The sequence below is a fragment of the Chlorogloeopsis sp. ULAP02 genome (assembly GCF_038404745.2).
Classification (GTDB): domain Bacteria; phylum Cyanobacteriota; class Cyanobacteriia; order Cyanobacteriales; family Nostocaceae; genus Chlorogloeopsis.
Map to the genome: position 1 here is coordinate 57,672 of NZ_JAYKTT020000049.1, position 57,671 is coordinate 115,342.

The 57,671-nt window shown below is 41.2% G+C and carries 51 protein-coding genes and 1 pseudogene (2 of these 52 cut by a window edge); 21 read left to right on the top strand and 31 right to left on the bottom strand.

Annotation, left to right across the window (positions count from 1 at the left end):
* The 3 genes from U2718_RS17190 to U2718_RS17200 all read right to left on the bottom strand — a co-directional run.
* On the bottom strand, positions 1-104 hold the 5' portion of the coding sequence (locus U2718_RS17190; RefSeq protein WP_342001651.1) for a hypothetical protein. The gene continues 1,252 nt to the left of window position 1, outside the view; the window shows 104 of its 1,356 coding nt (coding positions 1-104); it begins with the start codon at positions 102-104; its stop codon lies beyond the left edge, outside the window.
* A gap of 136 nt (positions 105-240) precedes the next feature.
* Positions 241-825, bottom strand: coding sequence for a pyridoxamine 5'-phosphate oxidase family protein (locus U2718_RS17195; protein WP_342001649.1), 585 nt, complete (start codon positions 823-825; stop codon positions 241-243).
* Between the two features lie 120 nt (positions 826-945).
* Positions 946-1,563 (bottom strand): glutathione S-transferase, encoded by a 618-nt coding sequence (locus U2718_RS17200; RefSeq protein WP_342001647.1) that lies wholly within the window; start codon positions 1,561-1,563, stop codon positions 946-948.
* 267 nt (positions 1,564-1,830) lie between these two features.
* Here U2718_RS17200 and U2718_RS17205 point away from each other — a divergent pair, with 267 nt between their 5' ends.
* Positions 1,831-2,379 (top strand): TetR/AcrR family transcriptional regulator, encoded by a 549-nt coding sequence (locus U2718_RS17205; protein WP_342001645.1) that lies wholly within the window; start codon positions 1,831-1,833, stop codon positions 2,377-2,379.
* A 285-nt stretch (positions 2,380-2,664) separates the two neighbouring features.
* Here U2718_RS17205 and U2718_RS17210 read toward each other — a convergent pair whose 3' ends face one another.
* From U2718_RS17210 to U2718_RS17220, 3 genes are read right to left on the bottom strand one after another with little or no spacing between them, the layout of a single operon-like run.
* On the bottom strand, positions 2,665-4,170 hold the full coding sequence (locus tag U2718_RS17210) for a relaxase/mobilization nuclease domain-containing protein (RefSeq protein WP_342001643.1): 1,506 nt from the start codon (positions 4,168-4,170) through the stop codon (positions 2,665-2,667).
* A complete protein-coding gene (locus U2718_RS17215; RefSeq protein WP_342001641.1) occupies positions 4,167-4,541 on the bottom strand; it encodes a plasmid mobilization protein in 375 nt (124 codons plus the stop codon). Before U2718_RS17215 ends, U2718_RS17210 begins: the two co-directional genes overlap by 4 nt.
* A complete protein-coding gene (locus U2718_RS17220; protein WP_342001639.1) occupies positions 4,534-4,752 on the bottom strand; it encodes a hypothetical protein in 219 nt (72 codons plus the stop codon). Before U2718_RS17220 ends, U2718_RS17215 begins: the two co-directional genes overlap by 8 nt.
* 606 nt (positions 4,753-5,358) lie before the next feature.
* Between U2718_RS17220 and U2718_RS17225 the strand changes: the two genes are divergently transcribed.
* From U2718_RS17225 to U2718_RS17235, 3 genes are read left to right on the top strand one after another with little or no spacing between them, the layout of a single operon-like run.
* A complete protein-coding gene (locus tag U2718_RS17225; RefSeq protein WP_342001637.1) occupies positions 5,359-6,507 on the top strand; it encodes a ParM/StbA family protein in 1,149 nt (382 codons plus the stop codon).
* Complete coding sequence (locus U2718_RS17230) at positions 6,504-7,142, top strand: hypothetical protein (RefSeq protein WP_342001635.1); 639 nt, start codon at positions 6,504-6,506, stop codon at positions 7,140-7,142. The genes U2718_RS17225 and U2718_RS17230 overlap by 4 nt, the downstream gene beginning before the upstream one ends.
* A gap of 45 nt (positions 7,143-7,187) precedes the next feature.
* Positions 7,188-7,958 (top strand): mobilization protein, encoded by a 771-nt coding sequence (locus U2718_RS17235; protein ID WP_342001633.1) that lies wholly within the window; start codon positions 7,188-7,190, stop codon positions 7,956-7,958.
* A 26-nt stretch (positions 7,959-7,984) separates the two neighbouring features.
* On the opposite strand, the gene U2718_RS17240 is transcribed toward U2718_RS17235, so the two are convergent.
* Positions 7,985-8,323 (bottom strand): zinc ribbon domain-containing protein, encoded by a 339-nt coding sequence (locus U2718_RS17240; RefSeq protein WP_342001749.1) that lies wholly within the window; start codon positions 8,321-8,323, stop codon positions 7,985-7,987.
* Between U2718_RS17240 and U2718_RS17245 the strand changes: the two genes are divergently transcribed.
* Together U2718_RS17245 and U2718_RS17250 are read left to right on the top strand one after the other, a co-directional pair.
* The gene (locus tag U2718_RS17245; protein WP_342001631.1) at positions 8,322-9,107 is read left to right on the top strand and encodes a DUF6753 family protein; all 786 of its coding nucleotides are present in this window, start codon (positions 8,322-8,324) and stop codon (positions 9,105-9,107) included. The two genes, U2718_RS17240 and U2718_RS17245, sit on opposite strands and share 2 nt — an antisense overlap.
* A gap of 152 nt (positions 9,108-9,259) precedes the next feature.
* On the top strand, positions 9,260-9,805 hold the full coding sequence (locus tag U2718_RS17250; RefSeq protein ID WP_342001629.1) for a hypothetical protein: 546 nt from the start codon (positions 9,260-9,262) through the stop codon (positions 9,803-9,805).
* 78 nt (positions 9,806-9,883) lie between these two features.
* On the opposite strand, the gene U2718_RS17255 is transcribed toward U2718_RS17250, so the two are convergent.
* From U2718_RS17255 to U2718_RS17265, 3 genes are all read right to left on the bottom strand, one after another.
* Complete coding sequence (locus U2718_RS17255; RefSeq protein WP_342001627.1) at positions 9,884-10,198, bottom strand: hypothetical protein; 315 nt, start codon at positions 10,196-10,198, stop codon at positions 9,884-9,886.
* A 185-nt stretch (positions 10,199-10,383) separates the two neighbouring features.
* On the bottom strand, positions 10,384-10,815 hold the full coding sequence (locus U2718_RS17260) for a hypothetical protein (RefSeq protein ID WP_342001625.1): 432 nt from the start codon (positions 10,813-10,815) through the stop codon (positions 10,384-10,386).
* Positions 10,816-10,987: 172 nt separating this feature from the next.
* A complete protein-coding gene (locus U2718_RS17265; protein ID WP_342001624.1) occupies positions 10,988-11,644 on the bottom strand; it encodes a primosomal protein in 657 nt (218 codons plus the stop codon).
* 313 nt (positions 11,645-11,957) lie between these two features.
* Here U2718_RS17265 and U2718_RS17270 point away from each other — a divergent pair, with 313 nt between their 5' ends.
* From U2718_RS17270 to U2718_RS17280, 3 genes are all read left to right on the top strand, one after another.
* Positions 11,958-13,595 carry an ATP-binding protein gene (locus tag U2718_RS17270; protein WP_342001623.1) on the top strand — a complete coding sequence of 546 codons (1,638 nt, stop codon included), beginning with the start codon at positions 11,958-11,960 and terminating at the stop codon, positions 13,593-13,595.
* 229 nt (positions 13,596-13,824) lie between these two features.
* Positions 13,825-14,610, top strand: a complete 786-nt coding sequence (locus U2718_RS17275) for a ParA family protein (protein WP_099068970.1) — start codon at positions 13,825-13,827, stop codon at positions 14,608-14,610.
* Positions 14,610-15,728 (top strand): ParB/RepB/Spo0J family partition protein, encoded by a 1,119-nt coding sequence (locus U2718_RS17280; protein WP_342001617.1) that lies wholly within the window; start codon positions 14,610-14,612, stop codon positions 15,726-15,728. Before U2718_RS17275 ends, U2718_RS17280 begins: the two co-directional genes overlap by 1 nt.
* A gap of 597 nt (positions 15,729-16,325) precedes the next feature.
* On the opposite strand, the gene U2718_RS17285 is transcribed toward U2718_RS17280, so the two are convergent.
* The gene (locus U2718_RS17285; protein ID WP_342001616.1) at positions 16,326-16,679 is read right to left on the bottom strand and encodes a four-helix bundle copper-binding protein; all 354 of its coding nucleotides are present in this window, start codon (positions 16,677-16,679) and stop codon (positions 16,326-16,328) included.
* A gap of 265 nt (positions 16,680-16,944) precedes the next feature.
* Between U2718_RS17285 and gorA the strand changes: the two genes are divergently transcribed.
* From gorA to U2718_RS17300, 3 genes are all read left to right on the top strand, one after another.
* Positions 16,945-18,288: a glutathione-disulfide reductase gene (gene gorA, locus U2718_RS17290; RefSeq protein WP_342001614.1), complete on the top strand. Its 1,344-nt coding sequence runs from the start codon at positions 16,945-16,947 to the stop codon at positions 18,286-18,288.
* A gap of 80 nt (positions 18,289-18,368) precedes the next feature.
* Positions 18,369-19,352: a DUF4396 domain-containing protein gene (locus tag U2718_RS17295; protein ID WP_342001612.1), complete on the top strand. Its 984-nt coding sequence runs from the start codon at positions 18,369-18,371 to the stop codon at positions 19,350-19,352.
* Between the two features lie 2 nt (positions 19,353-19,354).
* Positions 19,355-20,692, top strand: coding sequence for a copper oxidase (locus U2718_RS17300; protein ID WP_342001610.1), 1,338 nt, complete (start codon positions 19,355-19,357; stop codon positions 20,690-20,692).
* 72 nt (positions 20,693-20,764) lie between these two features.
* Here U2718_RS17300 and fldA read toward each other — a convergent pair whose 3' ends face one another.
* Positions 20,765-21,277, bottom strand: a complete 513-nt coding sequence (gene fldA, locus U2718_RS17305) for a flavodoxin FldA (protein ID WP_342001609.1) — start codon at positions 21,275-21,277, stop codon at positions 20,765-20,767.
* Positions 21,278-21,784: 507 nt separating this feature from the next.
* Between fldA and U2718_RS17310 the strand changes: the two genes are divergently transcribed.
* Entirely contained in the window at positions 21,785-22,552 is a 768-nt protein-coding gene (locus U2718_RS17310) for a glycoside hydrolase family protein (protein WP_342001607.1), read from the top strand.
* 57 nt (positions 22,553-22,609) lie between these two features.
* On the opposite strand, the gene U2718_RS17315 is transcribed toward U2718_RS17310, so the two are convergent.
* Both U2718_RS17315 and U2718_RS17320 read right to left on the bottom strand, forming a co-directional pair.
* Positions 22,610-22,873 carry a hypothetical protein gene (locus U2718_RS17315; RefSeq protein ID WP_411813318.1) on the bottom strand — a complete coding sequence of 88 codons (264 nt, stop codon included), beginning with the start codon at positions 22,871-22,873 and terminating at the stop codon, positions 22,610-22,612.
* Entirely contained in the window at positions 22,824-23,180 is a 357-nt protein-coding gene (locus U2718_RS17320; RefSeq protein ID WP_411813315.1) for a polysaccharide deacetylase family protein, read from the bottom strand. The genes U2718_RS17315 and U2718_RS17320 overlap by 50 nt, the downstream gene beginning before the upstream one ends.
* Positions 23,181-23,302: 122 nt before the next feature.
* Between U2718_RS17320 and U2718_RS17325 the strand changes: the two genes are divergently transcribed.
* From U2718_RS17325 to U2718_RS17350, 6 genes are all read left to right on the top strand, one after another.
* On the top strand, positions 23,303-24,001 hold the full coding sequence (locus U2718_RS17325; RefSeq protein WP_342001606.1) for a DUF305 domain-containing protein: 699 nt from the start codon (positions 23,303-23,305) through the stop codon (positions 23,999-24,001).
* Between the two features lie 239 nt (positions 24,002-24,240).
* On the top strand, positions 24,241-25,911 hold the full coding sequence (locus U2718_RS17330; RefSeq protein ID WP_342001604.1) for an efflux RND transporter periplasmic adaptor subunit: 1,671 nt from the start codon (positions 24,241-24,243) through the stop codon (positions 25,909-25,911).
* Positions 25,912-25,913: 2 nt separating this feature from the next.
* On the top strand, positions 25,914-29,051 hold the full coding sequence (locus U2718_RS17335) for an efflux RND transporter permease subunit (protein ID WP_342001602.1): 3,138 nt from the start codon (positions 25,914-25,916) through the stop codon (positions 29,049-29,051).
* A gap of 1,006 nt (positions 29,052-30,057) precedes the next feature.
* Positions 30,058-31,032, top strand: coding sequence for an RpoD/SigA family RNA polymerase sigma factor (locus U2718_RS17340; RefSeq protein WP_342001600.1), 975 nt, complete (start codon positions 30,058-30,060; stop codon positions 31,030-31,032).
* Positions 31,033-31,327: 295 nt separating this feature from the next.
* Positions 31,328-34,438, top strand: a complete 3,111-nt coding sequence (locus U2718_RS17345; protein ID WP_342001598.1) for an efflux RND transporter permease subunit — start codon at positions 31,328-31,330, stop codon at positions 34,436-34,438.
* Between the two features lie 110 nt (positions 34,439-34,548).
* Entirely contained in the window at positions 34,549-35,037 is a 489-nt protein-coding gene (locus U2718_RS17350) for a hypothetical protein (RefSeq protein ID WP_342001596.1), read from the top strand.
* A 384-nt stretch (positions 35,038-35,421) separates the two neighbouring features.
* Here U2718_RS17350 and U2718_RS17355 read toward each other — a convergent pair whose 3' ends face one another.
* Positions 35,422-36,105, bottom strand: a complete 684-nt coding sequence (locus U2718_RS17355) for a tetratricopeptide repeat protein (protein ID WP_342001594.1) — start codon at positions 36,103-36,105, stop codon at positions 35,422-35,424.
* A gap of 94 nt (positions 36,106-36,199) precedes the next feature.
* Positions 36,200-37,525: an Nramp family divalent metal transporter gene (locus U2718_RS17360; RefSeq protein ID WP_342001592.1), complete on the bottom strand. Its 1,326-nt coding sequence runs from the start codon at positions 37,523-37,525 to the stop codon at positions 36,200-36,202.
* A gap of 105 nt (positions 37,526-37,630) precedes the next feature.
* On the opposite strand from U2718_RS17360, the pseudogene U2718_RS17365 reads away from it, so the two are divergent.
* A pseudogene (locus tag U2718_RS17365) lies at positions 37,631-37,870 on the top strand (hypothetical protein); the annotation flags it as partial.
* A 5-nt stretch (positions 37,871-37,875) separates the two neighbouring features.
* On the opposite strand, the gene U2718_RS17370 reads toward U2718_RS17365, so the two are convergent.
* The 15 genes from U2718_RS17370 to U2718_RS17440 all read right to left on the bottom strand — a co-directional run bounded on the left by U2718_RS17370 (position 37,876) and on the right by U2718_RS17440 (position 57,159).
* Positions 37,876-38,475 (bottom strand): hypothetical protein, encoded by a 600-nt coding sequence (locus tag U2718_RS17370; protein ID WP_342001590.1) that lies wholly within the window; start codon positions 38,473-38,475, stop codon positions 37,876-37,878.
* 104 nt (positions 38,476-38,579) lie between these two features.
* Complete coding sequence (gene rppB, locus U2718_RS17375; RefSeq protein ID WP_342001588.1) at positions 38,580-39,977, bottom strand: two-component system sensor histidine kinase RppB; 1,398 nt, start codon at positions 39,975-39,977, stop codon at positions 38,580-38,582.
* Positions 39,955-40,692, bottom strand: coding sequence for a two-component system response regulator RppA (gene rppA, locus U2718_RS17380; protein WP_342001587.1), 738 nt, complete (start codon positions 40,690-40,692; stop codon positions 39,955-39,957). Before rppA ends, rppB begins: the two co-directional genes overlap by 23 nt.
* A gap of 31 nt (positions 40,693-40,723) precedes the next feature.
* Entirely contained in the window at positions 40,724-41,215 is a 492-nt protein-coding gene (locus U2718_RS17385; protein WP_342001586.1) for a hypothetical protein, read from the bottom strand.
* A 284-nt stretch (positions 41,216-41,499) separates the two neighbouring features.
* Positions 41,500-42,486: an RpoD/SigA family RNA polymerase sigma factor gene (locus U2718_RS17390; protein ID WP_342001584.1), complete on the bottom strand. Its 987-nt coding sequence runs from the start codon at positions 42,484-42,486 to the stop codon at positions 41,500-41,502.
* Between the two features lie 45 nt (positions 42,487-42,531).
* A complete protein-coding gene (locus U2718_RS17395) occupies positions 42,532-43,347 on the bottom strand; it encodes a CemA family protein (protein WP_342001582.1) in 816 nt (271 codons plus the stop codon).
* Between the two features lie 328 nt (positions 43,348-43,675).
* Positions 43,676-44,590, bottom strand: coding sequence for a cation diffusion facilitator family transporter (locus U2718_RS17400; RefSeq protein WP_342001581.1), 915 nt, complete (start codon positions 44,588-44,590; stop codon positions 43,676-43,678).
* Between the two features lie 11 nt (positions 44,591-44,601).
* Positions 44,602-44,937, bottom strand: coding sequence for a DUF190 domain-containing protein (locus U2718_RS17405; protein ID WP_342001578.1), 336 nt, complete (start codon positions 44,935-44,937; stop codon positions 44,602-44,604).
* A gap of 54 nt (positions 44,938-44,991) precedes the next feature.
* Positions 44,992-45,522 (bottom strand): hypothetical protein, encoded by a 531-nt coding sequence (locus tag U2718_RS17410; RefSeq protein WP_342001576.1) that lies wholly within the window; start codon positions 45,520-45,522, stop codon positions 44,992-44,994.
* Positions 45,523-45,681: 159 nt separating this feature from the next.
* The gene (locus U2718_RS17415) at positions 45,682-48,801 is read right to left on the bottom strand and encodes an efflux RND transporter permease subunit (protein WP_342001574.1); all 3,120 of its coding nucleotides are present in this window, start codon (positions 48,799-48,801) and stop codon (positions 45,682-45,684) included.
* Between the two features lie 332 nt (positions 48,802-49,133).
* Positions 49,134-50,132, bottom strand: a complete 999-nt coding sequence (gene sigB, locus U2718_RS17420; protein WP_342001572.1) for a sigma-70 family RNA polymerase sigma factor SigB — start codon at positions 50,130-50,132, stop codon at positions 49,134-49,136.
* Positions 50,133-50,223: 91 nt separating this feature from the next.
* Positions 50,224-50,910 (bottom strand): vancomycin high temperature exclusion protein, encoded by a 687-nt coding sequence (locus U2718_RS17425; protein ID WP_342001570.1) that lies wholly within the window; start codon positions 50,908-50,910, stop codon positions 50,224-50,226.
* Positions 50,911-51,072: 162 nt separating this feature from the next.
* On the bottom strand, positions 51,073-54,264 hold the full coding sequence (locus U2718_RS17430) for an efflux RND transporter permease subunit (protein WP_342001568.1): 3,192 nt from the start codon (positions 54,262-54,264) through the stop codon (positions 51,073-51,075).
* A 259-nt stretch (positions 54,265-54,523) separates the two neighbouring features.
* Positions 54,524-56,197 carry an efflux RND transporter periplasmic adaptor subunit gene (locus tag U2718_RS17435; protein WP_342001566.1) on the bottom strand — a complete coding sequence of 558 codons (1,674 nt, stop codon included), beginning with the start codon at positions 56,195-56,197 and terminating at the stop codon, positions 54,524-54,526.
* A 560-nt stretch (positions 56,198-56,757) separates the two neighbouring features.
* Positions 56,758-57,159: a metalloregulator ArsR/SmtB family transcription factor gene (locus U2718_RS17440; protein WP_342001564.1), complete on the bottom strand. Its 402-nt coding sequence runs from the start codon at positions 57,157-57,159 to the stop codon at positions 56,758-56,760.
* A gap of 154 nt (positions 57,160-57,313) precedes the next feature.
* Between U2718_RS17440 and U2718_RS17445 the strand changes: the two genes are divergently transcribed.
* On the top strand, positions 57,314-57,671 hold the 5' portion of the coding sequence (locus U2718_RS17445; RefSeq protein ID WP_342001562.1) for a heavy metal translocating P-type ATPase. It continues 1,868 nt past the right edge of the window; 358 of the gene's 2,226 nt are visible here — the first part of the coding sequence; the start codon lies at positions 57,314-57,316; its stop codon lies off the right edge, out of view.

The window sequence follows — 57,671 nt, forward strand, 5'->3', positions numbered from 1 at the left end:
TCTGTGGGCAAGTCCCAAGAAATCCTGAGCCAAATTTTGGTTCCGGTGGTAAAGCCTATTTGTCTAAGAAATTTAATAGTTGTTTCTCTGGGATTTAAGGTCATGGCAGTTACGCCTAGAGAGTTTATCCCTCTCTAAGTGGCGTTAGCTGCGCTAGAACCAACTTTTCCACATTTGACTTACATAAATTTTCGCCTGAAACCTTTGATTGGCTTGGCTCACTCAGAAAAATTAGATTTGCTACTTCTTAGCAACAAGTTCCTCTAGTTCAGTTATTCTCGCTTGCAATGCCGCCACTTCTTGTTCAGAATAGCGAATAGGAATGTGCTGTGGACAGTTCCAATTCCAAGCTTCAATGTGAAACAGAATCACTCGTTCCACTTCTGCTTCATAGTTAGGAAGTTTCAGGCTTTCAATTAGTTCGCTATCATCTTCTACATACATAGCCCGGCCCCAAATTTTCAACCGTCGGCGATGGCGATAATCCATCAAAAACAAAAAAGCTTTGTCATTTTCGTCAAGATTACCAACGGTAACATATTGAACATTGCCTTTGAAGTCAGCAAATCCTAAAGTCTTTTCATCTATAGCTTTCAAAAACCCAGGTTGTCCACCACGAAATTGAATGTAGGGATAACCATTAGAACCGACGGTTCCCAAATAAAAACCATCCATTTGGGCGATAAATTCCTCAATTTCTGGTGTGATGGTATCGTTAGAAGGCCCATTTTGTTCAAATCGAGCATAGGTCTGCCGTGAGCCACGTTGTTCTTGAGCAACTTTGACAGCAGGCGTGAAAGCAATTTGCGTAAATTTACGTGGCATATAACTCTTTATTTTTACATATCTAAAAACAGGGGAAGGTAGAGAAAAGACAGGGGAGCAGAGAAGGGAAAAAATTCCTCTTCCTCTCTACCTTCTCCATCTAAACTGGGTGTTATTTGCCTATACCAAGGCAGGTGCTGCAATTCCTTGCATTCCTATAAAACCGGGAAGGGTCTTAACTCGCTCAATCCATGCCAGAATATGAGGATAAGAGTCAAGAGCAATTTTGCCATCTGGTGCTAAGGCAACATAGGGGAATACTGCTATATCTGCAATAGTTATCCGCTCGAACTCTAACCATTGGCGATCGCGCAAATGTTGGTTAAGTTGTGTAAGAATAAACTCTGTTTTTTGGTTAGCTCTGTCAATATCAATACTGGTGGCATTAAACAGATAGTACAAACGAGCCGATTCTGGCCCCTGACGCACTTCACCCGCAGTTGTAGATAGCCAACGTACAACCTGACTAAGTGAGACAGCATCCAGTGGCAACCATTGTTCACCACCATAACAACGAGCTAAATAAACCAAAATTGCCTGTGCGTCTTTTATAATTGTGTCGCCATCCACTAATAGGGGAACTTGACCGAAGGGATTAAGCGACTGAAATTCAGAGGCTTTGTGTTCCCCTTTGAGCAAATCGACCTTAATCCATTCATGTTCAATGCCCAATAGTGATAGCAAGAGCTTGACCTTATAACTGTTACCAGAGAGTTCGTGACCATAAAGCTTAATCATTGGTTAATCCTGAATATTCTGTAAAAAGAAGCGCTGTTAGGTTAAAATTAGCCGTCTAACGGGAATAAGAACGACAGCAATCAGAAATAGTCACGGCAAGTTGATTTCTCCCGTTGTCAACTGACACCTCTTGCGATTCGAGATGCTGCATAGACATCCCTACAAATTAAGGAATTGGTACAGTTATTTTGTACCAAGCGTTCGGTACAAAATAACTGTACCAATCGTTCGGTATAATGTCAAGAGATGAGATTTCAATTTCTGTAAATGGCAAAAGATACTTATATTCCCTGCTTGCTACAACTGTTTCGACAGTATGGTTACGATGGGGCGACTTTATCGAAAATTTCACAAGCGACAGGTTTGGGGAAAGCCAGTCTCTACCATCACTTCCCCGGTGGGAAGGATGAAATGGTGACGGCGGTGTTGGATTTTATGGAATGTTGGTTAGAGGAACACATTTTACAGATACTTCGCGGTGGAGGGGATGCGCTCACTCGGTTGACTAAGATGTGTGAGCAAATTAACAAGCTATATGAAGGCGGACAACAACCCTGTATGTGTGCCATCTTGCTGATGGGGTCAGCACGAGATATCTTTCATACCAAGGTGCAAACACTATTACGAACCTGGATTGATGAAATAGCAACTGTTTTGAGGGCAGCCGGATTAGATGAGACGCTGGCTCATGAGCGTGGGGAAGATGCTGCTATTGCCATTCAAGGCGCTCTGATTGTGGCGCAGGGTTTGGATGATGTGGCTCCTTTTGTCCGTGTGATGAAACAATTGCCACAACAACTGTGCCAAGATTTGTAGGAGAGTGATTACACGTCCGATTCCGTTTTCCCAGGGATTTCAGATCGGGGTGACAACTATATATTTACAACATCTACTGGGAAGCGATAGCCATTTGGTATGGCAATGAAAATATTACAGGTGTTGTTCAAATTTTCATCTGAGCATATCGGTTCATGAAGCCCTAAATGCTGACAGACAACATCCAAACTACTATCTCGCCGAGAACTTAGCAGCCAAAGTAACCTGCGGGTGCTGGCTGTTCCTTAGTCGATGGGATGGTGTTTCTTTTAATGAAAACTGATATCAAAGTTCCCAACCTTGAAGCTCTGGGATTCGGCTTTGGTTGGGTTGCGAGTGATTGTTAGTTAGCATCCCATTCCAACCAGCTTCACCGGGAGAAACTTTTTTGGCTTGAGGTAGTTCAGCCAGTATCTCAGCTATCAAGTCCTCAACTTTCTCATTATTTTTAAAAGCGATGACTACTGTATCGAGCGATCGCAAAAATTCTAAAGGTATTTGCTTGCTATCGCGTATACTCCAATACAATGTAGGTTTGCGCTTTTCTTTGTCAACAGTTGATTCTAAGGCAATGACAGAGAGAACTTCAATCGGGTCACTTAGTAGCACTGCTCTTTCTACTATGGCATTTGTAGCAATCCAAAAACTACCTTTTTTTGTCGGTTCAGAGTTCAGGGGAATAGCGGTGAAGTCACCTGTTGGTTCTAGCTGCTTGGCAAGAGTTGGAAGATCATCTAGCGTGCGTTCCACAAATATTGCTTGACCTGTTTGACTTGCATAGAGCCAACCCTTTTCATATAATTCTGTGAGCAGAGAATTGGGTAAATTGTACTGCTGGCTTAACTTTAGACGTATTTGCTCCCAGTTTGTTGGTTCTGGTATAGGCAAGGAGTTTGTTTGAGTAACTGCTGGTGTGGGATTTTCAACAGTTTGCTCCATCAGTTTCTTTGTGCGTTTGTCATCCTGTTTTGGAGGCACTGCTGGTGTGGGATTTTCAACAGCTTGCTCCATGAGTTTCTGGATACGTTTGTCATCCCGCTTAGGACTGTAGTTTACCCCTCGATGCTTTTGTAAACCAGGAAAGGTATATGCTTTACCGAGATGCGTACCACTAAAAGCCACACCATCAAGTTGGTAACTAATGCCTTTGACAATGCCTGTGCGAGTATAACCAACGCGGACATTAACACCTTGTTGTTGCGCTCGCTCTATTAACTCTGGCATAGTGGGATGGTCGTGGGTTGCTTGGTCGAGCGATCGCTGAAGTCTCACTCTAACGCTCTCCTCTCCAGTTCTGGCAAGTTGCCTACGTTCACCAGTAGTTGGACTGTGCTTATCTTTTTCCCAACTTGGTTGCACTGATTGTAAATTGTATTCCTGCTCCAACTTGCGAATTACCGCTTCACTTCTGCGATCGTCCCAGCTATCAGAAACTGTAGTGCCATCTAATTGAATGCGACTGGCAGCAATATGTATGTGTTCATGAGTCCGGTCAGTATGCCGCAGTACGACATATTGGTTCATATCAAAACCCATTGCTTGTAGATACTTTTGGGCGATTTCATCCCAAGTCTCATCATCTAAACTCTCTTTGTGGGACAAACTGAGAGAAGCATGATAAACAGCCCTACTCACCTTCGGGTTTAATCTTCGAGATATACCAAATTCAGCTGCTAGTTCGCGTGGGTTTGTTCCTTCCATATTCCCACCGATTTGTTTTGCTCCATCTTTGCCAAACAGGTAGTTTAGCAGTCCCCGAAAACTTTTACCTTTGATGTGCTTGCCAATCATGCTTCATCTTGTAAATCAGCGATTAAATCAATTTCAGCAATCTCTCGGCGCACCTGTTTCACCAAATCTCTTACCTGTGACAACAATACTCTATCTACGACCACAGGTTCTCCCATAAGTACTGAAGTATTGATTGCTTTAGCTATTTGGTTTAGGTTGTTGCCTATTTTCCCCAACTCCCAGTAAGTTTGACCTGCTACTTTGGTGACACGCCTGGGCAATCTATTTTTCAGAGTCTTGGCACGAAACAATTCACTCATAGTAAGATTATTTTCATCTGCCATTAACTGTGCTTTCTCGTATTCTGCCAAAGTCAGTCTAATGTCTATCCTGTGTGAGCGTTTTTGTCGCATTATTGATGCATTAGTCATTAGCTGTTTTAAGTTTGACGACTGCACTATCATTTGTCATTGACCAAACGGTTACTTCCGATTCTGGTTCAATACCAAGATGCGATGCGAGATAATGAAATGCGCTGCAATAGTTTTGGTTGAGTACTAAGGTAGTCAAGATAGCGTTAGGGATATTTTGATATAGCGAAATCGAGCGATCGCTTACGGCAAGGCGTAGCCCATCGCGCAATTAAAAAGCTAATCCGTCCAAACCTTGCAGAAATTTTCCAGGCTGAACTCCTAGAGAGAATTTTCGTATCATCTTCCCCTCTATCACGGTGGTTGACCTACTTAGGTAGGGGAACCGTGAAAAGAGGGCAAGTTTGTTGCCGCACCTGGGGGTGCGTTTTTTCTCCCCAGAAAAAATGTCCGGACAGCAACATAGCTTGCTACTCACCAAAGGTTTTTTTGGGCTACTCAAATTAAAAACATGAGTGGCATTGAGTTGGCATTGAGTTGGCATTTAAGTGGAACTGAGTTGGGATTTTTTGACCATTTTATTGTCAATAAGCTTAGTTCTTGATAAGAAGAATATATACATAATGTATGCAGTGGCGTTGAATTGGCACTCAATTGGGATTGAATTGGCGTTTAAGTGGCGCTTAAGTGGCGTTGAATTGGCATTTGAGTGGCGTATTTTTGAATTCAATAGCATAAAAATAACTACTTGAGAAAATGCAGCAAAAAAATAACCAATGGGCTAATTTTTTGCCTTATAAAAATGGTCAGTGGGTAGATTGGCATGATTTATATTTGCACTTAACTTAAAGGAAAGCTTTTAGGTAAACCACAGTCAATGTCAAACTTGATAGTCAGTTTTGACCCTGGTGCTTCCTTGACCAAGATTGTTTACGAACTAGCAACTGAAGGCAAACCATGTTTGATGACAATGGAACCAGAGATGCTGAAGTTGCCTCAAAGTTCGATTGACGCTTATATGTCGAGTCGCAAGGGTCTAGAATCTCCTAAACCAGCAGATGAAGCCTGGGTGTCAAGTCCTGCAAATGGTGATACACAATGTACGGTAGTTGGATTCCTGGCACAGCAGTTTTCAGCATCTGCCAGACTCGATAAGCTCAAGTACGAAACCTCAATTCACAAAGCCTTGGCGGTTATTGGTGCGATCGCTCAACACAACAAATTGCCTAACAGGTTTTCACTATCACTGACTTCACTACTGCCCTATGGTGAATATCAAAATCGCCAAGCATTTGAGCAACAGTTGCAGTCTGCACTCAAGGATTTTAGGTTTCGGGGTCAAAGGTTGCGGGTGAAACTGGAGAGATTCGAGTGCTTACCCGAAGGTGCGGGATTGGCAACGATTCGTCAACGCCAGAATGGTAAAGAATGGTTTAATGCTCAAACCATTGCAGTGCTGATGTTCGGGCATCGCAACACCAGCCTTCTATTATTTGAACGGGGCAAGATGACGGCGGGTTACACCAATGGGCTGGGCTTTCACCAAATGGTAAAGCGAGTAATTGAGCGCACATCTGGACAGGATGCCACTGCTTTGACCTCTGCCATCTATGCAGCCGGTTCAGATATCACGGCTGATAACCAAGCAATTCGCGCTCTAGTCAAAAGCAGAGAACCTAAAAATATTGATTATGAATTGCAGATGATTGTTAATGCCATTGCTACTGCTAAAGCTGAGTATTGGTCTAGGCTTTACGATTGGCTGGAATCAACTTTACCTGCGGTGAACGAGGTGATTTTGAGTGGTGGTGCAGCATTGTACTTAGAGCAAGAGTTACAAGACTGCTTTCAAGAAATTTCAACTTATTGGGGTGCTGACTTACAGCAACAGGTACAAGAAGTATTCAAGGATAAAAGTAATGATTATTGCCGTACTTTCCGGGAACAGGAAGCTTTGTCGTTTAGGTTGATTGATGCGTTTGGTTTGTTTATGCGGTTTAGAGCGCAAATCGAGAAGGTAGCATGACTACAAATAAAAAACAACCCAAAAATAATGACAATAATAGACAACCCAATAGTAGCGGTAGTCGCAGACTGCCTGAACGAACTGATACTGACAGACAAAGACAATATAAAAATTTGACTCTTCGGCTTCGTGCTTACTCAAATACTGTTGATGCAAAGCTAATTATATATTTGCAAAAAGGAAATGGGGTCAGTACTAGCAAAGAGATGGTGTTACAGGCATTACGAATGTGTTGGTTGCCTTTAGCATATCAAGCTCAAGCAAATGCGGATGTAGAAATTAGTGATAAAGAGGTGCGTCAAGTAGGGTTAATTTGTTGTCATGCCTTAGAGCAACATTTGGCCTATTTGCGAATGGAATTAGGATTACCACATAAATCAAGTGATGTTTTGCCTGTACCTCTCAGCACTATGACCAATCCTCAAACCCTTGCTAATATGTTCGGTCTAGAAATTGGTAATAGCGATGGTATTGATGATGAGAATGATAGTAATGCTAGCTCTAAAGGTAAAACTAAAGGCAATGGCAGTAGTAATAGTGACAACCAGCCAAAACACAAAATAGATTCTGATTCCTTCATTCCTGGTGAGGGGTCTTTCTATGATGAAACAGACGATATGTTTGAGAATATTTAAGTATTTATTAATGCACATTTAGTCAAATCAAAAAGGAGATTTAAAATGGCAGCAATTCACTTCATGGATGGTGAAAAAGGTGGAGTTGGCAAGTCTTTGTTTGCACGGGTTATGGTGCAATACTGCATTGACAATAAACTCTCTTATGAGTTGGTAGAAGCAGACCAAAGTAATCCAGATGTGGGCGCATTTTACCCAGATAATCATAAAATAGCAGTTTTTAGCGAATCAGAGCGTAAAGCTTACGATGCTGATGAAATTTTTAATTTAGCACTAACAACTTCTGTCATTGTCAATTTACCTGCTCAAGTATACCCAGCAGTAACTGATTGGATTGAGCGTAATCAAATCCTAGAACTTACTGGGAAAAATAAGGTCAAAATATACAAATGGTTTGTTTGTAGTGGTGGATATGACAGCGTTCAATTATTTATGCAATCTCTAGAACGCTTTGAAAACAAAGTCAAGCATATCTTTGTACGCAATTGTGGTTTATGCGATGACTGGAAACACGTAGATGGACGTAAGGATTTACAGGATTTAATCAAAGCTTATAAAGTAGCTGTCATCAATTTTCCTAAGTTCAGCTATCGAGAACGGGATATACTTGATGCCAATCAGATAAATTTTTCTGCGGCTAGAGATTATGGAGAGTTAGGTGTATTGGGTAAGCAGCGATTACACAGTTTTCTCAAAAAAGCTTCTGACGAAATTGAGAAAGCTAAAATCTGGAACCTTCCGGCAGCTTCAATTACTTCCCCAACAGAAAAAGTTGATGATGCTAATGTCAACGGCAAAGTTGCTACCAAGAAGTAATGTGACATCCTCCACATACCTGCTTATCAGGTAGGTGTGGGCTTCTTAACCTCGCGATTAAGCATTCCTACGCCGCGCCACTTATCTAGGCATTGCACCCCCGACAGTACGACTTCACAGGCAATTTCTTTCCCCGATTGTCCATCGGTACTATTTATCGATTCCAACCCTCTCTGTAACAGTACTTGTGCCGCAGCACGATCTCTAGTTGTTTGATACCCACATTCACAACAGGAATGCCGTCTCTCCGAGAGCAGTTTTTTGCCAGTATGAGTGCCACAGTTGGGACAGATTTGAGAACTGTACTTGTGGTTCACCTTAGCAAAATATTTACCTCTTTTCCAGCTAAAAGCAAATACAGATATGAGTAATTCTCACACTGAAGAACTCGATTTAGACGATGAATTTTTGGATTCAGTAGCCGCTAGAGGCAAAGGACTGAGCCAAATTCCTTACCCAACTTTATTAGATTTAGCCATTCGAGGTAAAGATGATTCATTTAAAGCTAGGGTTTGGGAAATAGTAGTCCAAACTGGACTAGACCCTGATGACCCAGCATTTCTGATGATGATTGCTACTGGCAGGCTACAAGTGCTGTTGGAAGACAATCCCAAAGAAATGGAAGCAATGTTTGACCTGTGGCAAACGCAGCTTTATGACCATCTCCAGACATATGAAAAGGCAGCAGTAAAAGGTCAGCAAAAAGCGATCGCTCAGTCAGTGGCGGCATTAATTAGGCGTACTGAATTTGAGCGTGCTATTCATTCAGTTCCCTCTCTAATTGCTGCGGGAATACTGCTATTAATTGCAGCTGGAGTAGGCGGACTGGTAAGTATAGGTGGAATGTCTTGGTATCAATCCAGTCATCTAGATCCTGCCGGGCCACGCCAACTGACCCAAGAGGAAGCCAATGCTTTGGAATGGGCAACCAGTAATGAAGGTAAGTTTGCTCACAACCTAATGCAATGGAATCAAGATTTACTCAGTCGTGACCAAAACGGTCAACTTTCTTGTGCTAAGGATGTCAAGCGTTTGGGGGTAACACTGGAAATTGGAGCAAGTAGCAGAAAAGCCTCATCCGGGTTCTGCACGTTATGGACATCACCTAGCAATCAACGCCAGTTTGTATCTAAACCGCGTCTACCTTGAAAACCATAGTTTTTTGGAATTAGAGTAAAGCTCAGAACTCAAGCCACAACCGAATAATACACTCTCCTTAAAAACTCCAGGTTTCAAAATGGGCAAAGTTTAAGTTAAAAAATTAGTTGTCAATTTCTCAATCGTAGAAGAGGATTCAGCAGATGTTTACCTGCAAAGTTAACTGGCTTTGGCTGCTAGTAATAGGAGGTATAATTACAGCTTGTACCCCTGCTACTGTAAATGTCAGTGGCAAGGATGAGAAGAATACGACTCAAGCTCAAGCTCAAACTGTGCCTGATTATCCACCGATGTATGACGTGGATGTTAAAGTTTGTGGCAACATTATTGCCCCTCTCAAGGATGGAAAACGTTGTGTAAATCAACAATTGCGTTTGTGGGGGCCAGTAGGAGAGGCAAAATTAGCTCGTGCTGGTATTTCTCTACCATCAGTTTCTAGCGTAGAGCATAAATTAGCGATCGCCTCGAAAGGCTGTTATCCTGTTTATTCCCAACCTGACCAGCAGCAGTTTTATTGGGCTAATTCCATTATTCAAGTCAACAGGGGAGGAACTGCACCCACAGTTGAAGTCAAGCCAACTCAACTTTCAAACCAGCAGATTAATGAGTTAATGACTAGTAAACTTTCCAGTCGGACAATTACAACATTTGGTGGGGTGGGGTGCGAACCTGCATCTTCGGTAAAATAAAGCTTTTACGGTTGAGGGTGGGTGGGCAAAAAAGTTACCCCACATTTTAGTGGGGCTACTGTGAGAGCCAGCAGGTAATTATGAAGCTTCAGCCCATCTAGCTGTACGTTGTTGTTTATGAGCTTTGCGCCGCTCCCGTACTGCATCCAAATCTTTCAGTCCATACAGACGTTTGGCGTATGCTAGTAGTTCATTGATGGGAGTTTCGCTATAGTCCTGGCGAAAGTGAATGTTATGTTCGTTCCAATCAAACTCTTGCTGATTAAAACGTGCTTGAGCAGCAAGTTCTCTGCCTGATTCCTCACGTAAAACTTCCAGTACCATTAATCGCACTTTATCCTGATATCCTACTACCTGATCCAACGCTTTTGTTTGTTGCTGATTACGAGTCATTTGATTATCCTTTGATTAACGAATTACTAAATCTCACCTAGACAGCATCGACAGATGCCTTCTGACTTAGAGTTCACTTTTGAATCTCTTTAATTCAGCAGCAATCGCTGCATTCAATTCTGTTTTTTGGATGCGGGTGGGCGGGAAATAGAATGCCCCGAATTAGATAATTCAGGGCATCGTAATTAATCGTCAATTTCTATATCTTCGTCATCTTCATCTTGTTCAAAATCGTCATTTATCAAGTCATCAGAGTTGCTACTTAAACTATTGAGTCCATCCATACGTTTAGACCGAGCAGCTTTATGAGAAGCACGTCTATCTCGTATTTCATCAAGATTATTCAAGCCGTAAAGTTTGCGGGCATAATTCACCAGTTCTTTTAATGGTGTATTTACATAGTCCTTACGGAAGTGGGAATTGTGTTTGTCCCAATCAAACTCTTGTCCGTTAAATCTGGCTGCTGCTGCTAATTCTCTTCCTGATTCTTCCCGCAATACTTCAATTACCATCAGGTGTACTTTTTCCTGATAAGTCATTACTCGTTCTAAAGCAGGAATATGCCTTTCAACTTTGCGTGCTGGTTTAGCAGTTTTGCGAGCGTTAGCGTTAACCATGAGAATTACTCCTTGATATTTAGTATTTTTCTCATAGAAACAGCATCGAAAGATGCAATTCGCTCCATTTTCAATTCTTTATTCTGCAAAAAAATAACCTGTATTGTTTGAGGCAATACATGGTTATTTTGGGTTATTATTCTGTAAATTACTGAGAATAAGTCGGAATTATTTACTCGTCTTCATCTTCTTCATCTAATTCGTCATCTTCATCTAAATCCTCGTCGAGTTCATCTTCGATATCCTCATCCTCCTCATCTTCATCCAGGTCTTCGTCCAGTTCATCATCTAAATCGTCAAGTTCTTCCTCTTCCTGTTCTTGGAAAGAATTACGACGTTCCAGAGATGCACGGTTGAATTCAACTAAATCTGCTATTGCTTGCTCTGGGTCAGTGCTAATAGTGTCGTAGAGCATACTCATGAAAATTGCCACTACTTCTGGTGCATATTTGAGTGCATCTGGTTGTCCAAACAATTTAGTAAATAATTTGGTATTCCATTTCTGCCAATCAAACTTTTTGTTACCACCTTTCTTTTTCACCTGAGCAGCAATGTCAAGTCCGAGTTTTTCACGGGCTGCATGACCTATTTTAGTTGAAACACGCGAATCCCGTAGCTGCAATTTAACGCCGTATTCTTTGAAGATTAGGTTCCGCAATTCCTTCAACAATGCTAATGCCTCTTCTTGTGGTGAAGCATTTGCTACCTTTGATTTAGTTGTAGCGGATGTGCCATTAGTTTTGGCAGATGTTTTAGCATTAGCTCCATTGCGATTGTTGTTATTGGTTTGAGCTTTAGCGATTCCTTCGGAGCGCTTTGCGTACGCCATTTTACAGCTTCCTTTAATCAAGTAAATTTTTCACCTCCTTGCCGCAATCGCGGCTTTCACATCCATTTCATTTCAATTTCATTTTTTTGCGATTTCAAACCTGTCTTTGCTGCGACGACAAATTTATACTTTGGAATTAAGAGATAAAGAAACGCACTAGGAGCAGTTTCCGAAATTAACGCTGTGCTGGAGGCGATCGCTCTTTTTTACACAAGAAATATAGCCAACCAGTTAGTAATAATTATCCGTGTGGCTAAAGCACCAGTAATAAATTTGCTCTAAAAGGGAAAAGTAAGTTGTTAAAGTCAGATTTATGAAATTGATAACAGACTGGCCTGCTCTGGCTGACCAAAATACTCCAATTGTGGCTGTGGAGTATCATACGCCTGACAGAATACAGATATTACAGCAGTTTTACCATTGGGGTGAGGAGCGGTCTTTGTCAGTCTTTGTCTGGAATCCTGGTTACTGTGGACTACAGAAATTAATTCAACATCAAGGTCAGTACATCTTACAGTCAACTGACAAAGGTAAAAACGGGGACATTATTCAGTATCTTCTGGAGGAATACCAACCAGGCATTTATTTACTGGAGGGAGTGCTAAATGAGGATGATGGTAGCAAAATAAGTCAAAAACGTAGCTATCAATTACTCAATGGCTGTCATCAAACTCTCTGGAGTCAGCAACATCATTACTGGGTGTTATTAGAAACTTACGTTCAACTATCTCTAGAATTACAGCCTTTTATTCCTGTACTGTCAAATCCACTTCCAGACCAACAGCAGGTGCAGATGGTTGTAGAGCAGTTTTGTGATACCTGGGTTGGGCATAGTCATTCCCGGCTTCAGCAGTTTGCGGAGTGCGATCGCCTATGCCCCACCATACCCCATCACCATTCTTGGTTAAAGACAACAGAAAAAACAGAAGCGCTGCAATTGCTCTTACGTGCCTGTCAGGGTTTACCCATAGGCGAGATAAATATGCTACTACAGCAATATCTGCGTTTTGCAGAGCAGATTGAGGAAATTGCCCAATTAGTGCTAAAGCATAAAGTTAGCAAACTGCGGGGACGGGGTTTAGAGTACATTGCTCAACCGGATGTACCTTCAGCCGGGGGATTAGATTTGCTGGAGAAAAGGTTGGAAACTATTACCTGTCTACTTCAACCTAAAGCAAAGCAATATGGATTAAAGTTTCCCACTGGGATGCTCTTATGGGGACCACCGGGTACTGGTAAAAGCCTTTCTGCCAAGTTAGCAGCGAAGAAAATGGGATTACCATTGTTAGCAGCTAATTGGGGTGTACTACTGGGTGATTCTCATCCCGACAGAGCATTAAAGGAGTTTATTGCTTTGGTGACTTCCCTTGCTCCCTGTGTACTCTACTGGGATGACTTTGATAAAGGTTTTGCTGGCTGGGACTCCAATGCAGATGGAGGTGTGGCACGGCGGCTATCTGCTGCTTTACTGACTTGGATGCAAGAGCATCAAGAGCCAGTTTATACCATTGCTACTGTCAATCGCTTGTCAATGCTACCTGCGGAATTAGTGCGCCGTTTTGATGATATCTTTTTTGTGGATTTACCCCATGAAGGGGCAAGATATGAAGTTTTCAATCTACATCTAGCTAAGTATTTTCCAGCATTTCGAGACAATAACTCACCTTGGAGCGATGACCAATGGCGTAGACTGTTGGCTGAATATCGCATTTGCAGTCCGGCAGAAATTGGTAATGCAGTCCGTCGTTGTGCTGAGGAGGCTTTTCATCAAGGTAGACCAGGGGAAATTGAGTTTGAGGATTTGCTGAAACAGCGACAAGAATTCATACCAGCTATGGAGCGAGAGTCAGAACAGATACAGGCAATTCGCAATCAGGCTATTTATGCTAAACCTGTGGCTAGTCAGGATGTTTCTCGATTTGCTTATCAGCACCGAGAGTTATTTGGGTAATCATTTTGGCAACAAAAAAATGAGTGAGAGGCTCGTCCACCACAAATAAATTAGGAAGCTTCTCGACTCGCCAAAAAGCCTAGCCTCAATTAGCCTAATGTAATTTTTGAAATTCAGCTTGTGTCGGATTTTGAAATCCGACATTTATTAAAATTTTCAAACTTATGTTTGTCGGATTTTAAAATCCGACAAATCATTGATATACTGCGACTAAGTTTGAGTAATTTTTATGAAACAGATAGTTCTTGCGCTCCTGGCTAATGCTGGTGGAGTAGGTAAGTCTACCATTAGCACACATATTGCCTATGAAGTAAGTAAGCGGGGTTATACAGTAGCTATGTTAGATTTAGACCCCCAACGTTCATTGGATGTGTTTTGTGGTTTGTCCCCAGCCGAAGCAAATTTAACTACAGTAGAGTTACTGTCTAAGGATTTTAAAGGTGATTGGTCATTAGTACCAGTTTGGGATTCCAAAGTTGAGGTGTATCAAGGACATCCCTTGTTGGCTGAAATAGCTAATGAATTGGTGATCAGAAAACGTGGAGAATACAGTTTAGCAGACAAACTAAATAAATATTCATTACCTCATAACTTAATTATTTTGGACTGTCCTGCAACTTTGGGTATGCTAAATGTCAATGCTTTAGCTGCTGCTACTCATGTTTTAGTTCCAGTACAGTTAGAAATGAAAGCTATTTCTGGTTCGGCAGAGTTAGTTGAATGGTGTATTTCCACAAGTGACGAGTTACAACTTGAACCACGTCCACCAATTTTAGGGTTTGTTCCCAGTATGTATAACGAAGTAGTAGCTATGCATAGGCAATACCTAGCACAGTTACCTGCAATTGCTGAGAGATTAGGGATAAAGTTATATCCAAAAATTCGGAGTTCTAACGAGTTTAAAAATGCTAGTGCCTATGGATTACCATTGCACAAGTATCGTCCCAAGCATCCTGCTTGCAAAGATTTCAAATTAATTGTTGATGATGTCATTGCATTAATTAAGGAAAAATAATGGCAAAAGCATTACCGCAAATAGGCGATAAATTTAAAGGGGCAGTGCAGAAAACCGATCAAGAACAAAGAATTACGGATTTACAAGCTGAAGTAGAAAGGTTGCGTGCATTGCAATCACCAGAATTAGAGGCAGAAATCGCCAAACTACGCGAACAATTGCAAACGCAAACAGGTGAGATTGCTATTGATACCGGTTTAATTGACCCTAACCCTAACCAGCCAAGACAAACAATTACACAAGAGTCTATTCAGGCAAAAGCGAGATTACTAAAAAAACATGGGCAGATTACACCAGTTATTTTAGTTCCTCAAGATAACGGTCGTTATATGCTCTTGGACGGACAGTTACGTTGGGAAGCAGCAAAGCTATTAGGATGGGAGACTATTCGGGCCTTAATCGTACCTCAGCCACAGGATTTAGACCAATCATCGTTATTGACTTTTTTAGGTTTTGAAGATTTAAATCCACTCGATAAGGCAGAAGCAATATTTAAAGAGATCACCAAATCAACTGGTTTAGAATTGGATGAGGTTGCTACAACTCTTGGTGCTGTACTTAAGCGGCTTGAACGTAATAATCAAGTAAAGGAACTAACAAAATTATTAATTGCCAGTAGTGAGGAGCAACAACAAGGTTTAGAAGTACTGGATATTAATAACGAAGAGCAAGCTTTATTTTTAGTGTTCTTAGAATTTGGGTTGAATCCTGCTTCTGTTAAGTCCAATCTTTTACCAATGTTATCTTTGCCAGAAGATTTAAAAAAAGCAATTCGTCATCAAGAACTGAAAGGCGCTCACGCATTGGCATTAGCAACATTGTCATCAAAAATATTGAAAATTTCCGAACAAGAGGCAGCTATAGAACGAATCAAAGCAACAGAACAGGTATTAAAAGAAAGTTTAACTGTACCTGAGACACGCGATTTAGTTAAGAACATTAAAGCTAAGTATTTAACATCAGAACAATCAGAATCGAAAGAAATAAAGGCAGTTATTCAAAAAATCAGTAGTGGATTATCTGAAATAACTTTAGCTAATGCTAGTCGTGAACAACTTGAATCTTTACAAGAAATCTTGTCACAGAAATTAAATGAAATTGGTAAGTTAATCGGATAAAATTTTGTTGTTATTTGAACTATGGTAGTCAAGGTAAGCGCATCTCAAATGTTATTGACAAGCCGGTTTAGACTCCTCGTCAAGCTGAGGTAAAAGTCGCGTAGCCATTGTTACTTAGTTGTTAACAGAATTTTCCTTCATCAAACTCAAAACTGACTTCTAGTTTTCTTAGCAGCTCACTCGATAATACTTCTCCAAGCATTGCAACAAGCCTTTTTAAACTGGAGTCAAGTAAGTCTGCCGTCTTAAAGACTCTAACACTGCATAGGCAAAGCGATCTAGTACTTCACCAAATCGCAAACGCATTTCTCGTTTGCGGATTTGTAGCAGTTGGCGATGTACCTATCGATTCAAAGTCCACAACGTCATGCATAAAGGTAATGGCTGACCGTTCCTTGAGCGCTGAATTTTCTTGTTGAAGATTCTATAGCTGCACTAATCGCTTCTCTATTTTCTACTCGTATTGTGTAATACTTAGTAGTCGTTCTGAGAAATTCCATGTATTACGTGGATGATTGGCATGATTTTGTCTCGTAATACATGGTGTGGCATAAATTTTAATTATTTTGCAACGTAGCTGTCAGCAATTACAGCTACTTACGCCATAGCTTTCGCCATTTGACGACAAGAATCCGCACAGCGACGGCAAGATTCGGCACAGCGTTTACAGTGGTCGCTATCGTGTTTCTCGCACTCACTGGCACAGCGATCGCAAGCTTCAGCACAGACTCCGCACATCTGAGCATGAAGAGCCGAATTGCGGGACATAAAACGGGCACACAGAGCGCAAGTATCAGCACAGTCTCGGCACAGCTTGATACATTGAGCCATCATCTGTACCATATTGCCACTTAAACAGGCATCGGCACAGTTTTCGCAATCACGTAGGCAATCAAAGCAAGCCTCTATGCAACTTTCAAGCAAGGATTGGTGAGATTGGGTTGTCGTCATAATTATACCTCCGATTTCAAGTCATCAATTTCACATGAGACAGTATTTATGCCTCTGCGCCCTCAGATTAAAAAATAACTAATCTGCTTGCGTCTACCTAATGGCATGAATAATATTTATTACTAATTACATAGACTAATTTCATGCTGATTTCATTTGAGTATGCATGATTATTTTTTAATTAAAACTCCAAGAATTTCATATTAATTTCATCAGTATGTGAAAAGGTAAAAATATAAATGAATAAAAACAGAGTTAATAATTTATGAGCTTTGATTATGACCTTTTTGTAATTGGCGCAGGCCCTGGAGGTGTTGCTGCCGCTAGACAATCTGCTGCTCATGGTGCTCGTGTGTTAATTTCCGAACGCGACCAAGTAGGCGGTACATGTGTAATTCATGGCTGTATTCCTGAGAAACTGATGGCATATGCTGCTAGTTTTTCCCACGTTTTTGAAGATGCCGACGAATATGGTTGGGATAAAGTGAGTGACCGCATTGACTGGCATAAATTTATGGTAGCTAAAGACCGAGCAATTAAACATCTGAGTAAATTGCATATTCAGCATCTTGAAGAAGCAGGGGTAGACCTAATTTGGGGACGAACAAAATTTGTAGATTCTCATACTTTGGATGTTGGGGGTCGCCAGATTACTGCTAATAAAATATTAATTGCTGTAGGTGGAGAAGCTGTAAAACCAGAAATTCCAGGAATTGAATATGCTATTACTACACGTCAGATGTTTGAAATAAAGCAGCAACCGGAGCATATTGCCATTATTGGTAGTGACCAGATAGCAGTGAAGTTTGCTGGCAGCTTGAACGGTCTGATTTCAAAAGTTACTTTAATAGTAACCGAGGAGCGTATTTTACCAGATCGAGATGAAGATATTAGAGCTACAGTACAGCAAAGTATGATAAAAAATGGTATTCAAATTTTCTGCAATACTGTTGTTGAAAAAATTGAAAAAAATAAGGACTGTTTATGTTTGAGTTTGTTAGGAAATAAACAAGATGCTCTAACTGTAGATACCGTTCTTTGCGCCATAGGTCGAGTTCCTAATTTAAGTGGTCTTGATTTAGAAAAAGCAGGTATTCAAGTCAAACAAGGAGCGATCGCAGTAGACGAGTATAGTTGCACTAACCAGTCCAATATTTTTGCTGTCGGAGATTGCACCGACCGACCCCATTGGACTCCTGTTGCCATTGCCACAGGTCGTGCTTTTGCCGACACGGTGTTTGGTAATCAACTCCGAACTGTGAATTTAGAGTGCATTCCCTCAGTACTTTCTTCTCGACCTGAAGCAGCTACGATTGGTTTGACTGAAGCCCAAGCGCGTGAAAAATTTGGGGAATCAATACACTGCTATTCTCAAAGGTTTCAACCTCTTTTTGATACCATTGCTGAACCAGAACAGAAAACTCTCATTAAATTAGTAGTTGATACTAAATCAGATAAGGTACTCGGCGCTCATATGGTTGGTGAATACGCTGCTGAGATTATTCAATGTCTTGGACTTGCTATTCGGACAGATATTACTAAAAAAGATTTTGATGCAACAATTGGTATTCATCCTTCAGCTGCGGAAGAATTTTTTACCTTACGCTAACTTCTGCTAATTATAAAGCCAAAACTCTTTGAGAAGATACGCTTTTGAAGAACTAGCTTATTGTACATTCCAAGGTAAATATGCGCTCCAAATCAATTTTATGGATAGTTTTACTAGTACTAACTCTAGGATTAGTGCTATTAACTCCTCGTTTGGGAGTAAGTCAGAAATCACCTGATTATCTTGAGAGAATTCCTAATTCTATTGCTCAAAACTCACCTTTACCTCAGCCTGCGATCAACTCAAATATGCCCAGCATGAATATGTCTGGCATGAATGAGGCAAACTTCAAAAGTTCTGCTTGGATTGATACTGTTTTGATTGTTTGGTTTAGTCTGACAGTTCTCTCAGTAATTTATGTAGCCTGGGATGCGTTCACTAGTAATCCTGAACTAACTGTAATGAAGTGGGGATGGTTGTTAGTGACTCTTTACACAGGAGTAATTGGTGCGGCACTGTACATTCTGTCTTGTAAAGAACCAGTCCCAATGCAGCATGAGGAGTTTGTCAAGCCATTGTGGAAACAGACTGTTGGTTCGACAATTCATTGTTTAGCTGGTGATGCAACGGGAATTATCGTTGCTGCCGCAATTACCATGACCCTTGGACTACCCATGTGGCTTGATGTGATTTCTGAGTATCTTTTCGGCTTTGCCTTTGGGCTGTTTGTTTTTCAATCTTTGTTTATGAAAGATATGCTGGGTGGGTCATATCTCAAAGCTGTCCGGCGTTCTTTTATACCGGAATGGCTCTCAATGAATGCGGTGATGGCAGGAATGATTCCAGTAATGGTCATCCTGATGAGCCGTGATATGACAGCGATGGAGGCAACCTCAATTCGGTTCTGGGGCGTGATGTCTTTGGCAACTTTAGTAGGATTTATAGTTGCTTTTCCCGTCAATATGTGGCTAGTTGCTGTTGGTCTAAAACATGGCATGGGAACCGTGCGCGCATTAGGTAAAGGTGGTCACAGTTTAGCTGCTGAAAGAGAAGGAATTACAGCAACTTCCGATAAAGTGCCTGCATCCAATGCTGATACAGACCAAATTATGGAAGGAATGTAACCATGAAAACCCGTCGAAATATAGAGATGAATTCTTCTGCTGCCGATTCGCACGCGGGTATGGTGATGAAACCCAAAGCTACGCGATCGCAACTTCTAGCTGTGACGCTGTTAACACTATTAGCTTTAGCATTTGGTGTTTTCATCGCCGCACTCTACGGCAACTTTACCATGAGTGCTAGGAATATGCAGCCTGAGTCAATGCCAGGAATGAATATGGGCAACCAATCCATGCCTGGGATGAATATGAATAACGACAACAAGTCAATGTCTGGCATGAATATGGGTGGCACCAAATTTCCGACTCCAGTATCATTGCTACCACCTGCACCTATGAGTAGTGTCACTCAAATGAATGGTTTAGTCATGCCCCCAGGAATGATTATGACCTCTGATATGAGTATGGAAGCAATGGCAGACATGGCAGCAGTAGACTTGACAAAAATAGCCTACACTGCGCCCATTGATGCACGAGGGGATCAGACTCTAACACCTAAACTAGAGAATGGTGTGAAAGTATTTAACCTTGATGTTTCTTTGATCAAATGGAATATCCTACCAAATGTTCAAGTAGCTGCTTATGCTTTCAACCGTCAAGTTCCGGGGCCGCGGATTCGAGTTACTGAAGGCGATCGCGTCCGGATTGTAGTCAAGAACAACTTACCAGAATCAACCACAGTACATTGGCATGGCATGATTTTACCCAACAACATGGACGGGCCAGCCGATGTTACCCAAAAGCCAATTGCACCTGGTGCGAGCTATATTTACGAGTTCACTGTTAAGCAAGCAGGCACTTACTTTTACCACTCTCACAAAGATGTAGACCGCCAGCAAACTTTAGGGATGTACGGTGCGTTAATCATCGATCCCAAGAATAAACCAAAAACTCCTGCCTACGATCAAGACGTTTTGGTTCAGCTTCAGGAGTGGACAGTAAAGCAAGGCTACACCTTTCCAGCAATGCCGATGGAAGGGCTAATGCCTAACTTCTTCACAATTAATGGTAAAGCTTATCCCTCTACTGAAACAATCAACGCTAAAATTGGTCAAAAAATCCGCCTCCGCTTTATTGGTTCAAATAATGCCTTCATCCACCCAATGCATATTCATGGCGGCCCATTCAAAATTATTGAAACAGACGGTAATCCTCTACCCGCCGTTGCCCAAATAGAAAAAGACACTATCAATGTAGCTCCCGGTGAACGCTACGACGTAATTTGGACAGCTCGCGATCGGGGTAAGTGGTTGCTGCACTGTCATATTGCTCATCATGCAACAAACGACAACGTTGAGGTGGAAGGTGGGGGTGGCTTAACAATGATTATTAACGTTACCTAAATTAAAGAAGCTTTACTGACCGAAAGAGCTAGTTCAGAACTGCACCTTTCCAGTACGAGACTTTATACTCCTCTATAAACCAAACTCTTGTTTGAGTTGAACAACCCAAGCTTTAATTCGTTCATTCGTTAAGTCAGACTGATTATCTTCATCAAGCGCTAGACCTACAAATTTACCATCGCGGACGGCTTTAGATTCACTAAATTCATAACCATCTATTGACCAATAGCCAACTGTTTCACCACCCTTTTCTGAAATTTTTTCTGACAAAATCCCTATTGCATCTTGAAAGCTATCAGGATAACCAACCTGATCCCCTGCTCCAAAATAAGCAACTTTTTTGCCACTAAAGTCAATGTTATCTAGCTCATCATAGAAATCTTCCCAATCACTTTGCAATTCACCAATATTCCAGGTAGGGCAACCGATGATGATATAACTGTAATCCTTAAAATCATTTGGTTCAGCTTGTGAAATGTCATTTAACGTTACTACGTCTTCTCCACCAAATTCCTTTTGAATTGTTTCCGCTTCAGTTTGAGTATTTCCTGTTTGAGTGCCGAAAAATAAACCAATATTAGCCATTCTCCCTCCTTAATTTTCCTTGTAGTGATTGTTTTGCGTTGTGTTTATGCGGTCACTACTCTAGTTTGAAGCCGCTGTCGTATCTGCGTACTATCACTTTATACTAAGCAAAAGGGTAAATAATTTATGCTATCGCCATACACATCTGATGACAAAACTTTCTCGCCTCAACTTAAGAGGTTCCAAGGTTAAACTTCATCTTCCTAATGGCATGATTGTAATTTATTTCCAACGGCTGATAATTATTTCATCCTAATTTCATCTTGATATGTATATATAGATGTTTGAGTATTTTCTCAAGAATGTTTAATCTAAATTTAGAAGTAAATGAAAAATATATAATTATCAATAGCACATTTTTGATTTATTTATAATAAATTTTAATTACATTAGTAACTTATATAAATAAATATTTGTTAACACAATATATTTTAATAAAAATATAGATGATTAGCTTAAAATTATAGTTAGATTTATAGATTTATAAAAAAGATATAGAAAAAGCAAATGCCAAAAAATAATAATTTTTTGCTATTATTAGTTCACAAAATTACTAAGATAACTGTTGAGAAAACATACTATCTAAATCCAGCTAAAGTTCTCCTGCTAAAAAAAGTGAAGTTTAAGTGGGGAGCGACAATTGTTGGAATATTGACTACAGTTTTGTTAATTGTTCTTTGGCAAGGATTTAACACTCGCAAAACCTCTAGCATTTCTGACTACACTCCGCCTTTAGCAATGAAAGAAGGCGATCCTTATATTCGGGCATTAATGCGAACTATTACAGCTAGTGAAGCTCTAGATTCTAACCCTTATACTTTACTTTATGGTGGTAAGCATTTTTCCGATCTCAGCCGTCATCCCAATCAATGCATAACAATTGTTTCTGGCCCTCATAAAGGCGAGTGCAGTACAGCTGCTGGTCGTTATCAAATCCTTACAACTACCTGGCAAGAAAAAGTTAATAAGTACCACAAATTCTCCAAGTCTCTAAGTATAGCTCCTGAGAGTTTCGAGCCACAAATACAAGATGAGGTAGTATATGCATGGCTCAGTGACCATCATGCTTGGAGAGCAGATATTACAACTCTTTTGAAGCAGAAAAAACTTAATCAGGTTTTACAGATATTGTCCGGTACTTGGACAAGCTTAGGATATGGTACAGAGAATAATCAAGTCACGCCTTTGCTATCACAGGTTTATCAGCGAGTCTTAACAGAGGAATTGACATTAACCAAAACAAGAGAAGAACTTAGCAAAAAAGAAGCAAGATAATAATTAGAAAAAAAGAACAAAGATAGCTTGGATCAGGTAAAGTAATGAGTTAATAATTTATGTACCTTTATTCACTTTATGAAACTGCGCTGTTGTTACCAATGGTGTTTTTTGTACCTGTATTTCTAATAATTCTGGTATGGTTACAAACCTATAACCACGCTGTTTAAGTGAAGCGATAATTTGTGGTAAAGCCTTAACAGTGCGTGAGCGATCGCCACCACCATCATGCATCAGTACTATGCCACCAGGTTTCGCGTCCTTCAACACATTATTGACAAGTTTTAGATACTGGAGGACGGCGATAGTTGATCGAATCATCTGACCACATGAGAACAGCGTAATTATTCTTTTGAGCGTAATCAGCTACACCATTGTTGAGGATGCCATAAGGCGGACGAAACAGAAAAGTTTTTACTCCCATAATTTGGTAAATAGCTGTTGCGGTGGACTCAATCTCACGCGCAGCAACAGACAGGTTCATATGCCGATACCAGTGATACCACGTATGATTACCAATTGCGTGACCATCGGCTACCTCTAGCTTGGCAATTTGGGGAGAAACCTTTAATTTCATCCTGATTTCATCTTCGGCTGTCAAACTATGTAGTAAGTACAACAGTTGCATTGCAAGCAACCAGTTACCTAGATGATTTTATTACTTAAGCAAAAAATAAATCACCATTAGGGTTGACTCTCCAGTTGACTGGAGATTGCAAAATGAAATCAGGAAATATTTAGATAATCACTATGCAACTTTCTACTCTGAAAAACAGCTTTTTGTCATTGACCTTAGTAGCGATCGCCTCTGTTCCTATCGGTCTGTTAACAGCCTGTTCTACAACTACTTCCCAAAACCAAGCATCAAACCCTACTACCACTGCCACTGATACTAGCGACAAGCAACCGATGAATCATGGTAGTAGCACAAACCACAACATGACAATGGATTTAGGATCAGCCGATTCTAACTATAATTTACGGTTTATTGATGCGATGATTCCGCACCATCAGGGCGCAGTAAAAATGGCACAGGAAGCACAGGAGAAATCAAAACGTCCTGAAATCAAAAAGTTGGCTTCGGAAATTATTAAAGATCAAGATAAAGAAATCGCTCAGTTGAAACAGTGGCGCACAGCTTGGTATCCCGGAGCAAGCAGTACCCCGGTGGCTTATGATGCGAAAACAGGTAAAACAGTCCCAATGCCTGACGAACAAATGCAAGGGATGATGATGAATATGGACTTAGGAGCCGCCGATACTGAGTTTGACTTGCGGTTCATAAATGCAATGATTCCCCATCATGAAAGTGCAATCACGATGGCTCAAGATGCAGTGAGTAAGTCTAAGCGTCCTGAAATTAAGAAATTGGCTCAAAGTATCATTGATTCACAGCAAACAGAGATTAACCAAATGAAACAGTGGCGAAAAACTTGGTATAACCAGTAAGCAAAAGTATCTGTGTGAAGCATGAAGCAAGTATACAGAGCCAATAAACAGGAAATATTTGCTGCCCTTAAGTCCCAGTGATGTTTAAAGCGATTTGATTTTAAGAGCGGTCAAAGCTCGATTTCATCCTGATTTCATTTCTAAATGAAAAACTGGTAAAAGAGTGTATTTCTAAAACTTAAAAGCACTTTGACCGTTGACAATTTCATCCGTCCCATACTCAAGGACTTTTAGTAGCGATGTCTAATTCTCTACGCTCCCAAACACCTACAGCTATTCGTTATGTTTCTGGCACATTTCTGAGCCTGCTGTTATTAGCAAGTCCCGCAGTTGTTCTGGCTCATGGTGGACATGGAGACGAATTTCAAGGAGGAAGTGAAGCCACTTCAACTAATAATTCTATTCAGGTTGATGCCGACACAGCCAAACGTTTAGGGATTAAAGTCGAGCCTGTCCAACGTCAAAGGTTAGCTATTGGCATCAAAACCACTGGACAAATAGAGACTCTTCCTAACCAGAAAGTAGAAGTGACCACCCCAATTGAAGGGGCAAAAGTTGTTGAATTGTTGGTGGAACCAGGTGCATCAGTAAAGCTTGGTCAACCTGTTGCTGTTGTTACTAGTCCAGGCTTGGTTACATTACGCGTGGAATCTCAGGACAAATTAGCACAAGGTCAAGCTGATTTACAACAGGCGGAAGCTGACTTAAGACTAGCTCAACAAAACTACGAGCGATATCAACAAATAGCAACCTCTGAAATTGCTCAAGCACAGAGTCAAGTTGACTTTGCTCAAGAAAAGTACAACAAAGACAAACAGTTAGCCACTGAAGGTGCTTTACCCCGACGCAATGCCTTAGAATCCCAGACCCAGCTAGCGCAGGCAAAAGCCGAACTTACCAAAGCCAAGAGCCGTCGGGACGTTATCGGGGCAGAAAATCAACTTAAACGCGCCCAAGCATCAGTTCAACTAGCAAAGTCAAATATTAATCGCAGTAATACTAGTTATCAAACTCGACTTGCTCAACTGGGAAACCTTCCCAATGCTAAGGGATTAGTAACAGTAACCGCTCCTATATCTGGTAAGGTTGCTGATAGAGAAGTTACTATCGGTCAAACTTTTAATGATGCTGGTGGTAAATTGATGACGATTGTCAATGATAGTCGGCTTTTTGCCACAGCTAACATTTATGAAAAAGATTTAGGTAGAGTTAAAACTGGTCAAAGGGTGACTCTAAAAGTAGCCAGTATGCCTGAGCGTACCTTTTCTGGACGAATTTCCCGGATTGGTACGGTGGTAGAAGGAGAAACACGAGTTGTACCAGTACAAACAGAGGTGAATAACTCTAGCGGGCAACTCAAACCAGGAATGTTCGCAGAGCTGGAAGTCTTAACAGACCAAACGTCCTCTGCTATTTCAGCTATTCCTACCTCAGCAGTGGTTGACGCAAATGGTAAGAAAGTTGTTTACGTGCAAAATGGTAATGCTTACCAAACAGTTGAAGTGACTTTAGGGCAAACCTCTGGAGATATGGTTGAGGTCAAGAGTGGCTTATTTGAGGGCGATATGATTGTCACTCAACGCGCACCACAACTTTATGCACAATCATTGCGGGGTGGTACTAAGCCAACAGGTGAGACAAAAGAAGCTCCTGCACAAGCGACTGAAGTTAAAACGCCCAGCTTCCCAGTACCGTTGTGGTTGCTAGGAGCAGGTGGAGGAACTGCAATAGCTGCTGTAGGTTTCATGGCAGGCCGTCGCAGCAAGCCTCAACTAGTTCCAGTAGGGGCAGAACTTGCCTATGATGTACCAGAAGATTCTATTAATGGTTCTACAAACTCAGATGATAACCACCGCGCGCCTCATGAAGAACCAAAAGTCATAATCATCAGTAAAAATACCCAACAATAAAAATGCTGAGTGCTATCATCAAATGGGCGATCGCTCGCCGTTGGTTAGTCATCTTAGGTACAATTATCCTGACAATTTGGATATTTCGGACGATTATCCAAATGCCTTTGGATGTTTTCCCTAGCTTTGCACCACCCCAAGTTGAAATTCAAACTGAAGCACCAGGACTCGCCCCCGAAGAATTAGAATCCTTAGTAACTTTACCAATTGAAAGTGCGATTAATGGCACTCCAGGAGTAACAGCAGTACGCTCATCGTCAGCTGCGGGAATTTCTGTCGTCAAAGTCATTTTTAACTGGGACACTGATATTTATCAAGCTCGCCAGCTAGTAACAGAGCGATTACAACAAGCTCAAAGTAAGCTTCCCGAAGGGGTAGAAACTCCGCAAATTTCTCCTACAAGTTCTCCCATTGGCACAGTATTACAATATGCCTTCACCTCTCAAAGCACTCCTTTAATGGAAGTGCGGCGCATTGTTGATTGGCAAGTAACAAACCGCCTTTTAGCTGTGCCTGGTGTTAGTCAGGTAGTGGCGTATGGTGGCGATGTTAGGCAATATCAAGTATTAGTTGATCCAGCGAAGCTAAGAGCTTTCAATGTCACTTTAGAAGACGTAGAGCAAGCAGCTAAAGCTGCTAATGTTAACGCTCCTGGTGGCTATTTAATTACTCCTGACCGAGAAAAGTTAATTCGCGGAATTGGCAGAATTGAATCTATTGAAGAATTACAGCAATCAGTAATTACTGCCCGCAATGGTACGCCTGTCAAAATCTCAGATATTGCTGATGTGCAAATTGGTGCAGCTATTAAACGAGGTGATGGCAGTTTTAACGGTCAGAAGGCAGTTATTGTAATGGTTAATAAACAGCCTCAAGCCGATACTCCTACTGTCACCCGTGCTATTGAAGCAGCGATGTCAGAGATTCAAGCAGGATTGCCTAAAGATATCAAAGTTACTCCTACTTTTCGTCAGGAAAATTACATTGATTCTTCTATTGAAAATGTTCGAGAGGCTTTAATTGAAGGCAGCATTATTGTTGCCTTAATTTTAATTCCTTTTTTGATGAATTGGCGTAACCTAGCTATTTGTTTAACTGCCCTACCTTTATCTTTATTACTAGGAGTACTATTACTAAACTGGTTGGGACAAGGTTTAAATACTATGACTTTGGGGGGGTTAGCAGTAGCAATCGGTTCAGCGGTTGATGATGCAATTGTCGATGCCGAGAATGTCTACCGTAACCTGCGAGAAAATAAATATTCACCAAACCCACGTCCGGTTTTAGATGTTGTATTTGACGGTTGTCAAGAGGTACGCGATTCAGTATTTGGAGCTACGATAATTACCATAGTTGTCTTCTCTCCAGTTTTTGCTTTAGCTGGTGTAGAAGGCAGCATTTTTATCCCAATGGGATTAGGCTATATGGCAGCAGTTATAGCCTCTAGTATTACGGCATTGACGGTAACTCCAGCTTTGTGTGCAATTTTATTGCCTTATGGTCGCTTGCCTGAAACAGAACCTTGGGTTGCAAGATTTTTTAAGGGGCTGTATCGTCCACTACTAACATTTTCTCTGCGACGTTCTGGAATTGTTATAGGCGCTGCGATCGCTAGTTTGGTGGCTGCTACTGTAATTGTCCCCTCCTTTGGCAGAATATTTTTACCAGAGTTTCAGGAGCAAACTTTGGTTAATACTCTAACTCTTTATCCGGGAGTTTCTCTAGAAGCTACTAATGCAGCTGGTGAAGCACTTCAGCACGCACTCAAGGGAGACTCTAGATTCCCCTACGTACAATTGCGTTCTGGGCGTGCGCCGGGAGATGGAGACGCAGCCGGGGTGAATTTGGGACACTTGGATATCGAGTTAAGCGACGCAGGGATGAAAGACAGGGAGGGGACGATTGAGAAGTTACGGGAGGAATTTGCTAAGTTACCAGGGGTAGCGCCAAACATTGGTGGTTTTATCTCGCACCGTATGGATGAGGTGTTGTCTGGAGTGAGGAGTGCGATCGCAGTCAAAATTTTTGGTTCCGATTTAGAACAACTCCGCAGCATTGGACAGCAAGTTGATGATGTCATGAAAACTGTGAATGGGATTGTAGATTTACAACTAGAACCCCAAATACCGATTGAACAAATACAAATTAAGTTCAACCGACCTGCTGCTTCACGGTATGGTTTAACAGTAGGCAAACTTTCCGAAATTATTGAAACTGCTCTGAATGGACGAGTAGTATCTCAAGTTTTAGAGAAACAACAAACTTTCGATTTAGCTGTGTGGTTAAAGCCAGATGCAAGACAAAATCTAGATACTATTCGCAATTTGTTAGTTGATACTCCTAACGGGCAAAAAATTCCCTTATCACAGGTTGCAACAATTGAAAATGGTACTGGACCCAACACTATCAACAGAGAAAATGTTTCTCGTTTGATAGTTGTTTCTGCTAATGCTAGTGGTCGAGATTTACGCTCTATAGTCAATGAGATTCAAGCTAAAGTTAAGCAGCAAGTACAGATACCTGCTGGTTACTATATCCAATACGCCGGACAATTTGAAGCAGAAGAAAGAGCTAGTCAGAATATTTTGATTTTTAGTGCTATTGCTTTTGTAGCAATTACAGTCATCATGTACCTGTCAGTCAAATCTATCCCTTCTACCGCCATGATTATGATTAATTTGCCTTTGGCGTTGGTAGGGGGAGTATTTTCAGTAGCTTTGTCTGGCGGCGTTATTTCTATTGCCTCCTTGGTTGGTTTTATTACTTTATTTGGAGTTGCTACTCGCAATGGTTTGTTACTTGTGGATAATTACAACACCAAGTTTGCTGAAGGTATACCACTTAAAGAAGTCCTGATTAAAGGGTCAATGGAACGTCTGAATGCAATTTTGATGACAGCTTTTACCTCTGCTTTAGGATTAGCGCCTCTGGTAGTTGAGAGTGGTCCTGGAAAAGAAATTTTACAACCATTGTCGATAGTTGTGTTGGGTGGATTGTTTACCTCTACGGCGTTAACTTTAGTAGTTTTGCCTGCTTTGTATGCTAAGTTTGGTAAGTTCTTGCTACCTAAGCGTACTATGTCAGTTATAGAGGATGGCAAGGTATCAAAAGCAGTTTTTGAGAGTCAATCAGTATTATAAATTGATACTAATATGCCATTCAGTTTTATTGCCAACATTTCTTGGAATTTCAGCACAACAAAGCTTTGAAGTAAGGGTAGTATTGCAAGAGTTTAATTTTATGGTTTGTTGCTACATCGAGAGATAAAAACTAGACGTAGCACACCTCCAAAAGGTTCAGCTAGTAACACAGGGAGAAAGCACTTTTATGTATTACTGCACTGCTTAGTTAATTACTCTGAATGTGACCCTGGATAAAGAAGATTGTGTTCAGTATTAGGGGGACCAACAGCCGAACCCGCAGATCCAACATAGTCTATATTGTAGATTTTTTTGAGCTAGCTTCGCAGCTGATTGATTTCCCTTGTTTGCTAAGTAGGGCTTGCTGAAAAAGTTCTTTGGCGGGGGTAGGAAACAGGGAACAGTTTTACCCCTATTGTTGACAATTTTTTGGAGTCAAAAAAATCATCACTGCAAAGTTTTTAAGTCTTATAATCTGATTCTTTTGCACTTTTTTCTCCAAAAACAGCCTGAAAAGCTTATAAGATAAGAGTTTTAAAGCTATTCAGCAGACCCTAAGTAACAACATTGGCACCTAATACCATTTCACTAAAAAAGTGATAAAGATAAATAAGGAATAAATATGAGCAGACATTCATGGTTGGAGTCACCAGAGTAAAAATAAAAGAGTCAGTAGAAGAATTACATGAACTATTGAGAAAACAAAAAACAGCGTTAGGGAAAGATACTTTGGGAATCAAGATATGATGATTGAAATTAATAATTGTTTATATATTACCTATTTTAACTGATGAGTATAACCGTAAATAGGTTACTAAAATATTTTTATTTACTTTTTTTAAATGTTTTTAATTTTTGATTTTTTAAATTTTAAATATTAATACAAGAAAATCATCAACTCCAATGCTCAAACATAAATAACTGGAAAAATCTCCTCGATAAAATTATTTAATTTATTGTTTTTCTCAGCACTACATAGTATTTTTTGACAGAGGTTAACCGAATTATGCTTAACTCGATATCTCAAATAACCAATGTTAAGAAGAACGAATCTCCATCCCCAGTTGATATGGTGCGTACCTATTTACATGAAATTGGACGTATACCTCTATTGACCCATGAGCAAGAGGTTTTTTTCGCCAAGCAAGTTCAGCACATGATGACAATGCTTGCTGTCAAGGAAGAACTATCTAAAAAATTACAGCGTGAGCCTACTTTGCAAGAGTGGGCTGTTAAGATGCAGTTGAGTGAAGAAGTACTGCTCAAACAGCTAAATCAGGGACAACTTGCCAAGCAAAAGATGATTACTGCTAATCTCCGGTTGGTGGTATCAATTGCAAAGAAATATCAGAAACGCAACCTAGAGTTTCTGGATTTGATTCAGGAAGGTACTTTGGGGTTAGAACGAGGGGTTGAGAAATTTGACCCGAACCTTGGATACAAGTTCTCGACCTACGCTTACTGGTGGATTCGTCAGGGAATTACGCGGGCGATCGCTCAACAATCCCGTACAATTCGTTTACCCATTCACATTGCTGAAAAGCTAAACAAAATAAAGCGTGTTCAACGAGAACTATCTCAAAAGCTGGGTCATATTCCCACCGCGACTGAAATTGCTGAAGCACTCAATTTGAAACCTAGTCAGATTCGAGAGTATTTACTGTTTGCTCGTCAACCTATTTCCCTAGATATGAGAATTGGAGAGCAGCAGGATACTCAATTGCTGGATATGCTGGAGGACAATGGACTGTCTCCTGAAGACCATACTGTTCAAGAATTTCTTCAGCAAAATATTCAAAACTTATTGTCAAAGTTGCCTCAAGAGCAGCAGGAAGTGTTAACCTTGCGCTTTGGTTTAGCAGGCGAACACGAACTCACGCTAGTACAGGTTGGTCAACGCATGGGTATTAGTCGAGAACGAGTGCGACAGCTAGAGAAACACGCTCTTGCACTTCTAAGAAGACAGAATAAAAACTTATAATTTGTAATGCGATCGCGATTTTTTAACCTGTTTTCTCAGTTCCTAAAATCTTTTCTGCTGCTAAGTCAATCTCATTTATGAGCGGCTAGGCTGTAATTACCCACTTTCCCTTCAGTAATGCTCCTTTGACAGCAGCATGAAATAGGTTTTTGGCTGACATCTCTCCTCAAGGTACTTTTGACTTGATCTTACAAATTTCATCTTAATTTCATTTTCATCTGAGACATTAAATACAGTACCTCATCGTAAACATCACTATAACCAAGCAGATATCCCAGCTAGGGTCTGAAAAATAATGCTCAATTCCATTGTCAAATGGTCGATCGCGCAAAGGTGGCTAATCGTTATTGCCTCGATATTAATTAGTCTGTGGGGATTGCGCGTCATCACACAAATGCCGCTTGACGTATTTCCTGCCTTTGCTCCTCCCCAAGTAGAAATTCAAGTTCAAGCTTCCGGTTTAGCACCAGAAGAAATCGAGTCTTTGGTGACTCGCCCGATTGAGAGCGCGATTAACGGAACGCCTGGACTAGAATCGCTTCGCTCCGCTTCCGCTGTCGGAATTTCTGCAATTAAAGCCGTCTTTAGCTGGGACACTGATATATATCGTGCGCGTCAACTGGTTACAGAGCGATTACAAGGAGCGCAACTGCCACAAGGGGTTGAGCAGCCAGAAATTCTGCCTGTTAACTCGCCCTTGGGATGGGCTGTCAAATACGCTTTTTCTGCTGAAAGCACTGACATGATGGAGGTGTGGCGCATTGTCAACTGGGATGTAAGAAATCGCTTGCTGGCTGTACCAGGGGTGAGTAACGTATTTCTCTATGGTGGGGATGAGCGACAGTATCAAGTCTTGGTTGACCCAGACAAGCTCAAAGCCTATAATGTCTCCCTGCCAGAAGTTACTAAGGCAGTGCAGAATGCCAACGTCAACGTGCCGGGAGGATTTTTAATTACTCCCGATCAAGAAACGCTAATTCGGGGAATTGGGCGGATCGAGTCGATTGACAAGCTCAAGCGTTCAGTAATTAAGGCGACGAAAGGTACACCCGTATTACTAGAACAGGTAGCAGAGGTCAAAATTGGTCCAGCACTGCGACGTGGAGATGGACTATTTCAAGGCAAACGAGCGGTGATTTTAACTGTCTCCAAGCAGCCTGTGGCAGATACTCCCACCGTTGTCAAAGCTGTGGAAGCAGCAATGGAAGAGATTAAACCAGGGCTACCGAAAGATGTCAAGTTTACTAAGACCTTTGACCAGAATTTATTCATTGAAGCTTCGGTCAAAAACGTTGAGGAAGCCCTGCGGGATGGCGTAATTATTGTTTCAGTTATTCTGATTATCTTCTTGATGAACTGGCGCACGGTTATTATTAGCCTTAGTGCGCTGCCTGTGTCGTTACTGTTGGGGATGATTATTCTGAGCTGGACTGGACAGGGCATTAACACCATGACCTTGGGTGGACTGGTGGTTGCTATTGGTTCTGTGGTTGATGATGCCATCGTTGATATGGAAAACGTTTACCGCCGATTGAGGGAGAACCAAATAGCAGACAACCCGAAAAATCCTTTACAAGTCGTGTTTGATGGTTCAGTAGAGGTACGTGTTAGTGTTCTATTTTCTACAGTAATTATTGCAGTAGTCTTTGCACCGATTTTTGTTTTGTCTGGGGTAGAAGGTCGCATTTTCACACCAATGGGAATGGCGTATTTGCTATCGATTCTTGCTTCTACCTTAGTTGCATTAACACTGACTCCAGCACTATGTGCCTTACTACTGGCAAATCGCCGTTTACCTAGTACGGAAACTTGGCTAGAGCGCAAAGTACATCAATTTTATCGTCCAGCCTTGAAGTTTTCAATTCGTCGCCCCCAGGTAGTTTTAGGAGTTGCACTTGCGGGTTTTGTTGCATCTATGATAATTCTACCTGGATTAGGAAAAGTCTTCCTGCCAGAGTTCCAAGACCGATCTTTGGTCAATGCAATAATTCTTTTACCCGGTGAATCCCTGAATGCAACTGACCAAGCAGCTTTAGCAGTGATGGATGCCCTCAAAAAGGAGCAGCGTTTCGATGCCATTGCGTTTCGCTCTGGGTTTGCTCAAGGAGACCCGGATGTGGCAGGGGTAAACTTTGGTGAGTTGGATGTGCAAATTAGTGAAGAAGGAGGAAAGGATCGAGAGAAGACTGTTGAAGTACTCCGTAAAGAGTTTGAAAAACTTCCTGGTGTTGCAACTAATATTGGCGGGTTTATCTCACACCGCATGGATGAAATTTTATCAGGAGTCAGAAGTGCGATCGCTGTCAAAATCTACGGCCCCGAACTCGAACAACTCCGCACTATTGGTAAACAGGTACAGTCTGCCATGAGTGGTATTCCCGGCATTGTGGATCTGCAACTTGAACCCCAAGTCCCGGTTAAACAAATTCAAATCCAATTTGACCGCGATGCAGCCGCTCGTTATGGGCTGACCGTGGGCGAATTGGCAGAAACTATAGAGACTGGACTAAATGGCAAAGCAGTTTCCCAAGTGTTAGAGAAGCAACAAACGTTTAATCTCGTTGTGTGGTTGCAAGATAGCTCACGTAACAATTTGGACGTGATTGGTAACTTGTTGGTAGATACACCCAACGGGCAGAAAATTCCTTTATCTCAGGTTGCTAAAGTTGATTATGGCACGGGGCCAAGTACCATCAATCGTGAAAATGTTTCCCGCCTGATTGTGGTTTCTGCCAACGTTTCTGGAAAGGATTTGGGTTCTGTAATTAAAGATGTACGCGATCGCGTCAAACAAATTCAACTGCCTGGAGGCTACTACGTCCAATTTGGCGGTCAGTTTCAGGCACAGGAACAAGCAACGCAGACATTGATAATTGCAGGTGCGGTTGCCCTAGCAGCAATTTCTGTGCTGATTTACTTTGCCGTCAAGTCTATTCCTGCCACGGCAATGATTATGATTAACTTGCCACTAGCGTTAATTGGCGGTGTAATTTCGGTTGCTATAGGTGGTGGGATCATATCCGTCGCTTCAATGGTTGGTTTCATTACTTTATTTGGTGTAGCTACCCGTAACGGATTGCTGTTAGTAGATAACTATAACAATCGCCTAGCAGAAGGAATACCACTTAAACAAGTAATTGTTGATGGTTCGATGGAACGATTAGTTGCGATTCTCCTGACAGCACTTTCATCAGCACTAGGTATGGTTCCCCTAGTAATTGGTTCTGGTGCAGGTAAGGAAATTTTACAACCGTTGGCTGTGGTAGTGTTAGGTGGCTTGGTTACTTCCACTGCTTTAACACTCTTAGTTTTGCCGGCTTTATATTCGCTATTTGGGAAATTTTTGGTTCCCAAAAAGACTACACAAGTACAAGAAATCGATGTTACTCAAGGTTCAGCTGTATGAAACTTAATTTATTAATTCTTCCCAGATGTCCACCTGGGAATGTAGAGATATTCATGCACTACGTATGGGATTGAGCGAAATTTTTCTAATAATCAATGAGGAGTAAATTAATGCAATCATTCAAATTAGGCTTTGTTGTTTTCGCAAGTGTAGGATTACTTTTTTTAGGAGCTTGTAGTAATCAAGCTTCTGAGTCCAGTAGTAATCCTTCTAGTCCTTCTACAGAAAATACTAGCAAAACCGAACCAGCTGCCAAAACTGAAACATCTGCTCATGGTGACTCACATGGTAAAAATGCTCAAGTCGTTGAAGCAGGAAAGTATCACATGGAGTTAGCGCCTGAGAAAGAAGGGAATGCAACTCACTTAGATTTTTATCTGCAAACAGGCGAAAAACACGAAGCTGTTCCAAATGCCAAAGTTACTGCTGATGTTCAGTCACCAGATGGACAACAAAAGACAGTTCCCCTAACATATGATGCTGATGGTAAACACTATACTGCTAAACTGGATGGAGTTGCGACAGGTCAATATCAAGTGAAAGTTACTGCGGATGTTGGCGGTGAAAAGGTCAACGGCCGGTTTAGTTTTAATCAGTAATCTAATACCGATTCTCCAAAATCTGGCAACAGATGCAAATGACAAAAGTCCTGCTGCATCTAAGTTTCTTAATTGCGAATTGCGTTAGCGCAGCGTTAGCGATAGCGTTAGCGAGTCAGACGCTCCTACGTCGCTAACGCTTCGCTATCGAGCGTCGGAACGAGCGTCATTGCGAATTGCAAATTGGTATAAGTTATAGCAATTCAAATAATGTTTGCGACACATAAATTATTCGCAAGTGTACAACATTGTTGTGCCCCTACCCATCTGTCGGATTCTTTTTTCAAATTGGTATTAGGCTAAATTTAAGGGTAAGCTTTGCTTGCCTACCCTTAAAATAAACTTATTAAAAATGATTTTTACAAATTTGAACCTTAATATTGTTTACTGCTGAATCTGTTTAAGGAAAGCTTGTGTTTGCTGATACCTTTGGGTATCTCCTTGCTGTTGAAACAGACTTGCAGCTTGCTGTAAATCGGTAATAGCACTTTTGCGATCGCCTAAAGCATAAAGAGCCAGTCCTCGATTCCCGTAAGCATCAGCTAAGTTGGGGTTGATTTTTAGTGCTTGATTAAAATCTGCGATCGCTAGCTTGTGATTTCCCTGCCTATAATTCAAAAAGCCCCTATTGTAGTAAGCATCTACAGACTTGGGATCGATTCTTAGTACCTGGTTAAAGTCGGTAATCGCAGCTTGAATGTTTCCTAGTTCTGCATAAGCAGTTCCTCGACCATTGTAAGCATCTGTATGGTTGGGGTTTAGTCGCAGTGCTTGATCGAAGTCAATCACGGCTGCTTTAAAGTCTTTTAATTGAGATTTTGCCAAACCTCTCAGGCAGAAACCTTCGTAGTATCTAGGATTTAACTGTACTACCTGACTGAAATCCTCTATTGCACCGTTGAAGTTGCCTTGCTCAAGCTTTTGCACTCCCCGGTTGTGGTATTCCTGAAAATTCATCTGTTCGATGCGCGTTGGTGCTGACTGTGCAGCATGGACAGCAACAGGTATTCCACTCAGTACGCTAGTTGTTATTCCTAGTATGGTAACAGCCTTATGAATATAGTTCATGGCTTGACTTTCTCCTTGATAGCTATATCAAGACAGATGCACGGCATTATTCTCGACTAAATCCATCCTAAGCCGTTTCAAGAGATTTAGAGACTTAGAGATTGAAACCCAACCAACCCAAAGTACTTTGTAATAGCAACCAAACATTGAGCATGACGATAACAATAGCGACTAGCCAAGCTAAAGATTTTAGCCATAAGGGATTCACAAACTCTCCCATTAAGCGACGGTTACTCGTAAACATCACCAATGGAATCACAGCAAACGGTAACTGTAAACTGAGAATAACTTGACTAAGAACGATGAGGCTGCTTGTACTATGTTCCCCAAAGATAATAATCGTAATCAATGCTGGAATGATAGCAAGCAGACGGGTAACTAAACGGCGTAACCAGGACGGAAGGCGAAATTGTAAAAATCCTTCCATGACAATCTGCCCAGCCAAGGTTGCAGTCAGTGTTGAACTTTGGCCGGAAGCAAGTAAGGCGATACCAAAAATAGCACTGGCAGCACTAACACCTAACAATGGTGAAAGCAGTTTGTAAGCGTCTTGTATTTCTACCACATTTTGATTCCCAGAAAAATGAAATGTGGCAGCAGACACAATTAAAATGGCTGAGTTAATAAATAGTGCCAACGACAGAGCAAAAGTTGAATCAATTGTGCCAAACTTAATCGCTTCCCATCTTTTTTCAGTACTAGGTTGCCAATCGCGGGTTTGCACAATAGAAGAGTGTAAATATAAGTTGTGAGGCATCACTGTTGCACCTAAAATGCCAATGGCAATGTAGAGCATTTCTGGGTTTTGTAAAATTTCTTTCTTGGGCAGATATCCCAACAAAATCCCTCCTATATCAGGTCGGGAGAACAGAATTTCTGCTGTAAAACAGATACCTACGGTTGCTACCAGCATTATTACCAAGGCTTCTGTATAGCGAAAGCCTTTATGTTGCAGGAATAACAATACCAGGACATCCAGCGCAGTGATACACACACCCCATACCAAGGGAATGCCGAATAAAAGTTGCAGCGCGATCGCACTTCCTAGTAGTTCTGCCAAGTCACAAGCAGCGATCGCAATTTCACACAGAACCCACAAACAAAAGTTAACTCTTGCATTGAAATAGTCCTGGCAAGCTTGTGCCAAATCTCGCCCTGTAGCAACACCCAAACGTACACAGAGCGATTGCAGTAATATCGCCATCAGGTTCGACAGCAGAATGACTGTCAATAGGGTGTAGCCAAACTTAGCTCCCCCAGCGATGTCTGTAGCCCAGTTTCCAGGGTCCATGTATCCCACTGAAACCAGATATCCTGGCCCTGCATAAGCCAGCATTTTGCGCCAAAAGCTCTTGCTGTTGGGTACTCTGATGCTGCGGTAAACTTCTGGTAAGCTGGGTTTGTTTTTTGGGATAGTCATCTATTCTGCCAAAGAGTTTTTCATAATTTTCTCATAATGTCAAAAAGTTTGGCAGAAATATCAATCTACTCAGTATAGATATTCATATAGGCATATAGGCATAGAAAAGAGCAATTTTTTGATGGCGCACCTCACAAAGTCGAGGTGGAAGCAACTCCTAGCCCTGGATCTAAGCGTCAATTTCTAGTGGTGAACGTCGCACAAGAAGTTGAAGTTGAAGGAATTGCACCGCCAATGTACATCCGGTTGATTGGTTTATTCTACTTTACTGCTATTGTCGGCATTGGTATGGCGATGGGATTGCTAATACAGCACCGACGAAAACCACAAGCTGGGGCAAATTAAAAGCATCAACGCTTGACACTACGCCGTATCAATATTCCTAAAATGCCTAGTCCTAAGAATACAGCACTAGCGATCGCCGGAATATTCAATTCTTGTTTAGTCGTGCTAGTTGCAGTTTTTTCTGACTGGGCTAATTCTTGGGACGCAAGAGATGGTGCATTCACACCAGATGCAACCGTAACCTCATATTTCATCTGAAATGGCTGGAAATTGCCTTCGGTTTTGGGCGCACAGTTCAACTCTAATTGATAAATTCCAGTATTGGGAAAGACAATATCTGCTCCAGGAATACCTTGATATTTTTCAACTGAAATAGCTTTGACAGTAGGTTGTAATATTGGTAAGTCAGCAGTTTTACGAGGTTGCAAGTAAACAGCCATTTGACAATTAGCCTGCTCTAGTGGCAGTATTCTTCCTCCTTTGCGGGTAAGTGCAACCCAGGCTTTAGCATATTCTCCAGCTTTGGGAGTATGGTTAGGCTCAATGTGCCAAGTGCCTGCCACATCCCCTGATACTTGAATATTGTGAGCAGTAGCAGGAGTAATAAATAAGGCGAAAAACAACGTATAGCCTAGAGTTTTATTGATACCTGATAGATATGGCATGGAATTTTATTTGGAAGATTCACACAAACCACAGCCTACGTCAAAAGAGAAGTTGTCAAACTTAACTTTTTTAGTGATTTCATTGATGTCCTTGAGAAGCGTATTCAATTCTCATCTTTTGATGAACAAGTCAGTTGCTTTCGTTCTTCTGTCAAGGGTAAGTGAACGATGAAGGTGCTACCTTTACCAACTTGGCTTTGCACCTGTATACTACCTCCATGAGCTTGAACAATTGCTTGAGCGATCGCTAATCCCAATCCAGATCCACCAGTGCTACGGGAGCGATCGCTATTCACTCGATAAAAACGGTCAAAAATCCGCTTTTGCTCGTGCGATGCAATACCAATACCTGTATCTTGAACTTCAATTACAGCATTACCGTTGCTGCGTTTGAGGATGACAGTTACATAACCACCAGCCGGGGTGTATTGTAAAGCATTGGCAATGAGATTAGAAAGCACGCGTAACAGTTGGTCTTCATCTCCCATCACGTATAAAAGCTCTTGACATAATACCAAAGATGTGATGTGCAAAGAAGCCGCAGCCGCTAACGCTGAAAATTCTTCTATCAGATCATTAATCAAAATATTCAGACAGCAATGTATCTTTTGTGTCGCTAGCGTTTGCTGTTCCAATCGAGACAGTAACAGCATATCCTGAACTAGTTCAGCTAGTCGATGATTTTGACGTTGAATAGATGCCAAAACATCTCGCGCCTCCTCAGACAGATACTCCATATCAAATAAAGTTTCTACCGTTGCATTAATCGCTGCAAGAGGAGTACGCAACTCATGAGAGGCATCAGACGTAAACTGTTGCATTTGTTTAAACGAAGAGTCAATTGGTCGCATTGCTAACCCTGCCAGCCACCAACTAGAACCGCCAACTAACAGTACCGTAATTGGCAATCCCACCGCCAAAATTAATTTCAAAGCAGCGAGACGACTATCCAGGTCATTTAAATTACGCCCTACCTGAATATAGCCCCAATCTTGATTATCTTGAGTGTGCAGCAGTAGAGACTTTTGACTGTAACGATTGCCTTGTAAGTCTTTGACTACTTGCCACACTTGGGTTTCCACAGTCGGTGGCAATTCATCAGGTTGGAAACCTGCCACTGCAATTAACCGTCCTGAACCATCGACAAAACGGATGTAATATTGCTTATCTTTGTATACAGTACTAAAAATGCCGTGTTCATTATGGGTGCTTTGACTGTGACTCAGGATCTTTTGGGTAGGACAACTGGATTCGGCTAAACAAATATTTGGTAAAACCTGCTGGAAAACGAGCTCTGTAATACCAGGTTGTTTCAAAGTTGGTTCAATTACATCATGTAGTGTACCTGCTACCGATTCCAGTTCCCGGTTGATAGAAGCCACATAAGCATCAATGATTACCTTGTAAATCACGAAACCGCATAAGGACAGAATCAGAGCCATAGCTACCGCATACCAGGTAGCCAATTGCCAGCGAGTCTTACGAAATAGTCGAATCTGCATTGCCAGGATTGAAACGATAGCCCATACTAGGGATAGTTTCGATTAACACATCACAACCATATTCCGATAATTTGCGTCGCAAAAGTCGGATTTGAGCTGCTACTACATTACTAACCCGTTCTGCACTAAATGCATACAGATGATTCAAAATTTGGTCACGAGTAATAACTGTATTAGGACGTTTCATCAAGTATTCTAATAATTGAAACTCTTTTTTTGTTAAATAAATTACCTTATTTTCACCATTAGGATACTGTCGAGAAACTGTACAATTACCACAGTCTAAGATAAGTCCACCAACTTGCAATTGTAAAGGCTGCAACTGAGACGTAAGCGCTGCACCTCCATAAGCACCTCGCCTTTGCAAAGCCCGCAACCGTGCCAGTAGTTCTGCCATCCCAAACGGCTTGATCAAATAATCATCTGCCCCTGCATCTAGACCAGCTACTTTATCCGCCATGCTATCTTTAGCAGTTAGCATCAGCACGGGCAAAGCATTGCCCCGAACTCGTAAGCGTTTGCACAGTTCTAAACCTGACATTCCCGGTAACAACCAATCAAAAATCGCCAGTGTATATTGAGTCCAATCATGTTCTAGATAAATCCAAGCTTCATTTCCATCCAAAACCCAGTCAACAATATATTTTTCTTTACTCAACTTTCGCTGAATTGATGCACCCAAATCTGGCTCATCTTCAACTAGTAAAACTTTCATAATTAGCAGATGTATTTTAGCAATTTGTTCATTAAATTACACGCAATTGAGCAATACCAATTGGTAACTCTGTATTCAGATCAGCAAGAATGGCAGATATCTTATAGAACTTATCACCAGTAGTCACTGCTGTTTTTTTAACATTCTTCATTTCTACGATGATAGTTCCAGGAGCAATTGATTCGGCAAACTCTAGCGTAGCTTTTTTGCCTTGAATAGAAACTTTTGCAGCAATTTTTTTACCGGATTCCTCGGACACATCAATACTTTCTCTTAAAACAATGTTAGCTGGAGCTTCGATAATTAGCTGAGAAATAGCCTTGCTATTTTGGGGAACTGCTATTTTTAAAGTATGTCTGAGAATTCTCCAATGGCGAATACCTTGAGGAGATTCCCCTAAGCTAATAACATGAGGAAAGTTACTAGATTGTGGTGTAGGATTTGCATAAGTGACTGGAACTAAAACTGCCATAATCAATGCGAAAATAGCAGTATATGTCAGTGTTCTATTCATTTGAGTCATATAATCACTCCACTATGCCTATCAATTATCAGAATCATTTGCCGTGAAAGATGCTACCTCTTAATAGCTTGACAAAGACAAATGAAATTTGGGTGAAATTTTAGCTAGTTGAAGGGATTGCTTAAAATAAAAATAAATAAGTGACCTTTGGTGGAGCAATAACACTTTCGTAAACGTATACTTTTTTATAGTCTCAAAGCTCTCTCTAACCTCGTTTCAGCTTATAACGATATTGACAAACAGTTGAAGAAGCAAAATGTTCGTACTGATTTTTTTTAATACATTTAGCTGAAAATATACTCTCGTAGATTTGTTTGGCAACGACGGAGGTAACTCAGTGCTTGTTTTTCTAAGTAACGAACTCTGCTTTCACTAATGTTGAGATGTTGAGCTACCTGCGTCAAGGTGAGTTCGCAATCATCTTCCAAGCCATAATGCAAAATTAGGACTTGTTGCTGCTGTGGAGTTAATTCTCTCAGTGAGAGATAGATATCTTGACGCATTAAATTTTGAGTTACTTGGATTTCAGGCGAGGCTTCTGGAACTTCTGTTAAAAGTTCTTGCAATTCTGTGTCTTCGTTATCGCCCACTTGTTTATCTAATGAAACAGGTTGACGATATATCATCACAAGTTCGCGGATTTGAGCAGGGTTTAATTTCATCTTTTCTGCAATTTCACACATACTAGGACTGCGCTTTAGTTTTTGAGATAATTCCCTTTGCACTTTTTTTAGTTTGTTCAACTTTTCGGTAAGATGAATTGGCAGTCTAATAGTTCGTGATTGCTGAGATATTGCTCGTGTCATTCCCTGGCTAATCCACCAATAAGCATAGGTAGAAAACTTATAGCCACGAGTGGGGTCAAATTTCTCTACACCACGCTCTAAACCTAATGAACCTTCCTGAATTAAATCCATAAACTCCATATTTCGTCCTTGATATTTTTTGGCAATAGAAACCACTAAACGAAGATTTGCTGCCATCATTTTTTGCTTTGCTTGTACACCTTTATGAAAAATTTCCCTCACTTCTATTTCACTAAGTTGTAGATATTGAGCTAATTCTTTTTGAGATGGTTCGTGATTGAGTTGTTTCTTCAAAGTTTCCTTCTTCTTCTGTAACACCATCATCTGCTGTACCTGTTTGCTATATATAATTTCTTCCTCATGAGTCAACAATGGTACACGAACAATATCTTGCAGATAATTCCGAACTATATCTGTGCTGAATTTAGTATTGGAAGTTGTTGTAATCATGTTGAGAGTTGGCATAATTTCAGTATTTTTTGTATGTAAAGATTTAGATATATTTATAAATTATTCATTCATGTTATGGTAAGTAGCCACAGCTGAAGGAGAATTGCGATTGAGGTAGCGGAATATCCAATATTTAAAAACTGTATCCATGATTACTGGAACAGTAGCAATAAATAAAGAAGTAAGACTTTTGTTTTCTGGTAAACCGTAATGCTTTAAAGTACTTTCTATAATTATTTCCCATCCATAAGGAGAATGAAAACCAACAAATATATCTGTAGATAGAATAATTAAAAAAGCCTTGGCAGAGTCGCTGAGACTATAAGTTATATCGCCAGCAAAAGACATAAGAATAGATAGCTGCTGCTTACCTGTTAAAATTAAAATAATTAATGTGATGGCTGTAAGTATATCTGTAAAGACATTTGTCACTGCATTAATACTTTCAATTTTATTTTCTTCTAATAGCGAAATAGCTTTTTTCTTAAGCTTTTTTTGAACAACCTCGTCAGATAATGTGGTTATTTTATCTATTCGAGCTTCAAAATAAATACCTTGCTCGAATCTTTTGAGTTCAGCTAAAGCTTTTTCTTCTTGAGAAGAATTTAAGAAAATGTTTGACTCTTGTAAATTCCAGAACTTCTCAACTAGGGGAGTGATTATAAAGTTTCTAGAAAGCTGATTTATAAGTAATGGAACTACAATCAAAATTAACAGAAAACGGACAGAGGAAATTGTTTGAAGTCGAGAAGCGCGAAACTCTTCAATAACCTTTGCTTCGGCATTTGGATCTAACGTCTGCTGAAATTTTCCTATCGTCCGTAGGATAGAGCGAGGAATAAAGCTCATCTTTTGAGATGATGACTTTGATTTCATCTTAATTTATAAGCATCTAAATTTTAGTTGCACCCATATTTTAGTGAGACAACTGTAGTATTTGAAAAAGCTATAAGATTTAAAGTTTAAATCTCTAAATTCTACTTTACAAAAACAGGATGAAATTAAGATGAAAAATCAGTATTTTATAGATTTTTTTCTAAATTTAGTTATTTTCGTATATATTAAAATCAGCAATTCTACTTAAATAATTATTACTTTGGGGATTTGTTCTCACAAAGCTAAGATGATTAGGTATTCGGTCACAGTAATTGCTCAAAATGCGATCGCCACCAAATTATCTATCCACATACTCAACTAAATTGGTTTAAACCACGTTTTCTTGAGCAAGCGGACACGGATAACTTGGATCGCCTGTTTCTATCTGAATTGTAGTGTGTTCGATACCAAAATGGTCGTGAAGTTGTTGATTTACCTGAACTAAAAAAGCATCATTAGGATTTCCAGCAGGCATAATTAAGTGAGCAGTGAGAGCTGTTTCTGTAGTACTCATTGCCCAGATGTGCAAGTCATGAACACTAGATACACCGGGAAGTTCAGCTAAGAATGTACGGACTGCAAGTGGTTCAATACCTGCTGGTACGGCATCCGTAACCAAGTTCAAAGATTCTTGGAACAATTGCCAAGTACTCACAATAATCACGACAACAATCATCAAACTCACAACAGGGTCAAACCACAGCCAACCAGTGGTAACAATAGCAATACCAGCCAGAACTGCACCTAAAGATACTGCTGCGTCAGCAACCAAATGGAGAAAGGCTCCTTTAATGTTTAAGTCTCTTTCACGACCAGATAGAAACATCAAGGCACTTCCCATATTGATGGCAATGCCTATTGCAGCCACGCCGATAATTGTACCACCTGATACTGGACTAGGTTTAGCAAAACGCTGGATAGCTTCCCATGTAACTGCGCCAGAAGCCACGAGTACGAGGACAGCGTTCAAAAGAGCTGCCAAAATAGAGGAGCGACGTAACCCGTAAGTACGGCGTGGTGTTGGTTGGCGACGACCGAGGAAGCTTGCTCCCCAGGCGAGTAACAAACCTAGAACATCACTCAAATTGTGACCAGCATCGGCAAGTAGAGCCAGGGAATTGGCAACTAACCCATAAATTACTTCAATAACAACAAATCCAGTGTTGAGAGCAACGCTAATAATAAAGGCACGGTTGTAATTAGTCGGTTCGTGGCTGTGTCCGTGACTGTGATTGTGAGACATGAATACTGCCCTTAAAACATTACCAATGGTGATAGAACTTCTATACTTTGACAAGTCACAAATTTATCTTTAAGCATATCTTTGACTAAGGAAAAAAATTCGGTTATTGCAGTTTCACTATCAATAACTGTAACAAGAAGTGGTAGTGCAGAGGACTCAGTAGACGGATCTAGCTTATTTAGAGTACGAAAAACCCCATGTTTGCCATATCCAGAAATTGCCCGCACTACCGTTACCCCTGTTAATCCTTGTTTGCGAGCGATTCCAAGCAGAACTTGATGAAGGGGTTGATGTTCCCAACAATCCAATTCGCTAACATAAATTGTTAATTGTTTCCATATTGTCATATAGCTTTTCCTATACTGATATCACTATTATCGCTAATTATTGAATTGCTCGGATTATCGCTTAAAGGTAAAGCGACCATTAAATTTTTCACCTTTCACATCAGTTTGAATAACAACTTTATACTCTCCCGTTGCAGCCGCAGGCAGTTTTGCTGAATATTGCTTTTCCTCGGTATTATAAAGAACTTGTAGGGTTTTGTTACTGCCATCTGGTAGCTGAACTTGAGCCATGAGCTTGGCATCAGTAATTGCTTTGTCCTGTTCGCCGTGTACGCTTATATCTAAATGAGTAGAATCTTTTTCTATATCTGGTTTGAACTCTAAATGATATTTGCCCGACTCTATAACTTGACCCTTATGCTCTCCATTATTAGATTGATCGCCTTTTTCATCATGAGCATGACCGTCGTTTTCATTATGCGCTTCCCCAGTTTTAGCAACGGGTTCAGTTTTGGCAGCTGTTTTTGTAGTTACTGTTTTGGTAGCACTTTCCGAGTTAGCAGCTTGATTCCCACCATTACAAGCACCCAAAAAAATTAATCCTACACTGCTAACAATTACTAAACTGGTTTTCAGAAATTTCATTAATTCAAACTCCTTGATGTTTTGTAAATTAAAAACTAATACAGCACGTTGTAAGTAAACCACCTATTTCAAATCAATGAAACCTTTAAGAATTAGGAATTCCTAATTCCGTTAGCGTAGTGAGGCGTAGCCCATTGCAAATTCCGCCAAGCTGTATTATTAGGCTCTGGCTTCTCGTGCAATTTCTGGCTGAATAATTGGTTCAGCCTTTCTTGGCACCACAAATCTACCAAACTGTATATACAAAGCCGGAAGCACTAACAAGGTTAAAGCGGTTGAGGTAAACAATCCACCTAACACTACAACAGCTAATGGCTGGAGGATTTCTTTTCCAGCTCCACTACCAATTACCAAAGGTGCCATACCCAGAGCTGATGATAACGCCGTCATTAAGATAGCAGCCAACCTTTCTACCGACCCTTCCATCAAAGCCTGTCGCAGAGGTTGTCCTTCTGCCATCCTAGAATTGTAGTTTTCAACCAGTAATAGTCCATTACGTGTAGCAACGCCGAATAAAGTAATAAATCCTACCATTGAAGCTACAGAGAGAATACCACCAGTCAAGGCTATGGAAATGACTCCACCCACTAAGGCTAAGGGCAAGTTGATCAAGATCATGATGGTGGCAGGAATGGACTTGACAGCAAAGTAAATCAGAACTGCGATCGCAACAAAAGCTAATCCACCAGCCGAAAGTAAAGTTTTTGTAGCTCCTTCTTGTGCTTCAAATTGACCGCCGTATTCAATGTAATAGCCGGGAGGTAATTGTACTTCTTGCTTAACTTTGTCCCGGATATCTTTAATCACAGAACCTAAATCACGTCCAGCTACATTGCTGGAGACAACAATATAACGGGAGACATTCTCGCGGTTAATAGTATTGGGGCCTGTACCGTAGTCAATTTTTGCGACTTGAGCTAGGGGAATTTTCTGTCCGTTGGGTGTATCAACGAGCAAATCGCGGATGACTTCGATATTGTTGCGGTATTTTTCTTGCAACCAAACAACTAAATCAAAGGTTTGTTGCTGTTCTAAGATTTGAGATACAGTTCGCCCATTGAGAGCTGTTTCTACCGTCTCTGATAATTCGCCAATAGTCAAACCATAGCGAGCTGCTGCGTTACGGTCAAACTGAATTTGCACCTGTTTCATTGGTACTTGCGGTTCTAATTGCAAGTCTGCTAAACCGGAAACCTCACCCATAGCTGATTGTACTTGTTGACCAAGCTGGCGGAGTTGTTCCAAATCAGGGCCGAAAATTTTCACAGCGATCGCACTCCTTACCCCAGAAAGCACTTCATCCATCCGGTGCGAAATAAAACCACCAATATTGGGAACTACACCGGGAATTTTCTCAAATTGCTCCCGAATCATTTCAATTGCCTTATCTCGGTCTTTTCCTCCCTCTTCACTCAGTTGAACATCTAGTTCTCCAACATTGGCACCAGCTACTTCGGTATCGCCTTGCGCTCGTCCAGAACGGAACTGAACTGCTTGAATCCGGGGGTCTTTTTTCAGGGTGTTCTCTATCGCCAAGCCTACCTGATTAGTCGCATCCAGAGATTGACCAGGCATCAGAATTGTGGTGATCACTAGGGCGCGGTCTTGAAATTCTGGTAAAAAAACTTGCCCTAACGAGGTCATAATTAATATTGAAGCGACAAAACTAGCGATCGCACCTGTCAATACAATCTTGGGACGACGCAGAGAAAACTGCAAAAACGGGCGATACAAGCGATGAGAAAATCGTTCAACCCAAGTTTCTGTACTTGGTAAACGCCGATTTACTAGCAAAAGGGCGCATAATGCCGGAGTCAATGTCAGTGCTACTAAAGTAGAAGCCACAATTGACAGCAAATAAGCTATACCCATTGGTGTAAAAATCCGACCTTCCACCCCAGAAAGGGCAAAGATTGGTGCAAAGACGACTGCGATAATGATTGTCGAGAACAGTACGCTTACCCTTACCTCCACTGAACCATTGAAAACTACTTGCAGTGGTGGCACAGGATTGCCTGCTATCTGGTTTTCTCGCAAACGGCGGTAGACGTTCTCCATATCAACAATTGCGTCATCCACCACCGAACCAATCGCCACAACAAGTCCGCCCAAAGTCATCGTGTTGATGCCTTGTCCCGTCCAATTGAGGATCATCATTCCCAACAACAAAGACACGGGAATCGCGCTCAAGGTAATGATCACCGTGCGCCAATTCATCAAAAATAGAATCAAGATGACACAAACAATGATCGTGCCATCGCGCAAAGCTTCTTCAACGTTTTTTAGCGAGGCTTCGATAAAATCTTCTTGGCGGAAGGTTTCGGTGACTTTCACATCTTTAGGCAAGCTGGCTTTTAACTCTGACATCGCTGCTTCAGCCGCCTTTGTAACGCTTGGTGTATCAGCAGTTGGCTGTTTATTGACAGTCAAAATCACCGCTTTCTTACCCGCAGAACTACCATCGCCGCGTTTGAGTGCTGCACCGATTTGTACATCTGCCACTTGTTCTAACAGTACTGGGGTGCCATTTTTGGCTTTAATTACTGATTTCTTAAGTTGTTCGATAGATTCAATCCGCCCTACCCCTCGCACCAATGTCTCTTGGTCGGGAGTAATTAAAAATCCCCCTGGTGCATTGGCGTTGGCTGCTTGTGCTGCCTTGGTGACATCATCAAGGGAAACATTAAACGCCTTCAGCTTATCGGGGCTTACTAGGACTTGATACTGACGCTCATCCCCACCAAATATGACAATATTACTTACACCAGGGACAGCCAGCAGGCGATTTTTCACCTGCCAATTGACAATTCGCCAGACCTCCATCAAAGGAGTGGTTTCAGAAGTAAAGGCATATTTGACAGTCCATCCCAAGGGGGAACTAACCGGTAGAACCTCTGGGTCTTCTACACCTTGCGGTAGTTGACTGCGTGCTTGTTGCAACCGTTCCGTTACCAATTGGCGGGCGCGATAAATTTCTGTATCCAAGCTAAAAGTAGCTCTCACAGCCGAAAGACCTACAGCTGAGGAAGAACGCAATGCTTCTAGTCCAGGTGTACCGTTAATTACACTTTCTATCGGTCGAGTGACTAAGGACTCCACTTCCTCTGGTGCTAGTCCTGGGGCTTCGGTCATAATTTCCACTTGCGGAGGAGCAAAGTTAGGAAATACATCCAGTGGCATTTGTGTAAGGACGAGAAAGCCCCAAACAGATATGAGGATGGAAGCAATAACCACTAGCCAACGTTGAGCAATCGACCATTTAACAATAGAATTGAGCATTATTGGAAAGATAAAGCTTTACTGAGGATAAGTCAGCATTAACTTTCTCTAGGATGACAGGCTGGAATGAAATTCGGGTGAAATTTGTACAAGGGAGAGTGTAGATGATAAGCTACGCTCAACTGTAGGCGATCGCGATTCCTTTACTCCTTTTTTGAAATCCATAACTAATTATCATTGGGCTATTGAACATCAATGAGTTGCTGTGAATGAGTCAGCTAAACGTTAAAATAATGAGGCTATTTGTGTAATTATCATATTCTTTGCAGCAAGCAGGCCAAGCCGTTTTTCACCTGCCAGTTGACACTACAAGCTTTCAAAATTCAGGAGCATCAGTCAGCTAGATAGCTGCGTGAGTCAATTCCATATCTTCGTAGAAGCGTGAGAGCTTGTTTTTCCACTTGTCGTACTCGTTCTCGACTAATACCCATCCGTTGACTAATCTGTACTAGGGTCAGTTCGCATCCACCTGCTAAACCAAAGCGCAAGATTAAGACTTCCTTTTGCTGGGGAGTCAGCTTTGCTAATAGGTTGTGAATGTCTTGATAGAGCAATTCTCGTTCGGCGTAGCGTTCGGGAGACATTCCATCATCCTTCAGCAGATCCTGTAATTGGGTATCCTGCTCAAATCCAATTCGCATATCTAAGGAAACAGGTTGACGAACAAGCTGCAAATATTCTCGAATCTGACTGGGTTCCAAATTGAGGGCTTGGGCGATTTCCGTTACGCCAGCAATGTAACCAAGCTTTTGAGATAACTCTCGCTGAACACACTTAATTTTGTTCAGCTTATCAGCCATGTGAATGGGTAAACGAATAGTGCGGGATTGTTGAGCGATCGCTCGTGTAATTCCCTGACGAATCCACCAGTAAGCATAAGTAGAAAACTTGTATCCAAGAGTTGGATCAAATTTCTCTACCCCTCGTTCTAGCCCCAATGCACCTTCTTGAATTAAGTCTAGAAACTCAATATTGCGTTTCTGGTATTTTTTAGCAATAGACACCACTAACCGCAGATTAGCCTGAATCATCTTCTGCTTGGCAATTTGTCCTTGACTTAGTTGTTGCAGCAGCACATCTTCTTTCAACTGCATCTTGTCAGCCCATTGTTGCAGAGTGGGTTCACGCTGTAATTTTTCAGCTAGCTCTTCTTTTGCAGTAAACATCACCATCATTTGCTGAACTTGTTGAGCAAAAAAAATTTCTTGCTCATGGGTTAACAGAGGTACACGTCCAATTTCATGAAGATAGATACGCACTGTATCTGCTGTAGATGAAAATTCGTTATTCTTACTCTTAAGTTTAGTTACTTGGGATGTTGAATTAGGCATAAATATGTTAGCCTCAATTGAATAAAATCAAATGTTTACATAAAAATAAATAAGCATAAAATAATCGAAATTATAAATCTTAAAAACTTCATCAATTAATTGGTTCAAACTGTCCTAAAAAAGTAGGTCGGGGACGGGTAATGTCAACTTCCCACAAAGCCTTAACATTCGCTAATGATTCCCGTAATAAATCAGGAATCATTCCTCGTAGTCCATAAATTTCTATATCTGGAGTTCCTAAACCAACTGTCTTTAGTCCTAATTGGCGACAGGTATAAACAGTGCGGGGAAGATGATAATTTTGAGTGATGACAACAGCTTTATGTACACCAAAAACCTTATGAGCGCGATAACAACTCTCATAAGTGCTGAAACCTGCATAGTCTAGGGTAATGTTTTTCATCGGTACACCCAGATCATGGGCATATTTCAGCATAGACCTGACCTCATTATAGGAAACTGTACTGTTATCTCCTGTCATCAAGAGTTTACTAATCTTTCCCATTTTATAAAGTTTGACAGCAGCTTCTACACGGTCTGACAACATGGGTGTGGGATTACCATTTGGAAGAATTCCTGCACCAAATACTATTGCAACCTGTTCTTTTGGGACTAATTCTGGTTGAAGGTAGCGATCGCCATTCGTCATTAAACCTATATAAGCCGTTACTATTAAAGGTTTTGCTAATACACTAATTACTAAACCTAGCAAAATCCATTGCAGGTAACGGAACAACTTGAAATATTTTCCCCCTATACTTTTTTCAAAAAATCTCATAAAAGTGATATTGTACGAGTATTTTATTGGATCAGCGATGCCCATTATTGGAAGTTTCTGTGTACCTATCAATTACTTCTTATATTATCAGCCAGTAAAGAATTCACTGGCTGTAATTTAGCAAAATTACTGTCCCATCTGCGCTTAACTTAGTGATGCTAATTAATTCTCCAGCACCACCCCAGCTACCTTCCCGTTTTCCTCAACAGCCGCACTTCGCTTAGGTAATAAAAACCTACCAAACTTCGAGTACAAAGCAGGTAAAACCAGCAAGGTTAACGCTGTAGAAGTAAACAAACCACCTAAAACCACTATCGAAAGTGGCTGCAAAACTTCCTTACCTGGCCCCGATGCAATTACTAACGGTACTAATCCCAAAGCGGATGTAAAAGATGTCATCAAAATAGCATTTAGTCTTTCCATTGACCCGGCTATAAGGATTTCTTTTAACGACATTCCGCTAGAAAATTTAGTAGTGTAATTGTCTACTAAAAGTAGTCCATTGCGAGTAGCTACACCAAATAAAGTCACAAAACCTACCAAGGAAGCGACTGAAACAACGCCCCCTGTTAGTGCCACAGCAATTACACCTCCGACTAAAGCGATGGGCAAGTTAATCATAATCATTGCTGTAGAAGCAATGGATTTGACAGAAAGATACATTAATACCGTAATCACTACAAAGGAAATAGCACTGAAAATTAAAATATTTTGTGAGGCTCTTTCTTCGGCTTCAAATTGACCGCCATACTGAATAAAGTAACCAGAGGGCAATTGCACTTGTGCCTTGACTTTGTTTTTAATTTCATTGACTACCGATCGCAAATCTTTGCCCTGAGCATTAGCAGATACTACAATTAGACGGGAGACATTTTCCCTGTTAATGGTATTTGGGCCAGTGCCATAGGTAACTTTAGCCACGTTAGCTAAAGGAATTTTATTTCCTCCTTCATTTCCACCTTGGGAAGGGGTATCAACTAACAAATTTTCAATTGTTTGTAAATTATTACGGTATTCTGACTGTAACCAGACAATTAAATCAAAACTTTGTTGCTTATCCAAAACTTGCGATACTACTTTACCATTGAGCGCAGTTTCGACAAGTTCAGATAGTTGCCCAACTGTTAAACCATAACGTGATGCGGCAACACGGTCAAATTTTATTTGAATCTGTTCGATGGGAACTTGCGGTTCTAATTGTAAATCTACAAGCCCAGATACAGATGACATTGCACTTTCAACTTGTTGACCAATCCGGCGGAGTTCTTCTAAGTCTGAGCCAAATATTTTCACAGCAATTTGACTTCTGACCCCGGATAATATTTCATCAATTCTGTGAGAAATAAACCCACCAATATTTGCAGCAGCACCAGGTATTTTATTAAATTCTTCCCGCAACCATTCTACTGTTTCTTTACGCTTTTCCATTCCTTTGTCACTCAGCCCAATATCAAGATGACCAAGATTGACGGGTGCTGCATCCGGATCGCTAGGGGCGCGTCCTGCCCGTAACTGCACATATTTTAATCGGGGATCATCTTTGAGTTTATTCTCCAACACAAAGGCGGCACTGTTAGTAGCTTCTAAAGATGAACCTGGATAAAGAGCTAAAGTATTGACCAAAGTTGATTCTTGAAATTCTGGTAAAAAAGCCCGTCCCAAAGCTGGAAAAATCACTATTGCCGCTATCATCCCCGCCACAGCCACAGAAATAATGATCATGGGACTGCGGATAGCAAAATTTAGACAACGATAATACAGCCGCTTGAAAATTCGGGGTATTAATGGTTCCTTTAACGGCATTTTTCCGTGTGGAAGTAAAATTGCACACAAAGCCGGACTTACAAGCAGCGCTTCTAGACTAGAAACTATAACTACCACCAGATAACTAAGACCCATCGGGCCAAAAATCCGACCCTCTACACCAGCGAGGGCAAATATTGGAGAAAAAACGACAATAGTAATTAAAGTTGCCCCAATCAGAGATTCCTGGACTTCCTCTACTCCTTCAAAGACAACTTTCAGTATTGGACTAGGATTAGGAGAATATTTATTTTGTCGCAACAAACGAAAAACATTTTCTGCATAGACAATGGCATCATCAATCGCTGTACCAATGGCGATCGCTAATCCCCCCAAAGTCATTGTATTCAGCCCCAAGCCCAAAAAAGATAATACTTGCAATGAAAATATAAAAGTCAGGGCAAAATTTAACAGCACAACTCCAAGAGTCCGCCAATTCATTAAAAAAGGGATGAGGATAATTGCTGCAATGATACTACCTTCTACCAAGGCTGATCTAACATTTTCTACTGAAGCATCAATATAATCAGCTTGACGGAAGGTTGCATTTACTTTAATTCCTTTCGGTAAACCTGCTTTTAGCTCAGATATTGCGGCTTCAATCGCACGGGTGACGGTAGGAGTATCAGCTAGAGGTTGCTTATTCACCATCACCACTACAGCATTTTTACCATTTAAGCTGCCATCGCCTATCTTAATCGCACCGCCAATTTGAATTTCGGCAACATCTCCCAAACGCACAGGCGTTCCTTGACGGGCAACAATTACAGATTGTTTTAAATCATCCAAGGATTCAATTCGGCCAATTCCCCGAATCAGAGTTTGCTTGTCAGAGCTGATTAAAAAGCCACCAGGAGCATTGACATTTGCTCCCTGTACTGCTTCAGACACTTGCTGTAAAGATACATTAAAAGCTCTGAGTTTGTTCGGATCTACTAGTACTTGATACTGGCGGACTTCGCCACCATACACTAGTACTTGACTAACGCCAGGCACAGCTAAAAGACGATTTGTAACTTGCCAATCAACGATTCGGCGTACTTCCATCAAGTCGATTTTAGATGTTGGGTTTTGGATGGATGTTTCTCCTTTCTGTCCCTCATCTTCCACTGTGAAAGCATATTTTAATACAGTGCCGATAGGTGAACTGATAGGAGCGAGTCTTGGTGTTTCAATTCCTTCGGGTAGCTTACTCACTGCTTGTTGTAGTCGTTCCTGTACCAACTGGCGGGCTTGATAGATATCTGTTCCCCAGCCAAAAACAACTCTGACTACAGAAAGTCCTGCTGAGGAGGAAGAACGAACTGCGCTGATCCCTGGTGTGCCGTTGATTGAGCTTTCAATTGGTAATGTCACCAGAGACTCTATTTCTTCAGGAGCGAGTCCGGGAGCTTCTGTTTCAATTTCGACCTGGGGAGGTGCAAAGTTAGGGAAAACATCCAACGGCATTTGCGGGATGGTATTAAATAATATGATTATTGTGGAAATAAGCGCCGCAATCACTACTAACCAGCGTCGATAAATTACCCATTTAGCAACTGTACTAATCATTATCTATTTAGTTGTTAATTGTTGTTGGTTATTAGTTGTTAATTATTTCAAATCCACAACTTTATAAGAGAGAATTTCAAATTCCACATTATTAATTTTTTGGCGTTGCTGAATTGAAGTATGAAATAAAAAATCAAGGATTTAAAACTCCTACTCTCTGCGCCACCCTGCGGGTTCCGCCTTAACGGTACTGCGTGTTAGCGTTAGCGGGGCGTAGCCCGATAAATTCATACTCTTAATCAGCACCGCAAATTTTTTATTAGTAATTGGAATGAGTATCTTTTTCATTTTCCTCAACACAAGTGGTGGGAGTAGAGGGGCTTGGTTGTTTGTGGTTGTCGATATAAACCTCGGTTTCATAATTAAAACCGTCACCTATTGGTATTAGACGGGAACGGTTACGACGGCTAGACCAGAAACTACCAGCTAGAAAAGCCAAAGTAGTAAGGGTCACTCCTCCTGCTCCAAATAACCACAGAGGTAGCGGTAAGGTGTTAGCCTTAGTATTCTCTGAATGTGCTTGTTCCTGTTCTTCTCCTTCGTTGGATTTACTACCACCCTTCAACGATTGTGCATAAAGTTGTGGCGCACGTTGGGTAACTACTGAATCTCCCTCGAATAAACCGCTTTTAATCTCAATTAAATCTCCAGAGGTTTGTCCTAACTCAACTTCCACAGATTGGAAGGCATTGCCGTTTTGGACATAGACCAATTTCTTATTATTTGCATCCACTACAGCAGACTGGGGAATTGCCAAAGTAGCTGTAGATGTCTGGTCTGTTACAACTTCAAGTTCGGCAAACATTCCGGGTTTGAGCTGTCCTCTAGCGTTATTGACTTCGGCTTGTACTGGTACTACTCGTGTTTCTCCTTCGACTACTGAGCCAATCCGTGTAATCCCTCCTGTAAAGGTTTGATTAGGCACACTAGCAACCTTCATCCTTACCTGTTGACCTGTCCTCACTTTATCTAAATCTTTTTCATAGATATTCGCTGTGGCAAAAACCCGACTATCATTCACAATCGTCATTAACTTGCCGCCGGCATCCTCGAAAGATTGACCGATAGTAACTTCCCTATCAACAACCTTGCCAGAAATCGGAGCTGTTACTGTTATTAGTCCCTTAGTATTAGCGCGGTTTCCTAGTTGAGAAAGGCGAGTTTCATAAATAGCACTGCTGCGATTAATATTGGACTTTGCTAGGCTAACTGCTGCTTGAGCGCGTTTGAGTTGATTTTCAGCCGCAATGACATCGCGGCGGCTGTTGGCTGTGGTTAGTTTAGCTTTAGCTTCTGCTAGTTGGGTTTGAGATTCAAGAGCGTTGCGACGTGGCAAAGCACCTTCAGTGGCTAACACTTGATCTTTCTCATACTTTTCTTGAGCAAATGCTACTTGGCTTTGGGCTTGGGCGATTTCTGCTGCGGCTATTTGTTGATAGCGATCGCGGTTTTGTTGTGCTAACCTCAAGTCAGCTTCAGCCTGTTGTAAATCAGCCTCTCCTTGTGCCAATTTCTCCTGAGAGTTAACCCGCAGTTCCACTAAATCAGGACTAGTGACAACGGCGACGGGTTGGCCTTTCTTTACTAGTGCGCCTGGTTCTACCAACAGTTCAACTACTTTTACTCCTTGGATTGGGGTGGTGACTTCTACTTTTTGGCTAGGCAAAGTTTCAATCTGTCCAGTAGTTTTAATACCAACAGCTAATCGTTGGCGTTGTACTGGTTCTACCTTAACTCCTAGCAGTTTTGCGGTTTCTGCATCCACTTTAACAGAACCCGTCGATTCGCCTCCTGCTTGAAACGCACTTCCGCCACTGTGGTCATGACCACCGCCAGCCAAAACAGTAGTAGGAGTATTTAGTAGTAACATCAACATTGTCAATGAAACATAATGTAGTGGAGCAGAAGATTGAAACAAATTCGAGATTCCCATTGCTTGTTGTGTCCTAAATATAGTGAGAAAGCTCCAGTCGCGTTTGATGTGTAAACTTGGACTACCACTTTCTTTAGCTAGTTACATTGCTTTTGTGAGTAGTTTACAGAGTTGAACTAGTAGTCTCTTTCCAGTGTTTCATATCAATATGAAATCTGGGTGAAATTTTTAGTGGCGATCGCTGTTAGGAAAAACTACTATATTTAGGTTGAAGAAGAATTCATAACCCAGAATTCAGAAATTAAATTAAGAGCGTGGAAGATTCAGACCCGCCACTAATTAAATACCACCAAATCTATGATTTGGCGGGGTCTTAAATCCATATATTCATTCACACCTACGCACAGAATTCATCCGCTCATTCTGGCGACTGACTCCTGAATTATTTCTTGATAAATTGAGTGTTGAAAATTACAGTTTTTTTAGAACACAAATTACACAATATATATATTTTTTTTGGGAAATGCTGTAGGCATTTTCACCACATAACTATAGATATCTGATATTAGCTAGTTTACAAATTCAATAAGCTACAGCTTTCCAAATAATAAAATTTCGGCTTAATCTTTTACCTCTGTTAAATGTTCTGAAACTTCTTTGTAAAGGTTGATAATATGGCCATCGGCCAAACTGTAATAGACATTACGCCCTTCTCGCCGATATTTCACTAAGCGTTGCGATCGCAAAATTCGTAATTGATGTGATACCGCAGACTCGCTTACCTTGACAGCAGCAGCTAAATCGCAGACACAGAGTTCTCGATGAGCTAACGCAGACATCAGGCGCAAACGGCTGGGATCGGCCAAGGCACTAAAAAACTCTGCCATCTGTTGCGCCTTGTCAATCGGCATCACCTCTGGTTGCACCTGACGCACCTGCTCAAGATGGACGAGATGCGTGTCGCAACTGGGTATATCCTCACTTTGAAAAGACTGTGATTTTGATGACGACGATTTGCTCATAAAAGTTGGAGTTAGCTACTGAAAGCAGAATGTGGGTTCAGTATTGGGAAATGATTCTCATTTTAACACTTAAACATCTGAAAATATCTTCAGATATTTCATTGTTTATGTTAAAGTTCAGAAAGTTCTTCCTCAACCGCGTAATTAAACCCCTATGACTCAAACTCCATCGCTCAAAACTCAACAGATGCGGATAGGCGGTATGGACTGTACAGGCTGCAAGATGAAGATAGAAGGTAGCCTGGAACGATTGACAGGGGTGACTGAGGCATCTGTGACGGTGGCAACCGGGCGGTTAACTGTGACCTACGATCCGCAGCAGGTGAGCGACGTAACGATTCAAGAGCGAGTCAAGTCACTGGGCTATACCATTGAAAACCCAAAATCGCCCGCACCTAAAACTGTCACTAAAGCGCATAACCATCACCACGATCGCGTAGGGCATAGTCATGAGGATGGTCATACTCACGACGAGCATGACGAGGAAGACGAACACGATCATGGCCACTCTC

Excerpts from the sequence above, each read along its gene's own strand:
- U2718_RS17275 (WP_099068970.1), top strand. The coding sequence starts at position 13,825 with ATGAAACAGATAGTTCTTGCGCTCCTGGCTAATGCTGGTGGAGTAGGT.
- U2718_RS17205 (WP_342001645.1), top strand. The coding sequence starts at position 1,831 with ATGGCAAAAGATACTTATATTCCCTGCTTGCTACAACTGTTTCGACAG.
- U2718_RS17330 (WP_342001604.1), top strand. The coding sequence starts at position 24,241 with ATGTCTAATTCTCTACGCTCCCAAACACCTACAGCTATTCGTTATGTT.
- U2718_RS17310 (WP_342001607.1), top strand. The coding sequence starts at position 21,785 with ATGCCAAAAAATAATAATTTTTTGCTATTATTAGTTCACAAAATTACT.
- U2718_RS17360 (WP_342001592.1), bottom strand. The coding sequence starts at position 37,525 with ATGACTATCCCAAAAAACAAACCCAGCTTACCAGAAGTTTACCGCAGC.
- rppA (WP_342001587.1), bottom strand. The coding sequence starts at position 40,692 with ATGAAAGTTTTACTAGTTGAAGATGAGCCAGATTTGGGTGCATCAATT.
- U2718_RS17435 (WP_342001566.1), bottom strand. The coding sequence starts at position 56,197 with ATGGGAATCTCGAATTTGTTTCAATCTTCTGCTCCACTACATTATGTT.
- sigB (WP_342001572.1), bottom strand. The coding sequence starts at position 50,132 with ATGCCTAATTCAACATCCCAAGTAACTAAACTTAAGAGTAAGAATAAC.
- U2718_RS17335 (WP_342001602.1), top strand. The coding sequence starts at position 25,914 with ATGCTGAGTGCTATCATCAAATGGGCGATCGCTCGCCGTTGGTTAGTC.
- U2718_RS17315 (WP_411813318.1), bottom strand. The coding sequence starts at position 22,873 with ATGATTCGATCAACTATCGCCGTCCTCCAGTATCTAAAACTTGTCAAT.
- U2718_RS17395 (WP_342001582.1), bottom strand. The coding sequence starts at position 43,347 with ATGAAATCAAAGTCATCATCTCAAAAGATGAGCTTTATTCCTCGCTCT.
- U2718_RS17410 (WP_342001576.1), bottom strand. The coding sequence starts at position 45,522 with ATGAAATTTCTGAAAACCAGTTTAGTAATTGTTAGCAGTGTAGGATTA.
- U2718_RS17425 (WP_342001570.1), bottom strand. The coding sequence starts at position 50,910 with ATGAGATTTTTTGAAAAAAGTATAGGGGGAAAATATTTCAAGTTGTTC.
- U2718_RS17260 (WP_342001625.1), bottom strand. The coding sequence starts at position 10,815 with ATGGTTAACGCTAACGCTCGCAAAACTGCTAAACCAGCACGCAAAGTT.
- U2718_RS17195 (WP_342001649.1), bottom strand. The coding sequence starts at position 825 with ATGCCACGTAAATTTACGCAAATTGCTTTCACGCCTGCTGTCAAAGTT.
- U2718_RS17210 (WP_342001643.1), bottom strand. The coding sequence starts at position 4,170 with ATGATTGGCAAGCACATCAAAGGTAAAAGTTTTCGGGGACTGCTAAAC.
- U2718_RS17280 (WP_342001617.1), top strand. The coding sequence starts at position 14,610 with ATGGCAAAAGCATTACCGCAAATAGGCGATAAATTTAAAGGGGCAGTG.
- U2718_RS17370 (WP_342001590.1), bottom strand. The coding sequence starts at position 38,475 with ATGCCATATCTATCAGGTATCAATAAAACTCTAGGCTATACGTTGTTT.
- U2718_RS17340 (WP_342001600.1), top strand. The coding sequence starts at position 30,058 with ATGCTTAACTCGATATCTCAAATAACCAATGTTAAGAAGAACGAATCT.
- U2718_RS17215 (WP_342001641.1), bottom strand. The coding sequence starts at position 4,541 with ATGACTAATGCATCAATAATGCGACAAAAACGCTCACACAGGATAGAC.
- U2718_RS17225 (WP_342001637.1), top strand. The coding sequence starts at position 5,359 with ATGTCAAACTTGATAGTCAGTTTTGACCCTGGTGCTTCCTTGACCAAG.
- U2718_RS17400 (WP_342001581.1), bottom strand. The coding sequence starts at position 44,590 with ATGTCTCACAATCACAGTCACGGACACAGCCACGAACCGACTAATTAC.
- gorA (WP_342001614.1), top strand. The coding sequence starts at position 16,945 with ATGAGCTTTGATTATGACCTTTTTGTAATTGGCGCAGGCCCTGGAGGT.
- U2718_RS17385 (WP_342001586.1), bottom strand. The coding sequence starts at position 41,215 with ATGACTCAAATGAATAGAACACTGACATATACTGCTATTTTCGCATTG.
- U2718_RS17405 (WP_342001578.1), bottom strand. The coding sequence starts at position 44,937 with ATGACAATATGGAAACAATTAACAATTTATGTTAGCGAATTGGATTGT.
- U2718_RS17390 (WP_342001584.1), bottom strand. The coding sequence starts at position 42,486 with ATGCCAACTCTCAACATGATTACAACAACTTCCAATACTAAATTCAGC.
- rppB (WP_342001588.1), bottom strand. The coding sequence starts at position 39,977 with ATGCAGATTCGACTATTTCGTAAGACTCGCTGGCAATTGGCTACCTGG.
- U2718_RS17255 (WP_342001627.1), bottom strand. The coding sequence starts at position 10,198 with ATGACTCGTAATCAGCAACAAACAAAAGCGTTGGATCAGGTAGTAGGA.
- U2718_RS17235 (WP_342001633.1), top strand. The coding sequence starts at position 7,188 with ATGGCAGCAATTCACTTCATGGATGGTGAAAAAGGTGGAGTTGGCAAG.
- U2718_RS17230 (WP_342001635.1), top strand. The coding sequence starts at position 6,504 with ATGACTACAAATAAAAAACAACCCAAAAATAATGACAATAATAGACAA.
- U2718_RS17265 (WP_342001624.1), bottom strand. The coding sequence starts at position 11,644 with ATGGCGTACGCAAAGCGCTCCGAAGGAATCGCTAAAGCTCAAACCAAT.
- U2718_RS17430 (WP_342001568.1), bottom strand. The coding sequence starts at position 54,264 with ATGATTAGTACAGTTGCTAAATGGGTAATTTATCGACGCTGGTTAGTA.
- fldA (WP_342001609.1), bottom strand. The coding sequence starts at position 21,277 with ATGGCTAATATTGGTTTATTTTTCGGCACTCAAACAGGAAATACTCAA.
- U2718_RS17415 (WP_342001574.1), bottom strand. The coding sequence starts at position 48,801 with ATGCTCAATTCTATTGTTAAATGGTCGATTGCTCAACGTTGGCTAGTG.
- U2718_RS17440 (WP_342001564.1), bottom strand. The coding sequence starts at position 57,159 with ATGAGCAAATCGTCGTCATCAAAATCACAGTCTTTTCAAAGTGAGGAT.
- U2718_RS17355 (WP_342001594.1), bottom strand. The coding sequence starts at position 36,105 with ATGAACTATATTCATAAGGCTGTTACCATACTAGGAATAACAACTAGC.
- U2718_RS17320 (WP_411813315.1), bottom strand. The coding sequence starts at position 23,180 with ATGCAACTGTTGTACTTACTACATAGTTTGACAGCCGAAGATGAAATC.
- U2718_RS17300 (WP_342001610.1), top strand. The coding sequence starts at position 19,355 with ATGAAAACCCGTCGAAATATAGAGATGAATTCTTCTGCTGCCGATTCG.
- U2718_RS17285 (WP_342001616.1), bottom strand. The coding sequence starts at position 16,679 with ATGACGACAACCCAATCTCACCAATCCTTGCTTGAAAGTTGCATAGAG.
- U2718_RS17200 (WP_342001647.1), bottom strand. The coding sequence starts at position 1,563 with ATGATTAAGCTTTATGGTCACGAACTCTCTGGTAACAGTTATAAGGTC.
- U2718_RS17350 (WP_342001596.1), top strand. The coding sequence starts at position 34,549 with ATGCAATCATTCAAATTAGGCTTTGTTGTTTTCGCAAGTGTAGGATTA.
- U2718_RS17345 (WP_342001598.1), top strand. The coding sequence starts at position 31,328 with ATGCTCAATTCCATTGTCAAATGGTCGATCGCGCAAAGGTGGCTAATC.
- U2718_RS17250 (WP_342001629.1), top strand. The coding sequence starts at position 9,260 with ATGTTTACCTGCAAAGTTAACTGGCTTTGGCTGCTAGTAATAGGAGGT.
- U2718_RS17295 (WP_342001612.1), top strand. The coding sequence starts at position 18,369 with ATGCGCTCCAAATCAATTTTATGGATAGTTTTACTAGTACTAACTCTA.
- U2718_RS17270 (WP_342001623.1), top strand. The coding sequence starts at position 11,958 with ATGAAATTGATAACAGACTGGCCTGCTCTGGCTGACCAAAATACTCCA.
- U2718_RS17245 (WP_342001631.1), top strand. The coding sequence starts at position 8,322 with ATGAGTAATTCTCACACTGAAGAACTCGATTTAGACGATGAATTTTTG.
- U2718_RS17325 (WP_342001606.1), top strand. The coding sequence starts at position 23,303 with ATGCAACTTTCTACTCTGAAAAACAGCTTTTTGTCATTGACCTTAGTA.